Genomic DNA, 57,142 nt, shown 5'->3' on the forward strand with positions numbered 1-57,142 from the left:
TGACCTCGCCGCCCTCGACCGCCTCCTGACGGAGGATGACCCCCAGAGCCTGCACCGCCGCCCCGACCTGTTCCTGCTGTCGGCGCAGACGGTGCATGTGGCGGTGAAGTGACATGCCGTCGGCCGGCCTGCTCCGGCAGGCCGGCCGACGTTTGAGGCGAAGACTCAGGCCACGTCGAACGTGGCCGGGTCCGGGCCCGTCCTGCGGTCCTCGTTCAGGGCCGAGATCGCCGCCATGTCCTCGGGGTCGAGCTCGAAGTCGAAGACGTCGATGTTCTCCTTGATGCGCGACGGCGTCACGGACTTGGGGATCACGACGTTGCCCAGCTGGATGTGCCAGCGCAGCACGATCTGCGCGGGCGTGCGGCCGTGCTTCCGGGAGATGGCGATGATCGCCGGGACCTCCAGGAGGCCCTTGCCGGAGCCGAGCGGCGACCACGCCTCGGTGGCGATGCCCTGTTCGGCGTGGAACTCGCGCGAGGCGCGCTGCTGCAGGTGCGGGTGGAGCTCGATCTGGTTGACGGCGGGGATGACCGACGTCTCGCCGAGGAGCCGCTCGAGGTGCTCGGGGAGGAAGTTCGAGACGCCGATGGACTTGGCGCGGCCGTCCGCCTGGATCTTCTCGAAGGCCTTGTACGTGTCGACGTAGCTGTCCTTGGAGGGCAGCGGCCAGTGGATGAGGTACAGGTCCACGTAGTCCAGGCCGAGCTTGGCCAGCGAGGCGTCGAAGGCGCGCAGTGTCGTGTCGTAACCCTGGTCGCTGTTCCAGAGCTTCGTCGTGACGAACAGCTCCTCGCGGGCCACGCCGGAGGCGGCGATGGCCCGGCCCGTGCCTTCTTCGTTGCCGTAGATGGCCGCGGTGTCGATGCTGCGGTACCCGGCCTCCAGGGCCAGCGCGACGGCCTTCTCGGCCTCGTCGTCCGGAACCTGCCACACGCCGAAGCCGAGCTGGGGCATCTCGACGCCATTGTTCAGGATGATCGGGGGAACCTTGCTCACGAGCTTTCGATCCTTCATTCGTCGGTTGGTCTATCCATGGTCAACGATCAGGGCCGATGCTGCATTCCTGACCATGTAGAGGGAGATACGGGTGGGGATCAGGTGTGCGGGGTGGCCGGCCGGGCAGTTCGGTCCGGACCATTGACGGTGTCCCTTCAGGGCGCGACTCTATTGCCACGCCGCTGAACGCGGGACACCTATGTGAACTCTATAAGCGCATGGGCCGCTCCACGTCTCTGTGGTCTGTTCCTGAAACCCCACCTCTTCAGGAAGGCAGCCGATGCACGGCATCTGGTGCTTTGGGTGCGCGGGGGCCCGCGCTTATCCGGAGCGACGCCGCCGCCACGCCGCGCTCGCCGTCCACACGGGCGAGGACCGCTGGTACCTCGTCAACGCCATCCCCGACATCGCCGACCAGATCGACCTGGCTCGGCTGCGCCGTACCGCTCCCGCCGAGTGGCCGCGGTACGCCGCCGGGGCCGGGCCCGACGCGGACACCCGGTCCGTCGCCCTGCGCCTGACCGACCCCGATGCCGAGCAGCACAAGCTCCTCGCCGACTGGGGCCTCGGGGTCGCCGCCGACGGGATGGTGATCGAGCGGTGAGCGCCATGACGAGCGAGGGCACGGCCGGGGATGAGGTCGGGGCGCGGCCCTGGACTCCGGGAGAACTCACCGGCCGGCTGCGCGCCGTCGCCGCCGCGCGCTACCACGACCGGCATCCCTTCAACGTACGCATGTACGAGGGTGGCATCGAGCGCTGGGTGCGGCTTGCCGTCGACGGTTACGTCAACTTCTGCCGGCTCAGGCTCGTGCCCGACCTGATGCGGACCAGGGTCGCCGCCTTCGAGAAGCACTACCGGTGGATGGACCCGGCCGTCGGGCAGGGCGGCCGCGATGGCCGGGAGGCGCTCGCCCTCGTCCTGGCCTGGGCGCGCACCCGGCGGGAACAGGGGCGAGCCGTCTCCGCCCTCGCGTTCCAGTGCGACGTGCTGTGGCCGCTGTGGTCGGTGCTCGACGTCGGCGACCGCGGAACCGGAGGTGCCGTGTGACCGCTCCCGATGTCGTACGTGAGGTGTGGCACCCCGCGCTGGCCCCCTCGGTCCTCCTGTGCCACGACCGGGTGCGCGACGTCGACCTCCTGGTGCTGCCCGAGCGCGTCGTCGTGCTGCGGGGAGCCGCCGGCGGCATCGTCGCTCTCTGCGACGGCTCGCGCTCCGTGGAGGAGATCGTCGCTGAGCTGATGGGTCGGCACCCGGAGGCGCCCGTCGCCGATGAGGTGCCGGAGTTCCTGGCGCGGCTGCGGGCCGAGGGGTGGCTGCGGTGACAGTAGGGGAGAGGGGCGCTGCGGATTCCGACCCGCCCTGGGTGCTCCTCGCCGAACTCACCCCCGGCTATCCCCTGCGCTCCTCGTACTGCTCCAACCCCGTCGAACTCGCCTTGGAGTCGGGTGAGTTGACGACCATGAAGTGGGTGCGCGTGCTGCGTAAAGGCATCGCGCTCGGCGTCGTGCAGGTCCAGCTGTTAGGCGGCGAACCCCTGCTCCGCCGCGTTCTCCCCGACATCGTCGCCGCGGCCGACACACCGGGCATCCACACGCAGCTCGTGACCAGCGGCGTCGGCCTGCACCGGGAGCGCCTCGCCCGGCTCGTCGACGGCGGACTGCGCAACGTCCAGGTCTCCGTGCGGCACACCGCCCCTGCGTCCGCCCGCCTCATCGCGGGTGCGCGGAGCGGCACGGCTCATCAGGGAGGCGGCCTGCCGTTCAGGCTCAACGCCGTCCTGCGCCGGGCCAACCTCGACGCGCTGGACTCCCTCATGGAGCTCGGCCTCGCCTGGGGCGCCGACCGCGTCGAACTGGCCAACGCGCAGTTCTACGGCTGGGTGCTGCGCGACCGGGACGCCCTCATGCCGGGCCGGAGCCAGGTGGTACGGGCCCGCGAACGAGTCGGGCGGTGGCGGGAGCGGCTCGCCGGCCGCATGGAGCTGGTGTGGGTGGCGCCCGATTACGTCGACGGCATCGCGAAGCCCTGCATGGGCGGCTGGGCGCCCTCTCCCCGGACGGCACGGCGCTGCCCTGTCCGGCCGCCGCCGAGCTGCTCGGCCCGGCCGCGCCCAACGTCCGGGAGGCGGAACTGGCCCGGATCTGGGGGGAGTCGGAGGCCTTCGCCCGCTACCGGGGCGAGTCTTGGACAAGCGACCCCTGCCGGTGCTGCGCCTCGCGCACCCTCGACTTCGGGGGTGCCGCTGCCAGGCGTACGCGCCGACCGGTGACGCCGCCCGGACCGCCCCGGTCCGCTGCCGTTCGCCCGATCATGCCACCGTCCGCGCCCTGGGGGGCGGGGCGCGCGCCCCCGCGACGTCCCCGCCCTCCTACGCGTACCGCACCCGCCCCCGTACCCGAACCCGCACCCGCACCCCCGGCCGTACGCCCACCACTCACGCGACACCCCGCTGACCCCCTTCCACGCCAGGGCCCTGGCAGCCCACCGCGTCTACGGACTGTCAGGAAGCCTTCCTGACATTGCGGAACGAGACCGCTGCGCGACCGCGGCGACAGAGCGGCCGGACATCGCAGGAAGACCCGCACGCAGACCCGCATACAGCCACAAGGAGAGGAATCACCGTCATGCCACATCCCACCTCCCGCAGAACGACCGCCGCACGCGCCGCCCTCACCGCCCTCGCCGTCCTCACCGCCCTGACCGGCGCCGCCGCCCCGACCCTCGCCGCGGAACCCGCCGCCCCCGCCGCGCCGGCCCCCACCGCGCAGGCCACGCCGACCCCCGCCACGCCGACCCCCACCCCGCCGACCCCCGCCGCGCAGGCATCCGGCACCCTCCACGCAGCCCCCTACGAGTACCTGGGCTGGGGGAACCCGCAGAAGCCCACCGACGTCATGGCCGCTACAGGCGTCAAGTGGTTCACGCTCGCCTTCATCCTCTCCGACGGCGGCTGCAACCCGGCCTGGGACGGCAGCCGGCCGTTGAAGGGCGGTTCCGACGAGGCCGCCGTCAACTCCATACGGCGTGCCGGCGGGGACATCGTCGTCTCCGTCGGCGGCTGGAGCGGTGCCAAGCTCGGCGAGAAGTGCGGCAGCGCCACCGCGCTCGCCGGCGCGTACCAGAAGGTCATCGACGCCTACAAGTTGAAGGCCTTCGACATCGACATCGAGAACACCGAGTTCGCCAACGCCACCGTGCGCCAACGCGTCGTGGACGCCCTGAAGATCGTCGAGTCGAGGAATCCCGGCATCGTCACCTACGTGACCATGGGCACCACCCCGAACGGCCCCGACGCCACCGGCAAGGACCTCATCAGGCGCGGCGCGACGGCAGGGCTCGCCGCCGACGCCTGGGTGATCATGCCCTTCGACTTCGACGGGCACGGCGGCACCATGGGTGACGCGTCCGTCAGCGCCATGGAAGGGCTCAAGTCCGCGGTCAAGAGCGCCTACGGCTACGGCGACGCCGACGCGTACAAGCACATCGGGATCTCCTCCATGAACGGCAGGACCGACGTCGCCGGCGAGACGGTGACCACCGCCGACTTCAGGAAGATCCTCGCGTACGCGCGGCAGCACCACATCGCGCGGTACGCCTTCTGGTCCGTCAACCGCGACCGCGCGTGCGGGGCCGGCGGCGAAGCGGGGGACTCCTGTAGCGGCATCGCGCAGTCGCCGTACGAGTTCACCAAGATTGTTGCCCAGTATGGGGGTTGATGCCTGGCGGGTCGTCTATCGGGCGTCGGCGCCGCTGCCCGGGGCCGTGCCGAGGTAGGCGTCCCGCACCCCGGGGTCCGCGCGCACCTCGGCGGGCGTGCCGTGCGCGAGGACCCGGCCGAGGTCGAGGACGACGACGCGGGCGCAGAGCTCCATCACGAACGCGACGTCGTGCTCGACGAGCAGCACCGCGCAGCCCTCCTCGGCGGCGAGGTGCCGGATGACGGCCGACAGATGGCGGCGTTCGTCGGCCGTCATTCCGGAAGCGGGCTCGTCCAGGAGCAGCACCCCGGGCGGGTCCGCGACCGCGCGTGCCAGCTCCACCATCCGGGCCCGGCCGACGGGGAGCGCGCCCGCGTACTCTCCGGCGAGCGCGTCGAGTCCGCACGCACGCAACACCTCGGCGGCCCGCTCGCGCCGTCTGCGCTCGTGCGCCCGCCGGGACGGCGCGGCCAGCAGGTCGGCCGCGAACCCGCCGCCACCGCCCCGCCACTCCTGCGCGACGACGAGGTTGTCGGCGACGGTGAGCTGGCCGAAGAGCTGCTGTCGCTGGAAGGTGCGGCGCATCCCGTGCCGGGCGCGCCAGACGGGGGAGCGGCGCGTGACGTCCGCCCCGTCGAGCAGCACCCTTCCCCGGTCGGGGCGGCGGATGCCCGACAGGACGTCGAAGAGCGTGGTCTTGCCCGCTCCGTTCGGGCCGATCAGCCCGCACACCTCGCCGGCCCGGACGGTCAGGTCCACCCCGTCGAGGGCGCGGACCCCGCCGAAGCGGACGCCGATGTCCCGCGCCTGCAGGATGCGCACCTCTTCCCTCATGGCCGGCCCGAACCCTTCGTCGTGGGGGCCGACCCCTCCGGCGTACGCGGCCCGCCGTCCGCTGCCAGGCCCAGGTACGCCTCCGTGAGCCGGTCCGCCCGTACTTCGGAGCGCGGGCCGCACCATGAGACGCGGCCCCGCGCCAGATACGCGACCGTGTCCGCCACCCCGAGGATCTCCGCGGCCTTCTCCTCGACGAGCAGCAGCCCGGCGCCCGCGTCCCGGACTTCGACCAGCAGGCGGAACACGTCGTCGACGACGCGGGGCGCGAGACCGAGGGACGGCTCGTCCGCGATCAGCACGTCGGGCGGGCGCTGCAACAGCGGGGCGAGCGCGAGGAGTTGCTGTTCGCCGCCGGACAGCGAACCGGCGGTGACCTTGCGCCGGGCGGCGAGTCCCGGGAACCGCTCGTACACGGCGTCGCGCGCGTCCCGGTCCGTCAGGTGGAGGGCGAGGTTCTCGTCGACGGTGAGGGAGGGGAAGATGCCGCGGCCCTCGGGGGCGAGGACGACGCCGGCGCGGGAGCGGTGGGGGGCGCCTTGGCGGGTGACGTCGAGCCCTGCCGCGTACACGGTGCCCGCGGTGGGCCGGATGAGTCCCGCCGCGGTGAGGCAGGTGGTGGACTTGCCCGCGCCGTTGGGCCCGAGCAGGGCGACGATCTCCCCGGCGTGCACGGTGAGGTCGACGCCGTGGAGGACGGGGGCGCCGTCGTATCCGGCGTGCAGGCCGCGGAGGGCGAGCACGGGTGGAGGCTGCCCGGGGCCACAAACGCCATCGGGTCCGCCGGCTCTGCCGGGTCCGCCGGGTCTGCCGGGTCTGCCGGGTCCGCCGGCTCTGCCGGGTCCGCCGGGTCCGCCGCGGCCGGGAGGCGGGAGCGGCGCCACCGGGGACACGGTGGGGGCAGGGCCGCCCGCTGCCTCTCCCCGCTCCCGCCCCTCGGCGGCCGACCGCGCCGCCGCGCCGCCGCCGGGCCGGTTCGCCCGGCGTCGTCGGTGCATCCGTACCGGCACCGCCGCGCAGTATCCGTCCGGGTCGTTGGCGAGTGCCAGCCCCGCGAGGCCGAAGAGGATCACCGGCAGGTGTACGGAGTCCGTGACGTACTCCGCCATCAGATGCGGGACGACCGCGAAGACGAGGCCCGCCACCACCGCGAACTGCGGCCTGCGCACGCCCGCCGCGACCACCACCGCCAGCCAGATCAGGCCGGTCGTCGCGGTGAAGTCGGTGGCGGTGATCCGGGTGTTGAAGGACGCGTACATCACGCCGCCGAACCCCGCGAGCCCCGCCGACAGGGTGAACAGGAGCAGCTTGGTCCGGACGACGGAGACCCCGCACGCCATCGCCGCCGCGGGAGCCGACCGTACGGCCAGCATGGCGCGCCCGGACGGCGAGTTCCGCAGCGCATCGAGACCGGCGACGACCGCCGAGACGAGGACGATCATGGCGACGCCCATGGCGCGGTCGTCGGAGAGGTCGACGGGTCCGAAGACGGGCCGGGGGATCTCCCAGCCCGTGTCGCCGTTCCGCAGCCAGCCCATTTGGAAGAGGACCTGGTCGGCGAGGAAGGCGAGCGCCAGGGTCGCGAGGGCCAGCGAGCGTCCGCCGAGCCGCAGTGCGGGCAGCGCCACGAGCGCGCCGAGGACGGCCGCCGCACAGGTGCCCACCGCGGCGGCCGCGACGAACGGCCAGCCGTGGCTCATCAGCAGCCCGGCGACGAGCGCGGCGCCCGTGACGAAGGTGGCCTGCGCCAGCGAGACCATCGCGCCGAGCCCGGTCACCACGGTGAAGGAGACGAACACCAGGGAGATCGCGAGCCCTTGGGCCAGGAGGCCGCTCCAGAACGGGGTCGTCACCGTGTAGAAGCCGAGGGCGAGGAGTCCCGCGGCAACCGCCCACGGCCCCTGGACACGGCGCCACGGCCGCCCGGCGAGATAGTCGGCGGGCGGCGCGTCGACCGCCGCCGTGCCCGCGGTCCGCTGCCGCCGCGTGAGCAGCAGCAGCCCGGCGAAGAGGATGAGGAAGGGCACGGCCGTACGGAATCCGGTGATGTTCCCGGCGAAGTCGGCGTATCCGGCGACGAGGTTCTGGAGTACGCCGAGCCCGAGTCCGCCGCCGAACGCCAGCGGCACCGAGAGGAAACGGCCGAGCACGGCGGCCGTCGCGGAGACGAAGAGGAAGAGGGTGAAGTCGTGCGCGGACAGCCCCAAAAGGGGCGTGGCGAGCACCCCCGCGAGGCCCGCGAGCCCCGACGACAGCATCCACGCCACCGACGAGAGCCGGTCCGCGCTCATGCCGCGCAGCTCCACGAGCGAGCGGTTGTCGACGGTGGCCCGCAGCCTGAGGCCGAGCGGGGTGTGGCGCAGCAGGATCCACAGGCCGACGGCGACCACCGCCGTCGCCACCCAGGTGATCACCTGGTCGGAGTCGATGCCGACGCCGTCCATGAGTTGCCAGTTCCTGGCGGGGCTCGGTCCGACGCCAGGGAGGCCGAACTGGTTCTCGGCGGGCGCGACGGAGGCCCCCGCGTCCGCGAGGAGCTCGACCACCCACAGCCCGAGCGCGGGCAGGGCGACGAGCAGGCCGATCGTGGCCACGATCTGCGCGGTCTCGCCGACCCGCGCCAGCTTGCGGAACATCAGCCGGTCCAGGCCGAGGCCGAGCGCCGGGGCGGCCACCAGGACCAGGAGCAGCGCCGTCGGCACGGCGGGCCAGCCGAAGCCGGAGTGCAGTTCGTGGAAGGTGAGGGCGGTGAGGTAGGCGGTCGCGCCGTGCGCGAAGTTGAACAGGCCCGACGCCGAGCAGGACAGGACGAGGCCCGTGGCGAGGAGGGCGTAGAGGGCACCGGAGACGAGACCGCTCAGCACGAATCCCAGCAGGTCCGACATGGCGGCCCGCCCCTACTTGAAGGGGATCGGTTCGTAGCACTCGAACGGTGACGACACCGTGTACTTCCCGTCCTTGAGCCGGACGAGGGCGCCGCAGCCGAACGACGCCTTGCGCCCCTCGGGCAGCCGGCGGTCGCCGACCATGGTGTTCTTGTCGGAGTAGCCGTCGGCCGCCCGCTGGAAGGAGTCGACGGTGAGGTCCTTCCCGGCCTTGTCGGCGATGGCGAGGAAGAGGTCGGCCGACATGTAGCCCGTCATCATGTGCATGTTCAGCGGGACCTTCTTGCCGGCCGCCTTCCCGATGTCCGCCTTGAACCGCCTCATGTCCGCGCTGTCCTGCTCGAACGGCTGGAAGGAGAGGAGGACGTGCACGCCGTCCAGGGCCTTCCGCGTCGCGCTCTTGGCGAGCAGACCCGGGTCGTAGTCGGTGGGATCGGTGAGCACACCCTGGAAGCCGGCCCGTTTGACCGAGGTGAACAGGCCGATGTTGTACGGGGTCTGCATCACGGAGACGACGGCGTCCGGCGCCTTCCCGCCGTCGGAGCGCATGATCTCCTTGGTGTACGCCGACCAGTCGTTCGGCACCGAGGTGGCGGGCACCGTCGACTCGGCGTACGTCACCTCGTACCCGGCCGCGGCGAAGCTCTGCTTGTAGGTGCGGATGGCGAAGGTGCCCGCGTCGTTGTCGTTGGCGAGGATCGCCACCGACTTGCCCTTGGCGCCGCCGGTGACCTTCTTCAGCCCCTCGGGCCAGCTCTGGGTGATGGTGCCGCCCGGCATCGGCACCATGCAGCCGCCGAAGCCGTACATGTACGACGGGCCGCAGAAGGGCGGGACGGTGCCCCAACCGAACGTGGGAACCTTCTGCTTCTGCAGGAAGTCGGCGCCGGAGAAGGTGACGGAGCTCATCGGGGAGATGGCGAACACCTTGTCGCGCTGGACGAGTTTGCGGGCAGCGGCGAGGTTCTTGCCCGGGTCCTGTCCGTCGTCCTCCGCGCCCAGGTAGTCGATCTTCCGGCCGTGCACGCCGCCCTCGGTGTTGGCGCGGTCGAAGCGGGCCCGCGCGCCCAGGTCGGTGTCCTTCTTGCTGTACCCGCTGGCGGTCGTCATGGAGACGATGCCGCCGACCTTGATGGAGTCCTCGCTCACGCCGCGCACGGAACCGCCGCCCTTTCCGTCGCCCGTTCCGCCCGAACCGCCGCTGTCGGAGGCGGAGTTGCAGGCGGTGGCGAGCAGCAGGGCCGTGGCGGCTGCGGTGATGGTGCGGATCGATCGCGACACGGTCGAGCCCCCTGAAGTCGAAGTGGGGCTGATTCTGTGCGGGAGCTGATGAACCGTCAATAAGGGGCGCGACGGGAATTGATGGCCCGTCAGAAATTGGGCGGACGCTTGCCCTTGTCTGCCCTCGGCCACGCCTAGCTGCGGTACAGCGCCTCGACCTCCGTCGAGTACACCGTCTCGATCGCCTTCCGCTTCAGCTTCAGCGACGGCGTGAGGAGCCCGTGCTCCTCGGTGAACTGGTGCGCCAGTATGCGGAACGTACGGATCGATTCGGCCTGGGACACCAGGGTGTTGGCGGCGACGACGGCCCGGCGCACCTCGGTCTCCAGATCCGGGTCGCGCACCAGATCGCCCGGCTTCAGCATCGGCTTGAGGCGCATGGTCAGCCAGTGCTCCACGGCCTCCGCGTCCAGCGTGACGAGCGCCGCGATGTAGGGGCGGTCGTTGCCCACGACGATGCACTGCGCGACCAACGGATGGTCGCGCACCCGCTCCTCCAGCTGGGCCGGCGAGACGCTCTTGCCGCCGGACGTCACCAGGATCTCCTTCTTGCGCCCGGTGATCGTCAGATAGCCGTCCTCGTCGAGCGCCCCCAGGTCGCCGGTGGCCAGCCAGCCGTCGTGCAGGGTGGCGTCGGTGGCCTTGGGGTCGTTGAGGTAGCCCTGGAAGACGTTGCCGCCGCGCAGCCAGACCTCGCCGTCCTCCGCGATGTGCACGGTGGAGCCCGGGATGGCCTGGCCGACCGTGCCGTAACGGGTGCGCTCCGGCGGGTTCGCGGTCGCGGCGGCCGTCGACTCCGTCAGGCCGTACCCCTCGTAGATCGTCACCCCCGCGCCGGCGAAGAACAGGCCGAGGCGGCGGTCCATCCCGGAGCCGCCGGACATCGCGTGCCGCACCCGGCCGCCCATCGCCTCGCGCACCTTGGAGTAGACGAGCTTCTCGAAGAGCTGGTGCTGCATGCGCAGACCGGCCGAGGGGCCGGGGCCGGTCCCGAACGCCTTGGCCTCCATCGCGTCGGCGTACCGCACGGCGCACTCCACCGCCTTGTCGAACGGCGCCGCCTTGCCGTCCTTCTCGGCCTTGCGCCGCGCCGCGTTGAAGACCTTCTCGAAGATGTACGGCACGGCCAGGATGAACGTGGGCCGGAAGGCGGCCAGATCGGGCAGGAGCGCCGCCGCGTTGAGGCTGGGCTGGTGCCCCATCTTGACCCGGCCGCGCACCGCCGCCACCTGCACCATGCGGCCGAAGACGTGGGCCAGCGGCAGGAAGAGCAGCGTGGTGGCCTCGCTGTCGCGTCTGGAGTGGAAGACCGGCTCCCAGCGCGCCACCATCACATCGGCCTCGAACATGAAGTTCGCGTGGGAGATGAGGCAGCCCTTGGGGCGGCCGGTGGTGCCGGACGTGTAGATGATCGTGGCGATCGAGTCGGGCGTGACCGCGCGGCGGTGCCGGTGCACCACCTCGTCGTCGATGTCCCGTCCGGCAGCGCCCAGTTCACCGACGGCGTCGGCGTCCAGCTGCCAGAGCTTGCGCAGCTGCGGCAGGCGGTCGATGACCGAGCCGATCGTCATGGCGTGGTCCTCGTGCTCGACCATCGCGGCCGACACCTGTGCGTCGTGCAGCATCCACACGACCTGCTCGGCCGAGGACGTCGGGTAGATCGGGACGACCTGGGCGCCGATGGTCCACAGGGCGAAGTCGAAGAGAGTCCACTCGTACCGGGTGCGGGACATGATCGCGACCCGGTCGCCGAACCGCACCCCCTGGGCGATGAGCCCCTTGGCCAGCGCCAGCACCTCGTCACGGAACTGGTCCGAGGTGACGTCCCTCCACTGTCCGTCGGTCTTGCGGCCGAAGGCGATGCGCGACGGGTCCTCGAGGGCATGGTCGAACACGGCGTCGGCAAGGCCGCCCACCAGCGGCACCGACGCCAACGGAGGATTGGTGAACTCGCGCAATGATGCTCCTTGTGGCGCTCCGCACAGCGCCGTGACCGTACCCCACCCCGCGCGCGTTCGGGAGGGGGTCCAGGCGCCGTCGGTACGGACCATCGGCACAGGTCAGCCGGTGGAAATGCGGCCACAAGGGGAAGGGCCGGACAACTTACTTACGTCGGAGTAAGTTTCGGTGGCGTAATCTCCACCGAATCTGTACGCAGCGTACAGATGGTTCCTGCCGGACAGCGGCCCCGGTCTGCGGACGTTCCATGATCATGCACCAGTTCCGGCCCTTGGCGCCCACCCGCCCCGGCGCCCCGGCGCCTCGTGGCGAGAGCGCCGGGGCGGGGGGGGGTGCGGCTCAGGGAGTGGTCGCCGCCGAGCCGTACGCGTACTCGGAGATCAGCTTGCCCGCGGTGTCGCGAAGCCTGGCCGCGTCGCCCCGGTCGTTCCAGATCGGCCGCCCGCTGCCGTACGAGTGGCCGCCCCACTGCGGGTGCACCTGGTCGGTGTAGATACGGATGCGGTCGCCGGGCAGCAGCACCGTGCCCGGCGGGAAGGTGAAGTCCTGCCCCGCGTCGTCGGCGCCGAGGACCCAGCCGGAGATGTCGGCGGGCGCGGTGCCGCGGTTGACCACCTCGACGAACTCGTCGGCCTGGGTGCGCTTGACCTCGCCCTTGAAGCGCACATTGGTGATGTGGACGTCCGGGGCGCCGGTGCGGGCAAGGACCGCGACCAGGTCGGCGCTGTTGGCGCTGTTCTCCGGGCTGATGAAGCGGGTGACGATCTGGCCGCCCTGTTTGAACCCGGTGATGACCACCGCGTATTCGGTGTTGTCGATCGTCACGGTCTCCGGCGACACCTTGGTGGGCAGATCGACGATGTCCTCGGGATTCGCGCCGACGTTGGGTGTCTCGTTGTGCTGGAAACGGAAGGTGAAGTCGTGCGGCACCTGGTCCTCGAATACGACGCGGGCCGCGAGCTCGACCTCGAACTGGTTCTGCGACATCCCCTGGATGGGGAAGTTCTGATGGGTGAACGTCCCCAGCGTGAACTCCGTGCCGTCCAGCAGCACATCGACCGTTCCGCCGGCGAACAGATAGCCGCTCATGCCCCCACCTGCGGGAACGCCCCACTTCACGTTGTCGGTGCGCAGACCCTGCAGGTTGGGCGGGTTGATGCTGAGCGCTGTCCAGGTACCTGAGGTGTCGACCTTCGACATGCGTGGCTCTCCTCTGTCCCGGTTGTTCCCCTCCCGGCCGACCGGCCGGGAAACAGACCATAGCGCCGAAGTGATAGGCCCGGAAGGCGAATTCAGGGGTGCCCGTACCGGAATTCGCGAATGGCCGATAATTTCCAGCGGGGCGCGTTCCCGGATTGACGGATAAAACCCTGGCGGGGCCGGAATTCTTCTGCTTCCCGAAATTCGGCTCACCCGCCCCACGATGGTGCTCACCGCACCATGGCCCGTGATGTACCGCCCGGCTCCGCGACCCCGTCCCCCGACGCCCCGCCCGCCCCGTGCGCGCCCACCGCCCCCGAGGGCCGCCGCGCGGGCCGCACCATCACCAGCACCACGACACCGGCGACCAGGCCCACTGCGCCCGCCGTGAGCGCGGCCCCGTTCAGCCCCGACGCGAAGGCCGCGCGCACCGCGTGCCCGGACACCGAGCCGTGCAGCGCCGACGCCCCGCCGCCCGCGACGGTATGCGCCGCCTCCGACCCGAGCGGGCCCTTCATGCGGGCGGTGAGCACCGTCCCGAACAGGGCGACCCCGACCGCGTATCCGAGCTGGCGGAAGGTGTTGACCGCACCGCCCGCCATCCCGGCGTCGGCGGGCGGCACCGCCGCGAGCGCGGCCCCCGCGAGCCCCGGCGCCACCAGCCCCGCCCCGACACCGGTGAGCGTCAGCCCCGGTGCGAGCGCCGGCCAGGACGAGCCGGCGTCGAGCACCGCCATGCACAGCCCGCCCGCGCCGATCAGCAGCAGCCCCACCCCGATGACCAGGCGCGGCGCCGCCCCGTGCAGCAGCCGCCCGGCGAGCAGCGCCACCACGAACGAGGTGGCGGCGAGCGGCAGCAGCACCAGGCTGCCGCGCACCGGACTCATGCCCAGCACCGTCTGCAGCCAGATGGAGAGGTACGGCATGACGCCGAAGGCGGCGCCGTTGTAGCCGACCGCGCCGATCAGCACCCCGGTGAAGGCGGGCTTGCGCAACAGCCGCAGGTCGAGGAGCGGCTGCGCGACGCGCCGTTCGACCAGGACGAAGCAGAGCAGCGCGAGCGCCGAGACCGCGAAGGCGGCTCCGGTGGCCGCCGAGGCCCACTCCTCCGCCCCGCCGCGCAGCACCCCGTACGTGCCCGCCCCCGCGAAGCACGCGAACGCCGCCGTGCCCGCCCAGTCGACCCGGCGGCCCGCCGGACCCCTCGACTCCGGCACCACGCGCAGCGTCAGCCAGATCGAGGCCACGCTCACCGGCAGGTTCACGAAGAAGATCCAGCGCCAGCCGGGCCCCTCGGTGAGCACCCCGCCGACGATCGGGCCGAGCGCGGCCGACGCGCCACTCACCGCGCCCCACACACCGAGCGCGGTCGACCGGTCGCGCCCCCGGTAGGCGGCGCCGAGCAGCGGCAGCGTCGTCGCGAGCATCGCGGCCGCGCCGAGCCCCTGCACGGCGCGGGCCGCCACCAGCAGCTCCGCGTCCGAGGCGAGCCCGCAGCCCAGCGAGGCCACCGCGAAGAGCGCGGTGCCGATCACGTGGAGCCGCCGCCTGCCGAGCACGTCGGCGGCGGCACCGACACCGAGCAGCAGCGCGGCCAGCGCCAGCGCGTAACCGTCGATGACCCACTGCAAGTCGCTCAGCGAGGCGTCCAGCGCCCGCGCCATTTCGGGCAGCGCCACGATCACGATCGACACGTCAAGCAGCAGCATGAACGTTCCCAGAGACACCGCGGTCAGCGGCCCCCATGTACGCATGTCCTGTTTCCTTCGGCTCGTCGTCCCACGGATCTCCGTGTCCCCGTACGATGACGGCGGCGGCGGCGGACGATCCCGGTGCCACAGCCCAGAACTTCGACGTAATCCGACATGGAACGGGGGAAGTTTGGTGGAATCCGAACCGTTCGACCGGCTGGACCTGCAGCTGCTGCACGCGCTGGAGATCGACGGCCGGGCCCCCTTCAGCCGCATCGCGGGCGTCCTCGGCGTCTCCGACCAGACCGTCGCCCGCCGCTACCGCCGCCTGCGCGCCGAGGCAGGACTGCGCGTCATCGGCGTCCGCGACACCCGGCGGCTCGGCCGTGACGAGTGGATGCTGCGGCTGCGCTGCGCGCCCGACGGCGCCGAGGCCATCGCGGCCGCCCTGGCCCGCCGCCCCGACACGGCGTGGGTCCACCTCACGTCGGCGGGCACCGAGGTGGTCTGCATGACGCTGCCCCGCACCCCGGGCGACTACGACGACCTGCTCTTCGGCAAACTCCTGCGCAGCCGGAAGCTCATCGAGATCACCGCCCACCAGCTGCTGCACCGCTTCTACGGCGGCCGCACCGGCTGGATCGGCAAACACCGGCCGCTCGACGCCGGCCAGGTCGCCGCGCTGACCGCGGCCCTGCCCCCGGCCGTCCCCGGTCCGGCCCGCATCGTCCCCGACGACGAGCCGCTGGTCGCCGCCCTGAAGGCCGACGGCCGCGCCACCTACCCCGAACTGCAGCGCCTCACGGGCCGCTCCGAGTCCTCCGTCAAGCGCCGCGTCGCCGCCCTGCTCGGTTCGGGCGCCCTCTACACCGACGTCGAGTACGACGCCGCCCGTTTCGGGTTCACCGCCGCCGCGCTGCTCTGGGTCACCGTCGTCCCCGGCGCCCTCGACGAGGTGGGCCGGGCGATGGCCGGGCACCCGGAGATCGCCCACGTCTCCGCGATCACCGGCGCCGCCAATCTGATGGCGAGCGTCCTGACCCGGGACACCGACGAGCTCTACGCCTACCTGAGCGGCAGGCTCGGTTCGCTCGACGGGGTGCGGCACGTCGAGGCGGCGCCCTACCTGCGCCGCTTCAAGGAACTCACCTATCCGCGGCCGCTGCGGTAACCCCCCTCGCGCGCCCCGCGCCTCAGCGTCCGCCCCGGTGCAGCCGGTCGCCGCCCGCGAGGATTGCTGCCGCCAGGGCGTCCGCGGCCTCCTGGGCGGAGGCCCGGCGCTCGGCGTGCAGCAGTACGAAGTCGACCCGGCCGAGCTCCGGCAGGCCCGCCCGGTCGGGTACCGGGACGAGGCCCGGCGGGATCAGGCCCCGTGAGTGCGCCATCACGCCCAGGCCCGCGCGGGCCGCCGCCACCAGGCCGTTGAGGCTGCCGCTCGTACAGGCCACGCGCCAGGCGCGGCCCCGCCGCTCCAGCGCCTCGAAGGCGAGGGCGCGGGTGATGCCCGGCGGCGGGTAGACGATCAGCGGCACCGGGCGCTCCGGGTCGAGGCGCAGCCGCTCCGAGCCGATCCAGACCAGGTCGTCCTGCCACACCAGCTCACCGCGCGGATCCTCCGGGCGCCGCTTGGCGAGGACCAGGTCGAGCCGGCCCGCGTCCAGCCGCTTGTGGAGCGTGCCGGAGAGCTCGACCGTCAGCTCCAGGTCGACGTCGGGGTGGTCGTACCGGAACGTCTCGAGGATGTCCGTGAGCCGCGTCAGCACGAAGTCCTCCGACGCCCCGAACCGCAGCCGCCCGCCGAGGCGCGTCCCGGCGAAGAACGCGGCGGCCTGTTCGTGCGCGGCCAGGATGCGCCGGGCGAAGCCGACCATGGCCTCGCCGTCCTCGGTCAGCTCCACGCTGTGGGTGTCGCGGGTGAACAGCAGCCGGCCGGTGGCGTCCTCCAGGCGGCGCACGTGCTGGCTGACGGTCGACTGGCGCAGGCCGAGCCGGCGGGCGGCCCGGGTGAAGCTCAGCGTCTGGGCGACCGCGAGGAAGGTGCGCAACTGCGCGGGTTCGTACACGCGGGTCAGCCTAGCGCCGGTCATCGCGGAACGTGATGACAGTCAGAGCGGTGTACGGGTTCCCCGATCACCCGCATCGGGAGGATCATGGAGAGGGCACGCCCGCGCCGAGCGCCCCGCGCCGGGCACGTCCCCGAACCGAGAGCATGGAGCACCGTGAAACGCCTGAAGTGGCCGTCCTGGATGCCGGTCGACCCGTACATCGTGGCGTTGCTCGCGACCGTGGGGCTCGCGGCCCTGCTGCCCGCCCGTGACACCGCCGCCGATGTCGCGTCCGGCGCCTCCACCGCGGCCGTCTCCCTGCTCTTCTTCCTCTACGGCGCCCGGCTCTCCACCCGCGAGGCGCTCGACGGGCTCAAGCACTGGCGGCTCCACGTCACCGTGCTGGCCTGCACCTTCGTCGTCTTCCCGGTGCTTGGGCTGGCGGCCCGCGGGCTCGTCCCGTACGTCCTGACGCCCGCGCTCTACGGCGGTTTCCTCTTCCTGACCCTGGTGCCCTCGACCATCCAGTCCTCCATCGCCTTCACGTCGATGGCCCGCGGCAACGTCCCCGCCGCGATCTGCGCCGGCTCCTTCTCCTCGCTCGCCGGCATCCTGCTCACCCCGCTGCTCGCGGCCGCCCTGATCGGCGGGGACGCCGGCGGCTTCTCCGGCGACTCGCTCCTGAAGATCGTGCTGCAGCTGCTCGTGCCGTTCCTCGCCGGGCAGTTCCTGCGCCGCTGGGTCGGCGGCTTCATCACGCGCCACAAGAAGATCCTCGGTTACGTCGACCGCGGTTCGATCCTGCTCGTCGTCTACACCGCGTTCAGCGAGGGCATGGTGCAGGGCATCTGGCACCAGGTCCATCCGCTGCGGCTGCTCGCGCTGCTCGGTGTCGAGGCGGTGCTGCTCGCCGCGATGCTGGCGCTGACCTGGTACGGCGCGAAGCGGCTCGGCTTCGGCCGGGCCGACCGGATCGCGATCCAGTTCGCCGGCTCGAAGAAGTCCCTGGCCGCCGGACTGCCCATGGCGAGCGTCCTGTTCGGGGCGGACGCCTCGCTGGCCGTGCTGCCGCTGATGCTCTTCCACCAGATGCAGCTGATGGTCTGCGCGGTCATCGCCAAGCGCCGCTCGCGGGACCCGCGGGAGTTCGTCAGCGAGCCGCCCCGAGCCGCAGGGACACGAACCGCGGTCGGTACAGGGACACGTTCCGGCTGACGTTGGCCTGCGCGGTGGCGGGCGTCGCGTTCAGCCAGTTGACGTCGTAGCTGAGCACCAGACGGCCGTCGCCGCCGAGCGCCGGGTGGGCCTGCGGGTTGTAGGCGGCGGTCTCCTGCTGCGGCGCGCCGTCCTTCGGCAGGGGCGCCTCGAACCCCTTGGCGGGGCCGTGCCAGGGCCCGGTGGGGGAGCAGGACCAGTACGAGGTGACGGTGGTCAGGCCCTTCGTCCCCGCGGCCATGGTGAAGAGGACGTACGTCCCCTCGTCCCGCACCACCGTGAACGCGCTGCCCACACCCTTGCGCCCGCCGTCACCGAGCACGGGCCGGGGTGTCGCGTCGTGCCCCCACTGCTCCCCGTCCCAGTACTCCCAGGCGTCGGCCTCGGCGAGCCTGCCGTGCGGGACGCGGGCGACATAGGCGTGAGAGGAGGGGCGGGCGTTCGCCTGGGCGTCCGTGCCGCCGAAGACGTACGTCCAGCCGTCGTCCTCGGCCGTCGTCGTGCCGTACAGGATCCGCTTCTCCGGATCGGCGACCGCCTGCTGGTCGGAGACCTTCGCGATGGACTCGACGCGCAGGTCGGGCAGGGAGAGCGTGGCGACCTCGGTGGCGAGGGGGACGCCGTAGATCCAGGGCCCCTGGCTCGCCATCCGGTTCCACAGCAGCACCCGTACGACCCGCTCGGCGGAGTCGGGCGTGCGGGGCTCCACGCGGGCCGCCACCGGCCAGCGCCACTGCTGGGGCGCCGGATCGGGGAAGAGCGGCGCGGCGAGGGTGCGCAGCAGGGTGCCCGAACGCGACATCACCACCGCGGAGTTGCGGATCATCGGGGTGTTCGCGTCGCGCCAGGTGTGGGCCTGGCCCGCCGGGTTGGGGGGTGCGTGGACCTGGCCGAGGAAGGTGTCGGAGAACAGCCACAGCACCTTGCCGTCGGGCAGCCGCACCGAGTGGGTGCCGTCCCCGCCGGTCCAGTCGTCGGTGCGCGTCGTGTCGTCGCCGTAGCGGGCGAACTCCGCGGTGGTCTCGTCGTCGGGGGTCCAGGAGGCCACGGTGCGGGGCCGGCATGCCGCATCGCCCTCCCGGTCGTCTTCCGGGAGGGCGATGAGCAGCACGGCCGCACAGGCCAGGACGAGCAGCAGGACCGGCCAGATCCTGCGCCGCCCCGTGGCGGGACGTTCGCGGGCGGACACGTCCGGGACGTTAGTTGCTGTCGCGCACGTGGTCCATGGGGAGTCGGATCACGGTGTCCCGCGTCACAGGCGCATCACCGGTGCGCAGGGACCCCACCTCGGCATCCGTCAACGCCCGGTCGTACAGCCGCACTTCGTCCAGGGCGCCGGTGAAGTGGGCGCGGCTGTCCAGCCGTTGCCCGATGTGCACGCCGAAGGGGGAGGTGCGGCTGACCGAGCCCGGCACGTCGGCCGTCTCGGTCCTGGTGCCGTCGAGGAAGAGCGTGAGGCGTCCCGCGCCGCGCCGCAGCGCGATGTGGTGCCAGTCGCCGTCGTTGTACGCGTTTGTCGTGCGCACGGACGCGGACCTCGGGGGCGTCGTGCCGGTGCGGGCGGTGATCAGGGCGGTGACGCGGTTGCCCGCGGGTTCGGCGCGCAGCCACACCTGCGGCTGGTTGGTGCCGATGCCGCCCATCCACAGCAGCGGCTGTTCCCCGGCGGCCGCGGTGTAGCGGAACCACAGGGATGCCGTGAAGTCCTTCTCGTACAGCGGCAGTCGGCGGCTGAACGGCAGGCGTACGGCGTCGTCGGCCCCGTCGAAGGTGAGGGCTCCGCCGAACCGGCCTTCGATCCCGCGCGCCCCGCCGAGCACGGCCGCGGGCCGGGCGCCGGGCGCGCGGTCGGGGGTCGTCGGGTCCGGGCCCCTGCGCGGCTTCAGCCACTCCTCGGTGAAGCGGGCGAAGCGGATCTCGTCCCGGGCGTCGACCGCGCCGCCCTCGTACATCAGCCCCACATGCGAGCCGCCGGCCCGCACCATGTCGGAGTAGCCCGACCAGTCCGTGGTCACCGTGGTGCCGCGGTCGACGCTGTCCCAGGTGCGGCCGCCGTCGTAGGAGGAGCGGATCTGCATCGTGCGGCGCCGGTCCGGATCGGCGGGGCAGGCCAGCAGCATCCGCTTGCCGAACCACAGGGTGGAGCCCTGCACTTGGGGCGTGTAGAGGTCGGGGATCGCCCGGAACGGCGCGGCGAAGGAGTCGCCGCCGTCGTGGCTGACGGTGTGGGTGCGGTGGCCGAGGTCCGTGCCGTCCTGCTCGCGGCCGCTGACGTAGAGGGCCCCGTCGGGCCGCTCGGTGACGGTCATCTCGGACGGCTTCTGCCGGAACGTGCCGTCCGGCGGTATCGGGTACGAGTCCGTGGCGCCGATCTTCCAGTGGTCGCCGCCGTCGTCGCTGACGATCAGCGCGGCGTGGTTGGCGGTGACCCGACTGCCGTCCCACGTCTCGGTGTTGGCGGTGAGGACGAGGCGTCCCGCGTGGCGTCCTCGGGTCAGCTGGACGCCGTGCACGGGACCGGTCGCGTACCAGGAGTTCCAGTCCGGCGGCAGGATCTCCCGGCTCAGGTCGCGCGGCGCCGACCAGCTGCGGCCGTCGTCGTCGCTGTACTGCAGGTGCGGGGTGCGGTCGCACGGCACGTCGCAGTTCCTGCCGTCGGTGCGACCGGTGTTGTACGTCTCCGCCAGCAGGATGCGACCGGTCCTGCGGTCCACGACGGGCGCGGGGTTGCCGTGGGTGTCGCCCCCGCCCTCGTTGACCACCTGGAGCGGGCCCCAGGTGCGGCCGCCGTCGTGGGACCGCTTGAGGACCAGGTCTATGTCCCCCGCGTCGCTGCAGTCCCTGACCCGGCCCTCCGCGAAGGCGAGCAGCGTGCCCTTGGCCGTCCGCACCACGGCCGGGATGCGGAAGCAGGCGTACCCCGGGTCCTGGGAGGCCTTGAACAGCACCTGCTGCTCGAAGGGCGGTGCCGGCGCGGGGGCGGTCCGCGCCGCCTCCGCCGGGGGCGCGGGCAGCAGGGCGGTGACGGCGAGGGCGGTCAGGGCGGCGGCAGCGGTGGGCAGCGGTCTGAGGCGTGCGCGAAGACTCACGGGCATGGTGCGGTCCGCCTTTCGTGGCGACGGCGACTCATGGCGATGACGGATCGGGTGCGGGGCGCCCCGGGGTCGGATGGATGGACGACCGGACACCCGGACATGCTGACATCCCACGTCCCATGTGTGGGCCCACAGACGCTACGCGCGGGGTTCTGTACCCCACAAGGAGCAGGCGTCAGGGGATCAGGACGACCTTGCCCCGATTGCTCCGCGCCTCGATCACCGCGTGCGCCCCGGCCGCGTCCGCCAGGGCGAACTCGGCGTGCACGGCGGGCCGCAGGGAACCCGCCGCGTGCAACTGCCACAGCTCGCGCCGCCACGCCTCGTACACCTCGGGCCGCCCGCGCGCGATCAGCGCCATCTGGAAGCCGATGACGCTCTTGGCGCCGACGAGCAGGTCATAGGCGGCCACGGTGCCGCCGCCCGAGCTGTAGGCGACCAGCCGGCCGTACGGCGCCAGGCACGCGACGGCAGGCGTGAGCAGCTCGCCGCCGACCGCGTCCAGGGCGTAGTCGACGGGCTCGCCCCACTGGGGTCGGTCGTACGTGACGACCTCGTCGGCGCCGAGTCCGCGCACGAACTCCTCCTTGCCGGGGTCGGAGACGGCGGCCACGACCCGCCGGGCCCCCTTCAGCCGGGCCAGTTGCAGGGCGAGGTGGCCGACCCCGCCGGCGGCCGCCGTGACGAGCGCGGACTCGCCGGGCGCCGGGCGGGCGGCCTGGAGCGCGCCGTACGCGACGAGTCCGGAGCGGACCAGGGCCACGGCGTCGACGGCGCTCGCGCCCTCCGGGACGGGCGAGGCCATGGCGGTCCGGAGCAGGGCGTACTCCGCGTATCCGTGCCCGAAGACGAGGCCGGTGACGCGGTCGCCCGGCGCGAACCCGGTGGCGCCCTCGCCGAGCGCGACGACCTCCCCGGCTATCTCGCCGCCGAGAGGGATCGGCGGACGGTCCTCGCGCACCTTGCGGACGACCGGCAGGGTGACGCCGATCGCCTCGGCCCGCACGAGGAGTTCGCCGGGGCCCGGCCGGGGGACGGGGACCTCTTCCAGGAACAGGGTCTCGGGGCCACCGCTGTGCTCGTACCGGACACGGCGCATCCGGACCACCTCCAGTCGTCGGAAATCGTTGGGAGCCCCAACGGTAAACCCGAATCCATTGGGAAGTCCAACGTTTTCTGCGGATCTTGGCTAGGCTCTCCCCATGGCCACGACACCCCCCGCTCCCAGCACCATCCGCACCCTCCCCAGCTGGCTGCTCGGCCGCGCGGCGGCCCGCGGGCGGTCCCTGGTCGCCGACGCGCTGGCCGGCGAAGGGCTGAAGATGTGGCACCACGTGGTGCTGTCGGCCGTCGCCGACCTGGGTCCCGTCGCCCAGGCGGAGCTGGGCCGCAGCGTCTCGCTCGACCCCAAGGACATGGTCGGCGTCCTGAACGACTTGCAGGCCGAGGGGCTCGTCGATCGCGCGCCGGACCCCGCGGACCGCCGCAAGAACGCGATCACGATCACGGTGGACGGCCGGCGTGCCGTGGCCCGGTGCGCGGCCGCCGCCGAGCGGGCCAACGCCGAACTCCTCGCGCCCCTGTCGGCCGACGAGCGGACGCGGTTCCTGGAGATGCTGGGCCGGATCTCGGGCGTCGAGGCACCGCCCGGCTGACGGCGAAAGTCTCGGCAGTGGGCCCGGCCGGCGCAGGGGGCGCTCCCCGCCGGCCGGGACGCCGCCGCCGTGCGGCGGGCGGCCCGGGTCAGCCCTGAGTGGCCGCGGCCCGCAGGGCGACGCGGTGTTCGCCCGCGTACACGTTCATGGAGGAGCCCCGCAGGAAGCCGATGAGCGTGAGGCCCGTCTCGGCGGCCAGGTCGACGGCGAGCGAGGACGGCGCGGAGACCGCGGCGAGCACCGGGATGCCCGCCATCACGGCCTTCTGCGCGAGCTCGAAGGAGGCGCGGCCCGAGACGAGCAGGACCGCGCGCGACAGCGGCAGCCGCCCGTCCCGCAGGGCGCGGCCGACGAGCTTGTCGACGGCGTTGTGCCGCCCCACGTCCTCGCGCACGTCGAGAAGGTGACCCTCCTCGTCGAAGAGCGCCGCGGCGTGCAGGCCCCCGGTCCGGTCGAAGACCCGCTGCGAGGCGCGCAGCCGGTCGGGGAGGCTCGCGAGCAACTCGGTCCCGAGCCGGACCGGGGGAGCGTCGTCGATCGCGAAGCGGGCCGTGGTGCGGACCGCGTCCAGGCTCGCCTTGCCGCACAGCCCGCAGGACGACGTCGTGTAGACGTTGCGCTCCAGCGTGATGTCGGGGAGCACGACGTCCGGGGCGGTCCGCACGTCGACGACGTTGTACGTGTTCACACCCTCCGCGGTCGCCCCCGCGCAGTACACGATCGACCGCAGCTCGTCCGCCGCGCCGAGCACGCCCTCGCTGACCAGGAACCCGGCCGCGAGCGCGAAGTCGTCACCGGGCGTGCGCATCGTGATGGCGAGCGGCTTGCCGTTGAGACGGATCTCCAGCGGTTCCTCGGCGACCAGGGTGTCGGGCCGCTCCGAGACGTGCCCGTCCCGGATCCGTATCACCTTGCGTCGCTCAGTGACTCGTCCCATGTCGTGATCAGTCCCGGTTCTGTACGTGCTGGTAGCCGAAGCGGCCCTTGATGCAGAGGTTGCCGTGGGTCACCGGGTTGTCGTGCGGCGAGGTGACCTTGACGATCTCATTGTCCTGCACGTGCAGGGTCAGATTGCAGCCGACTCCGCAGTACGCGCAGATGGTCGTCGTCTCGGTCTGCGCGGACTCGTCCCAGGTACCGGCGGCCCGCATGTCGAACTCCGACTTGAAGCTGAGGGCGCCCGTCGGGCAGACCTCGATGCAGTTCCCGCAGTACACGCAGGCGGAGTCGGTGAGCGGCGCGTCGTGCTCGACGGCGATGCGGGCGTCGAAGCCGCGCCCCGCCACCGAGATGGCGAACGTGTTCTGCCACTGCTCGCCGCAGGCGTCGACGCACTTGTAGCAGAGGATGCACTTGTCGTAGTCGCGCACGTACAGGTCGTTGTCGACCTTCGGTTCCTCGTCGAGGCGTGCCGCGTCGGGGCCGAAGCGGTCGGGTTTCGCCTCGTACTCCTTGAGCCAGCCCGCCACCTTCGGTGTCGTCGACAGGTCGACGGAGGAGGCGAGCAGTTCGAGGACGAGCCTGCGGCTGTGCCGGGTGCGCCCGGTGTCCGTCAGGACGCTCATGCCCGCCTCGGCCCGGCGCGAGCAGGCCGGTGCCAGGGTGCGGGCGCCCTCCACCTCCACGACACACACGCGGCAGGCGTTCTTCGGGGTGAGGGTGTCGCCCTCGCAGAGCGTCGGGACGTCCTTGCCCGCGGCCCGGCAGGCGTCCAGGACCGTGGACCCCTCAGGGACCCTGACCGGCTCCCCGTCCAGGGTGAACTCCAGCAGGCGGCGCGGCGGTTGGAGCGGGATGGCGGTCATTCGTACGCCCCCAGGCGGTCGATGGCGGATTCCACGGCGTTCCACGCGGTCTGGCCGAGACCGCAGATCGAGGCGTCCCGCATGGCCCGCCCCACGTCGCGCAGGAGCGCGATGTCGTCGGCGGCCGCCGCGCCGGTCCGCCCGGCGATGCGGTGCAGGGCCTCCTCCTGGCGGACGGTGCCGACCCGGCACGGCACGCACTGCCCGCACGACTCGTCGCGGAAGAACTCGGCGATGCGCAGCAGGATCCGGGGCAGCGGCACGGTGTCGTCGAGCGCGAGCACGACACCCGAGCCGAGGGTGGCGCCGGCCGCGCGGGTGCCCTCGAAGGTCAGCGGGATGTCCAGCTCGTCGGGGCGCACGAAACCGCCCGCGGCGCCGCCGAGCAGGATCGCGCGCAGGTTGCCGGGGTTGCCCGCGAGGTCGAGGAGTTCGCCGAGCGTCGCCCCGAAGGGGAGCTCGTAGACGCCGGGGCGCGCCACGCTCCCCGACACGCAGAACAGCTTCGGCCCGGTGGACCGCCCGGTGCCGATGGCGGCGTACGCCTCGGCGCCCATCGTCAGGATCGGCAGGACGTTGACGAGGGTCTCCACGTTGTTCTCGGCGGTGGGTCTGCCGAAGAGGCCCTTCTCCACGGGGAACGGCGGCTTGGAGCGCGGCTCCCCGCGGTACCCCTCGATCGAGTTGAAGAGGGCGGTCTCCTCACCGCAGATGTAGGCGCCGGCGCCGCGCCGGATCTCGATGTCGAAGGCGTACCCCTGGCCGAGGACGTCGTCGCCGAGCAGCCCCCGCGCGCGGGCCTGCGCGATGGCGTGCTCCAGGGTGCGCAGCGCGCGCGGGTACTCGCCGCGCAGGTAGAGGTGGCCGAGGTGGGCGCCGACCGCGTACCCGGCGATGGTCATGGACTCGATCAGCGCGTACGGATCGCCCTCCATGATCACGCGGTCCTTGAAGGTGCCGGGCTCGGATTCGTCGGCGTTGCAGACGAGATGGTGCGGATGGTCCGGCTGCGCCGCGGTGGCCTGCCACTTCCGTCCCGTGGGGAAGGCGGCGCCGCCCCGGCCGACGAGTCCGGATTCGGTCACCTCCCGGATGACCTCGGCGGGGCCGATGGCGAAGGCGCGGCGCAGGGCCGTGTAGCCGCCGTGGGCGCGGTAGTCGTCGAGGGAGGCCGGGTCGACGGCGCCGACGCGCCGCAGGAGGAGCAGGCCGTCCTGGCCCGCCTGCGGCACGGCGAGGGCGGCGGGGGGTTCGGCGGGGGCCGTCTCGGGGGCGAGTGCGGCCCGGGTGAGGGTGTCGGGGGTGGCGGGGGCGATGGTGGCGGTGGCGTGGGTCTTCTGACCGGTCCCGCCCGAGACCGGCGGCTCCACCGCCACGGGGGCGTCCGGCCGGGTGCCGCCCTCGCCGGGCGCCGTGTCGACCGCCGTGTCGACCGTCGCGTTCCGCTCCTGCGGCGGTGGGGGAGCGGCGTCCGTGCCGGTGCCCCCGGCGGCCGCGCCGCCCTCCCACTCTCGGGCGCCGGCCACGGGCCCCGCCCGCACCACCATCGCCGCCGGCGCCCGCTCGCACAGCCCCAGACAGGGGCTGGACTCGACGGCCACGCCCGCCGCGGGACCGAGCCGCTCCGCCACCTCCCCGCACAGGGCGGCGCCGCCGCACGTGATGTCCGTACAGACCCGGACCACCGTCGCGGGCCGCGGCCGCACCGAGAACAGGGAGTAGAACGTCGCCACCCCGTACCCCTCGGCGGGCGGCACCGTCAGCCGCCTGCACAGGTAGTCGAGGCCCCCCTCGCTGATCCACCCCACCCGGTCGTTCAGCGCGTGCAGCCCCGGCAACAGCAGATCCCTCCGCTCCCGGGCCACCCGCCCGCCCCGCGCCCACCGCAGATCCGCGTCGTCGCGGTCCGCGGACGCCCCCGAGGAGAGTTCCCACACGGACTCGGCGGGCCCGAGCACCGCGTCGACGGCCGCCCGTTCCTCGTCCGTCGGCTTGCTGTCGCCGAAATGCAGATCCACGTCACGTCACCCCACACCCGTGGCCGGCTCGGTCAGCTTGTCGATCCGGATCGCCGAGGCCTTGAACTCGGCCGTGCCCGCGATCGGGCAGTTGGCCTCGATCGTCAGCCGGTTGGTGTCCACCTCGTCCGGGAAGTGCATCGTCATGAAGGCGAGGCCGGGCCGCAGCCCGGGGTCCACCCAGACCGGCGCGGTCACCGTCCCGCGCCGCGAGGAGACCCGCACCTCTTCCCCCACAGAGACGCCGTACCGCTCCGCGTCCTCGGGACAGAGCTCCACGTACTCGCCGCGCCGCAGTGGCGAGGCGAAACTCCCGCTCTGCACCCCGGTGTTGTACGAGTCGAGCCGCCGTCCGGTCGTCAGCCGGATCGGGTACCGCTCGTCGGTTGCGTCGACCGGCGGATCGTGGACGACGAGCCCGAACGGCGCGGGTGCGCCGCGCCGCGCCGGATCCTTCTCCCACAACCTGCCGTGCAGATACGTCGGTTCGAGCCGGTCCTCGTCGGGGCAGGGCCACTGGATGCCCTGGAGCGCGTCGAGCCGCTCGTACGTCATGCCGCGGTGGTCCGGCGACACCGAGCGCAGCTCGTCCCAGACCGCCCGGGCGTCCGGGTACTTCCAGTCGTGGCCGAGCCGTGCCGCGAGCTCGCAGAGGACGTCGATGTCCTCGCGCGCCTCGCCGGGCGGCCGGACCGCCTTGCGGACCCGCTGTACGCGCCGTTCGCTGTTGGTCGTCGTGCCGTCGGTCTCCGCCCAGGCGGCGGTTGCGGGCAGCACGACGTCGGCCAGTTCGGCGGTCCTGGTCAGGAAGATGTCCTGGACGACGAGGAAGTCGAGGGCGCTCAGCCGGCGGACCGCCTGCTCGCTGTCCGCCTCGGACTGGGCGGGGTTCTCGCCGATGCAGTAGACGGCCCTGAGGGAGCCCTCCTCCATCGCCTCGAACATCTCGGTCAGCGTCAGCCCGTAACGCGGCTGGATGACGGTGTTCCAGGCCGACTCGAACTTCAGCCGGGTCTCCGCGTCCAGGATGTCCTGGAAGCCGGGCAGCCGGTTGGGGATGGCGCCCATGTCGCCGCCGCCCTGCACGTTGTTCTGGCCGCGCAGCGGCTGCAGGCCCGAACCGTGCCGGCCCACGTGGCCGGTGAGGAGCGAGAGGTTGATCAGCGCGCGCACGTTGTCCGTGCCGTTGTGGTGCTCGGTGATGCCGAGCGTCCAGCACAGCTGCGCCCGCTCGGCCCGCGCGTAGGCGTGCGCCAACTCCCGGATGGCGGCGGCCGGTACGCCCGTCACCTTCTCGGCGAGCGTCAGTGTCCACGGCTCGACCAGGGCCCGGTACTCGTCGAACCCCGTCGTCGCCCGCTCGATGAACGCGTGGTTGGCCAGGCCCGCGTGGATGATCTCGCGGCCGATGGCGTGTGCCATCGGGATGTCCGTGCCGACGTTCAGGCCGAGCCAGCTCTCCGCCCACTCGGCGGTCCTGGTGCGGCGCGGGTCGACCGCGTACATCCGGGCGCCGTTCCTGATGCCCCGCAGCACGTGCTGGAAGAAGATCGGGTGCGCGAAGCGGGCGTTGGAGCCCCACATCACGATCACGTCCGTCTGCTCGACCTCTTCGTACGACGAGGTCCCGCCGCCCGAGCCGAACGCGGCCGAGAGACCGGCGACGCTCGGGGCGTGACAGGTGCGGTTGCAGGAGTCGACGTTGTTGGTGCCCATCACCACGCGGGCGAACTTCTGCGCCACGTAGTTCATCTCGTTGGTGGCGCGGGCGCAGGAGAACATCCCGAAGGCGCCGCGGTTCCGGTCGAACCCGGCGGCCGCGCGGGTCAGCGCCTCGTCCCAGGTGGCGCGGCGGAACGGCTCGTCGCGCGCATCGCGGACCAGGGGATGGGTGAGGCGGGCGTAGGTCTTGGGGGTCCGGGAGCTGGTCCGGGTGTGGTCGCGTGGGCTCATGCGGCGGTCCTCGATGCGAGCAGGTCCGAGATGGCGTGGACGGTGCGCAGCGTCGGCACCTGCACGCCGGTGATGTCCGCCAGTTCGACGACGGCCGCGAGCAGCACGTCGAGTTCCAGCGGTTTGCCGCGTTCCAGGTCCTGGAGCGTGGACGTGCGGTGGTCGCCGACCCGCTCGGCGCCGGCCAGCCGCCGCTCCACCGAGATGTCCGGCTTGCAGCCGAGTGCGGCGGCGACGGCGAGCGTCTCGTTCATCATGATCTCGATGACGCGCCGGGTGCCGCCGTGCCGGCACATCTCGCCCATCGTGGCGCGGGCGAGCGCGCTGATCGGGTTGAAGGAGATGTTGCCGAGCAGCTTGATCCAGATGTCGCCGCGCAGTTCGGGCTCGACCGGGCATTTGAGGCCGCCCGCCACCATGGCCGCGCTGAAGGCCTCACAGCGCGGCGAACGGGACCGGTCGGGCTCGCCGATGGAGAAGCGGGTGCCCTCCAAGTGGCGGACGACGCCGGGGCCTTCGAGTTCGGTCGCCGCGTAGACGACGCAGCCGATGGCGCGTTCGGGCGGGAGGACCCCGCTCACCGTGCCGCCCGGGTCCACGCTCTCGATCCGGTGGCCGTCGTGCGGTCCGCCGTGCCGGTGGAAGTACCACCAAGGGATGCCGTTCTGCGCGGCGATCACCGCGGTCGTCTCGTGCAGGAGCGGTTCGATCAGCGGCCCGCATGCCGCGTACGAAGTGGCCTTGAGGCCGAGGAAGACGAAGTCGACCGGACCGATCTCGGCCGGGTCGTCGGTGGCGCGGGCCCGGGCGGTGAAGTCGCCGCGCGGGCTCAGCACCCTCACTCCGTGCCGCCTCATGGCCGCGAGGTGCGGTCCGCGGGCGACGAGATGGACGTCGGCGCCTGCGCGGTGCAGCGCGGCTCCGACGTAGGCGCCGATCGCACCGGCGCCGAGGACTGCGACTTTCACGGTGGGGCGCTCCATTCGGTCGAGGGTTCCGAGGAACGTGTCGGCGTGGAACGTATGGAGAAGTCGTCGACGGAATATTGTCTACAGTATGGAAGTTGGGGCAGCAAGGGTTCGCGCACGCTTCCCAACTCCCGCTCCACTTCCTATGGTTCGGGATCATGAAGCCCCCCGTCGCGCCACCCGGCTGGAGCCGGTGGCTCGTGCCACCCGCCGCCCTCTCGGTGCATCTCTCCATCGGTCAGGCATACGCCTGGAGCGTCTTCAAGCCGCCCCTCGAAGCGTCGCTGCACCTCAGCGGCGTCCAGAGCGCGCTCCCCTTCCAGCTCGGCATCGTCATGCTCGGCCTGTCCGCCGCGTTCGGCGGCACACTCGTCGAACGCAACGGCCCCCGCTGGGCGATGGCCGTCGCCCTCGCCTGCTTCTCCTCCGGCTTCCTGCTCGCCGCGCTCGGCGCCGCCACCCGCCAGTACTGGCTGATCGTCTTCGGCTACGGCTTCGTCGGCGGGATCGGCCTGGGCATCGGCTACATCTCACCCGTCTCCACGCTCATCAAGTGGTTCCCCGACCGCCCCGGCATGGCCACCGGCATCGCGATCATGGGTTTCGGCGGCGGCGCGCTCATCGCCTCGCCCTGGAGCGCGCGGATGCTGGAGGCGTTCGGCGCGGACACGCGCGGCATCGCGCTCGCGTTCCTCGTGCACGGCCTCACCTATGCCGTCTTCATGGCGCTCGGCGTGCTGCTCGTACGGGTGCCGCGCACGGAGGGCGCCCGTGTGCCGGGCGGGCCCGCCGTGCTCGACGGGCCGCAGGTCTCGGCGCGCCAGGCCGTCCGCACCCCGCAGTTCTGGTGCCTGTGGATCGTCCTGTGCATGAACGTGACCGCCGGGATCGGAATCCTGGAGAAGGCCGCCCCGATGATCACCGACTTCTTCGCGGACACCGCCACGCCTGTCTCGGTCTCCGCCGCCGCCGGTTTCGTCGCGCTGCTCTCCGCCGCCAACATGGCCGGCCGGATCGGCTGGTCATCGGCGTCCGACCTGATCGGTCGCAAGAACGTCTACCGCGTCTACCTCGGCGCGGGCGCCCTCATGTACCTGCTGATCGCCCGCTTCGGGGACGCCTCGAAACCGCTGTTCATCTGCTGCGCGCTGGTGATCCTCTCCTTCTACGGCGGGGGTTTCGCCACCGCCCCGGCCTACCTGAAGGATCTCTTCGGCACCTACCAGGTCGGCGCCATCCACGGCAGACTGCTCACCGCCTGGTCCACCGCGGGCGTCCTCGGCCCGCTGATCGTGAACCGGGTCGCCGACCACCAGGAGGAGGCGGGCCGGCACGGCTCCGGCCTCTACGGCCTCTCCTTCGCCGTCATGATCGGCCTGCTGGTCGTGGGATTCGCCGCGAATGAGCTGGTCAGACCCGTCCACCCCCGCCACCACGTCCCCGCCCCGAGAAAGGCCGCGGATGACCACGCCGCCGAACACACCACGCCGTGACCGCCGCGCGCTGACCGTTTTCGCCTGGCTCTGGGTGGGTCTGCCGCTCGCGTACGGAGTGTACGAACTCGTACACAAGGTCACGCGGCTCTTCGGAGGGTGACCGGATCATGAGAAGCATCCAAACGGCGCGCCCCTTTCCTGTCACATCACGTGCACCGTTACTCATCAGTCGCTGACCAGACTGGACGGTCCCGCATCTTCGGCAACAAGGGGGACCCGTTCATGCACGGCTCGCGCATCGCCGCCGTCGGCCACTACCAGCCCGCCAGGATCCTGACCAACGAGGAGCTGGCGGGCATGGTGGACACCAGCGACGAGTGGATCCGGTCCCGGGTGGGCATCCGCACCCGCCACGTCGCGGGCCCGCAGGAGCCGGTCGACGAGCTGGCCGCGCACGCCGGCGGCAAGGCGCTGGCTGCCGCGGGTCTGACCCCCGACGCCATCGACCTGGTCCTGGTCGCCACCTCCACGGCCATCGACCGCTCGCCGAACATGGCCGCCCGGGTGGCGGCCCGGCTCGGCATCCCCTCGCCGTGTGTGATGGACGTCAACGTCGTGTGCGCGGGCTTCACGCACGCCCTCGCCACCGCCGACCACACCGTACGGGCCGGTGCCGCGACCCGTGCCCTGGTCATCGGCGCGGACAAGATGACCGAGATCACCGACTGGACGGACCGCACCACCTGCGTGCTGACCGGCGACGGGGCGGGCGCCGCCGTCGTCGAGGCGACCCCGCCCGGCGAGGAGCCCGGCATCGGACCCGTGCTGTGGGGTTCGGTGCCCGAGATGGGCAACGCCGTCCGCATCGAGGGCACGCCCCCGCGCTTCGCCCAGGAGGGCCAGAGCGTCTACCGCTGGGCGACGACCCAGCTGCCCCCGCTGGCCCGCGCGGCCTGCGAGCGCGCCGGGCTGACCCCGGCCGACCTCGCCGGCGTCGTCCTGCACCAGGCCAACCTCCGGATCATCGAGCCGCTCGCGGAGCGCATCGGCGCTGTCAACGCCGTCGTCGCCCGCGACGTCGTCGACTCCGGCAACACCTCGGCGGCGAGCATCCCCATGGCGCTGTCCAAGCTGGTCGAGCGCCGCGAGATCGAGACGGGCGCCCCGGTCCTGCTGTTCGGGTTCGGCGGCAACCTGTCGTACGCGGGGCAGGTCGTCCGCTGCCCCTGAACGGGTCGCGCGATACCCATGACAGGGTCATGTGATGCCCATGAATGAGTCATGTCCGGCCGTGTGATCGGCTCAACTCCCCCTGGTACTGGCCCTTATGGCTCGTAGACTGTAGACAAAAGGCAATCGTCGATGAGGGGACCGCGATGTTGTCCACAGGACTGCCGCAGGGGGCGGTGCCCAGACTCGAACGCCCCGGGCCGCTCAGGGAGCGGGTCTACGAAGCGCTGCTCGAACTGATCACGACCCGTTCGCTGCGCCCCGGCCAGCACCTGGTCGAGAGCGAACTCGCCGGGCACCTGGGCGTGTCGCGGCAGCCCGTGCGCGAGGCGCTGCAGCGGCTCAACACCGAGGGCTGGGTCGATCTGCGGCCCGCGCAGGGCGCGTTCGTGCACGAGCCGACCGAGGAAGAGGCGGACCAGCTCCTCACCGTGCGGACGCTGCTGGAGGCGGAGGCCGCGCGGCTCGCCGCCGCTAACACCGGCACCGCGGGCATCGCCGCCCTCGACGAGCTCTGCACCCGGGGCGAGCAGGCCGTGGCCGACAACGACGTCGACCAGGTGGTCGCCCTCAACGCCGCCTTCCACGCCAAGGTGATGGAGCTCGCGGGCAACGTGGTCCTCGCCGAACTGGCCGGCCAGGTCGACCGCAGGGTCCGCTGGTACTACACGCCGGTGGCCCGCCGGCGCGGCCGGCAGTCCTGGCTGGAGCACCGCGAGCTGATCGCGGCGATCGCCGAGCGCGACGAACGGCGCGCCACCGACATCATGCGCGCCCACACCGAGCACACCCGCGAGACCTACCACCAGCGCGACGAGGGCTGACTCTCCCCGCCCGGCCCGAAGTCACTTCTCCCGGGCGGCGAGCACCGCCTGCGTCTGCGTGGTCTGCCCCGCCGGGCGCCCCTCGTCGTCGTACACCTGCGTCTGTACGACGACGAAGGAGCCGCCGACGTGCAGCGGGCGCGCCACCGCGCGCGCCGTCCCCGAGCGCACCGCCCGGAAGAAGTTGGTCTTGGACTCGACCGTCGACGTGGCCGCTCCCGACGGCAGGTTGAGGAACGCGCACACCGCGCCGACGGTGTCGGCGAGCGACATCAGCGCGCCGCCGTGCAGCACCCCGCCCGCCGTGCAGAGCTCCGGCGACCAGGGCAGGACGCCCTGCACGCACGCGGGTCCCGCCTCTTCGAAGACGAGGCCGAGATGCGCGGCGAAGGGGACCATGCGCAGCAGCCGGGCATGGAGTTCGTCCTGAGGCTGGGTGTCCGACATGAGCCGACCTTTCACCGGGGGAGCGCGACGGGTGACCAGCGTGCGGTACGGGGGCGGGTCCGTCGATTACTCCGGAGGTAAGGCCGCCGGGGGCAGGTCGGCGCCACCTTTGTCCTGTGACTGGGGAAAGTCATGGGTAATTCGCGCGCAACTTCTTCCCAGCCCCGGCAGGCGCTGCTACGTTCCCCTCGAAAGCTTGAAGGAGGCACGAAGGCGAGGCCGGCGGCAGCCACCGCGCCCCAGTGCAAGGCCATGGGAAGCCCGATGAGGCGGGGAGGGGCGCGTGAGACGCATGACGGCTCGACCCGCCAACGCGCACCAGGCGCGGCTGCTGCGGCTGTTGCGTGACGGAGGGCCCAACTCCCGCGCCCAGCTGGGGGATCAGGTCGACCTCTCCCGGTCCAAGCTGGCCGTCGAGGTCGACCGGCTCCTGGAGACCGGGCTCGTGGTCGCCGACGGACTCGCCGCCTCGCGCGGCGGGCGCCGCTCCCACAACATCCGGCTTGCCCCGGCCCTCCGCTTCCTCGGCGTGGACATCGGCGCGACCTCGGTCGACGTCGCCGTGACCAACGCCGAGCTGGAGGTGCTCGGCCACATCAACCAGCCCATGGACGTGCGCGAGGGCCCGGTCGCGGTCTTCGAGCAGGTCCTCGCCATGGCGGCCAAACTGAAGGCCTCCGGCCTCGCGGAAGGGTTCGACGGCGCCGGCATCGGCGTCCCCGGACCCGTCCGCTTTCCCGAAGGCGTGCCGGTCGCCCCGCCGATCATGCCGGGGTGGGACGGCTTCCCCGTACGGGAGGCCCTCAGCCAGGACCTGGGCTGCCCCGTCATGGTCGACAACGACGTGAACCTCATGGCGATGGGGGAGCAGCACGCGGGCGTCGCACGCTCCGTGGGCGACTTCCTCTGCGTCAAGATCGGCACGGGCATCGGCTGCGGCATCGTCGTCGGCGGTGAGGTCTACCGCGGTACGACGGGCAGCGCCGGCGACATCGGCCACATCCAGTCCGAACCGGACGGCCGCCCCTGCGCCTGCGGCAACAGGGGCTGCCTCGAGGCCTACTTCAGCGGCGCGGCACTCGCCCGCGACGCCGAGGAGGCCGCGGGACAGGGGCGTTCGGCGGAGCTCGCCACGCGGCTCGACGAGGCGGGACGGCTCACCGCCGCCGACGTCGCGGCGGCCGCCGCCGCGGGCGACGCCACCGCGCTCGATCTCATCCGCGACGGCGGCAACCGCACCGGCCAGGTCATCGCGGGCCTCGTCAGCTTCTTCAACCCCGGCCTCGTGGTGATCGGCGGCGGCGTGACCGGCCTCGGCCACACGCTGCTCGCCGCGATCCGCACCCAGGTCTACCGCCAGTCGCTGCCGCTGGCGACCGGCAACCTCCCCATCGTGCTTGGCGAGTTGGGCCCCACCGCCGGTGTCATCGGCGGCGCCCGGCTCATCAGCGACCACCTGTTCTCACCGGCCTGACGGGCCGGCCCGCACAGTCCAGTCCAGCGCACGCCCTGTCCGACCTGTCATGCCCTGATCATTGTTGGCCCGGCCCAGCGGCTGAGCCCTGCCCTGAATCCGTCCTGCCCTGCTGCGGCCGCCGCCGAGGGGAACCGTCATGGCACCCGAATCACCGCTGCTCACCATGTCCGGCATCACCAAGTCGTTCCCCGGCGTCCGGGCCCTCGACGGCGTCGACCTGCGGGTCCAGGCCGGGGAGGTGCACTGCCTCCTCGGCCAGAACGGCGCCGGGAAGTCCACCTTCATCAAGGTCCTCGCCGGCGCCCACCAGCCCGACGGCGGCGAGATCATCTGGCGCGGCGAACGGACCACGCTCCGCTCGCCGATCGCGGCCATGCGGCTCGGCATCGCCACCATCTACCAGGAACTCGACCTGGTGGAAGGGCTGTCCGTCGCCGAGAACGTCCACCTCGGCCACGAGCCCACCACCGCCGGGTTCGTGGTCCGCGGCCGGGCGGCGAGGACATCGACCGCCGCCCTGCTCAAACGGCTCGGGCACCCGGAGATCGACCCCGGCCGGCTCGTCGGCGAACTCTCCGCCGCGCAGCAGCAGATCGTCTCGATGGCCCGCGCTCTCTCCCACGAGGTCCGCCTGATCGTCATGGACGAGCCGTCCGCCGCCCTCGACCCCGACGAGGTCGACAACCTCTTCCGCATCGTCGGCGACCTCACCGCCGACGGCGTCGCCGTCGTCTACATCTCGCACCGCCTCGAGGAGATCCGCCGCATCGGCGACCGCGTCACCGTCCTCAAGGACGGCCGCGCCGTCGCGGGCGGCCTCCCGGCGAAGACCACTCCGACCAGGGACGTCATCGCGCTGATGACGGGCCGCAACGTCGAGTACGTCTTCCCCGAGCGGCGCACGGAGGACGCCGCACAACAAAGAGCGGGAGAACCCGTGTTGAGCGTCCGCGGCCTGGCGCGGCACGGCGAGTTCGAACCCCTCGACCTCGACCTGCGCCCCGGCGAGATCGTCGGCCTCGCGGGCCTCGTCGGCTCCGGACGCTCCGAGATCCTGGAGACGATCTACGGCGCGCGCAAGCCGACCGCCGGACAAGTGACCGTGGACGGACGGGCGTTGCGGCCCGGCAGCGTACGGGCCGCCGTCCGCGCGGGACTCGGCCTGGCACCCGAGGAACGCAAGGCGCAGGCCCTCCTCATGCTGGAATCGGTCACCCGCAACGTCTCCGTCTCCTCCATGTCCCGCTTCAGCCACGCGGGATGGCTCGACCGGGGAGCCGAACGCGAGGCCGCACGCTCGGCGACCCGCGAGCTGTCCCTGCGACCCGACGAACCCTCCGCCCCGGTGCGGACCCTCTCCGGCGGCAACCAGCAGAAGGCCGTCCTGGCCCGCTGGCTGCTGCGCGGTTGCCGCGTCCTGCTGCTCGACGAACCCACCCGGGGCGTCGACGTCGGCGCCCGCGCCGAGCTCTACGCGGTGATCCGCCGCCTCGCCGACGAAGGCCTCGCCGTGCTCCTCGTCTCCAGCGAAGTACCCGAGGTGCTCGGCCTCGCCGACCGCGTCCTCGTCCTGCGCGAGGGCCGTGTCGTGCACACCGCGCCCGCCCGTGACCTCGACGAACACCGCGTACTCGACCTCGTCCTCGAAGGGAGCCCGGCGGCATGACCCAGCCAGCCCCGGCGGCCGAGGCCGCCACCCGCAAGACCGCCCCCACCGACGGCGGCAGCCCGTGGCGCGCCACGGTGGCCCGCGCCGACGTGCGCACGCTCTCCCTGCTCGGCGTCCTCGCCGCGCTGATCGTGATCGGCGGCATCACCCAGCCCGACTCGTTCCTCGACACCGACAACGTCCAGCTGATCCTCACCCAGGCCTCGGTCATCGGCGTCGTGACCGTCGGCATGACGTTCGTGATCATCTCCGGCGGCATCGACCTGTCGGTCGGCGCGATCGTCGCGCTCGCCTCGGTATGGGCGACCACGGTCGCCACCCAGGAGTACGGCTTCGCGGGCATCCTCTTCACGGCCGTGATCGTCGGCATGGGATGCGGCCTGGTGAACGGCATGCTCATCGCGTACGGCGGGATGGTGCCGTTCATCGCCACCCTCGCCATGCTCGCGTCGGGCCGCGGACTCGCCCTGCAGATCACCGACGGCAAGACCCAGATGGTCACCGTCGACGGCGTGCTCGACCTCGGCGAGCGCGACGCGTACATCCTCGGCATCCCGCCGCTCGTCCTCGTCTTCGCCGCCGTCACCGTCGTCGGCTGGCTGCTCCTGAACCGCACCACCTTCGGGCGCCGCTCGGTCGCGGTCGGCGGCAACGCGGAGGCGGCCCGGCTCGCCGGCATCGACGTCCGCCGGCAGCGGCTCTACCTGTACCTGCTCTCCGGCCTGTGCTGCGGCATCGCGGCGTTCCTGCTGATCGTCCTGTCCGGTTCGGGACAGAACACCAACGGCAACCTCTACGAACTCGACGCCATCGCCGCGGCGATCATCGGCGGCACCCTGCTCAGCGGCGGCCGCGGCACCATCACGGGCTCCGTGCTCGGCGTGCTGATCTTCACCACGATCCAGAACATCTTCGCGCTCAACAACCTGGAGACCGCCACCCAGCAGATCGCCAAGGGGGCGATCATCGTCGCCGCGGTGCTCGTCCAACGACGTACGGCCCACACTTCCTGAGCTGAGGGGTTCACCCATGCCAACCCACACGAGCCGCAGAGGGCTCCTCTTCGGAGCCGCCGCCCTCTCCTCCGGGGCGCTCCTGACGGCGTGCACCAGCAACGAGTCCAAGGACGACGACTCCGACGCCACCTCGCGGCAGGTCGCCGACGACAAGCCGGGCAAGAAGGTCACCATCGGCTTCGCCGGGCCCCAGGCCGACCACGGCTGGCTCAACGCCATCAACGACAACGCCAGGAAGCGGGCGGAGAAGTACCAGGACGTCACGTTGGAGGCCACCGAGGGCTCCAACGACACGGCGGCACAGATCGGCCAGGTCGAGACGCTGATCAACAAGAAGGTCGACGTCCTGGTGATCCTGCCGGCCGACGGCAAGGCGCTCACCCAGGTCGGCCTGAAGGCCATGAGGGCGGGCATCCCCGTCGTCAACCTCGACCGCGTCTTCGCCACCCCGCAGGCCTACCGCTGCTGGATCGGCGGCGACAACTACGGCATGGGCCTGAGCGCCGGCCACTACATCGGCGAGAAGCTCAAGGGCAAGAAGGACGCGCGCGTCGTGGAGCTGGCCGGCCTCGACAACCTGGAGCTGACCAAGCAGCGCACCAAGGGCTTCGACGACGCCCTGAAGAACTACTCCAACATCAAGAAGGTGGCCCGCCAGGCCGCCGACTTCACCGTCGAGTCTGGCCAGTCGAAGATGTCCCAACTCCTTCAGGCCCAGAAGAACTTCGACGCCCTGTGGAACCACGACGACGACCAGGGCGTGGGCGCCCTGCGCGCCATCGAGCAGGCGGGCCGCGACGACTTCCTGATGGTCGGCGGCGCGGGCGCGCTCTCCGCCTTCCAGGCCATCGAGCAGGACAAGGGCGTCCTGAAGGCCACCGTCCTCTATCCGCCCACCATGGCGGCCTCCGCCATCGACCTGGCGCGCGCCCTCGGCCAGAGCAAGGGCATCAGCGGCATGGCGGAGTTCGAGATCCCCTCCTTCGTGACCTGCTACTCGGCCGTCGTCGACAAGGACAACGTCGGCCAGTACATGTCGACCGGCTTCAAGTGATGCGCACGCCCGCACCCCCCATCGAGCGTTCACGAGGAGGAGTACCGCATGCGTGAGACGGATACCGAGGCAGGGGCCGATCCCGGGGCGGCCGGGAAGCGGCCCCTGGGGGTGGGCATGATCGGCTACGCCTTCATGGGCGCCGCCCACTCCCAGGGCTGGCGCACCGTGGGACGCGTCTTCGACCTGCCGGTGCGGCCGGTGCTCTCGGCCGTCTGCGGGCGCGACGGCGACGCCGTGCGCGCCGCCGCCGACCGGCTCGGCTGGGCCGCGGCCGAGACCGACTGGCGCGCCCTGATCGCCCGGGACGACGTCGACCTCGTCGACATCTGCACACCGGGCGACAGCCATGCACAGATCGCCCTCGCCGCTCTGGAGGCGGGCAAGCACGTGCTGTGCGAGAAGCCGCTCGCCAACACGGTCGAGGAGGCCGAGGCGATGGCCGAGGCCGCCGAGCGGGCCCGCGCCCGGGGTCAGGTGGCCATGGTCGGCTTCAACTACCGCCGGGTGCCCGCCCTTTCGCTCGCCCGGCGGATGGTCGCCGAAGGGCGGCTCGGGGTGCTGCGGCACGTACGTCTGACGTACCTTCAGGACTGGCTGGTGGACACCCAGTTCCCGCTCACCTGGCGGATGCAGAAGGACCGCGCGGGCTCCGGGGCGCTCGGTGACCTGGGCGCGCACATCGTGGACCTCGCGCAGTTCCTGGTGGGGGAGCCGGTGGCCGGCGTGTCGGCGCTCACCGAGACGTTCGTCCGTGAACGGCCGCTCCTGGAAGGCGCGTCCAGCGGGCTCACCGCCGCGGGCGGCAGCCGGCTCGGCACGGTCACCGTCGACGACGCGGCGGTCTTCACCGGCCGGTTCCCCTCCGGCGCCCTCGCCTCCTTCGAGGCGACCCGCTTCGCCGCGGGCCGCAAGAACGCGCTGCGCGTCGAACTCAACGGCTCCGAAGGCTCCTTGTCCTTCGACCTGGAGCGGCTGAACGAGCTCTCCTTCCACGACCACACCGAGCCCGCGTCCTCCTCCGGCTTCCGCCGCATCCTCGTCACCGAGCCCGACCACCCGTATCTGGAGGGCTGGTGGCCGCCGGGGCACGGCCTCGGCTACGAGCACACCTTCGTGCACCAGGCCCGCGACCTGCTCAGGGCCATCGCCGACGGCACGCGGCCCGAACCCTCCTTCGCCGACGGCCTGCTGGTGCAGCGCGTGCTCGCCGCGGTGGAGGAGAGCGCGGCGAAGAACTCCGTCTATACGCCGATCCCCGCCTGAGGAGGCCCGGTCATGCCACGCAACTTCACCCTCTTCACCGGCCAGTGGGCCGACCTGCCGCTCGAAGAGGTCTGCTCCCTCGCCCGCGACTTCGGCTACGACGGCCTCGAACTCGCCTGCTGGGGCGACCACTTCGAGGTCGACAAGGCGCTAGCCGACCCGGCCTACCTGGACGGGCGGCACGCGCTGCTCGACAAGTACGGGCTCAAGTGCTGGGCCATCTCCAACCACCTCGTCGGCCAGGCCGTCTGCGACGCCATCATCGACGAGCGGCACAGGGCGATCCTGCCCGCCCGCATCTGGGGTGACGGCGAGGCCGAGGGGGTACGCCGCCGGGCGGCCGCCGAGATCAAGGACACCGCGCGGGCCGCGGCGACCTTCGGCGTCGACACCGTCGTCGGCTTCACGGGCTCCGCCATCTGGCATCTGGTCGCGATGTTCCCGCCCGCCCCCGAGTCGATGATCGAGCGCGGGTACGAGGACTTCGCCGAGCGCTGGAACCCGATCCTGGACGTCTTCGACGCCGAGGGCGTGCGGTTCGCCCACGAGGTGCACCCCTCGGAGATCGCGTACGACTACTGGACCACGCACAAGGCCCTGGAGGCCGTCGGCCACCGCCCCGCGTTCGGGCTGAACTTCGACCCCTCCCATTTCATGTGGCAGGACCTCGATCCGGTGGGCTTCCTCTACGACTTCCGCGACCGCATCTACCACGTCGACTGCAAGGAGGCCCGGCGCCGTCTGGACGGCCGCAACGGCCGCCTCGGCTCGCACCTGCCGTGGGGCGACCCGCGCCGCGGCTGGGACTTCGTGTCGGCCGGCCACGGCGACGTGCCCTGGGAGGACGTCTTCCGGATGCTGCGCTCCATCGCGTACGAGGGCCCGATCTCGGTGGAGTGGGAGGACGCGGGCATGGACCGGCTCCAGGGCGCCCCGCAGGCGCTCGCGCACCTGAAGACGTACGACTTCGAGGCTCCGACGGCGTCGTTCGACGCGGCGTTCGGCGGCAACGACTAGACCCGACGGACCGGACCGACCCTGTTTGTCCATTGACGGGAAAAAGTTCAACTTCCATGCCGCACAAGGGCTTTCCGCCCGGGACAAACGTGGCTACCGTCCTTGAGGTGTACAGGACATGAAGTCTCCGGGGTGACGGCGCACCCCGGCGCACGGCGCACCCACTCCCGTACGACCGTCCCCCCTTCCGGAGGAACCCCGTGCACAGGAAACGCCCCAGACTCCGCAGAACACTCGCCCTGCTCACCGGCACCGTGCTCACCGGCGCGAGCCTCAGCCTCGCCGTGCCGCAGGCCGGGGCCGTCCCCGCCGGTCCGCCCGCCGGGGCCGCCCCCGCCGCCGAGGACTTCCAGCAGGTCACCCTCGCCAAGGGCGAGCCGGAGATGGGCGAGCCCATGACGCTCGCCGTACTCCCGGACCGCTCCGTCCTGCACACCTCACGCGACGGCACACTGCGCCTGACCGACGCGGCGGGCGACACCAAGGTCGCGGGCAAGATACCCGTCTACTCCCACGACGAGGAGGGGCTCCAGGGCGTCGGGATCGACCCGAAGTTCCGCGAGAACCGGGCGGTCTACCTCTACTACGCGCCGCCGCTGGACACCCCGACGGGCGACGCCCCGGAGACGGGCACGGCCGAGGACTTCAAGAAGTTCGACGGCGTGAACCGCCTCTCGCGCTTCGTCCTCAAGGACGACGGCACGCTGGACACCACCAGCGAGAAGAAGGTCCTCGACGTCCCGGCCAACCGCGGCATCTGCTGCCACGTCGGCGGTGACATCGACTTCGACAAGGACGGCAACCTCTACCTGTCGACGGGCGACGACTCCAACCCGTTCGCCTCGGACGGCTACACGCCCATCGACGAGCGGGCCAACCGCAACCCCGCCTTCGACGCCCGGCGCAGCGCGGGCAACACCAACGACCTGCGCGGCAAGATCCTGCGCATCAAGGTCGCCGACGACGGGTCCTACACCGTCCCGGACGGCAACCTCTTCGCCAAGGGCACCGAGAAGACCCGCCCCGAGATCTACGCGATGGGCTTCCGCAACCCCTTCCGGATGAGCGTCGACAAGCCCACCGGCACGGTGTACGTGGGTGACTACGGCCCCGACGCCGGCGCCGCCGACCCCAAGCGCGGCCCCGCTGGTCAGGTCGAGTTCGCCCGCGTCACCAAGCCGGGCAACTTCGGCTGGCCGTTCTGCACCGGCAAGAACGACGCCTACATCGACTACGACTTCGCGACCGGCACCTCCGGGGCGGCCTTCGACTGCGCGGCGCCGAAGAACGACTCGCCGCGCAACACCGGCCTCACCGACCTGCCGCCCGCGCAGGAGGCCTGGATCCCCTACGACGGCGGCTCGGTCCCCGAGTTCGGCACCGGTTCGGAGTCCCCGATGGGTGGCCCCGTCTACCGCTACGACGCCGCCAACGACTCCCCGGTGAAGTTCCCCGAGGCCTACGACGGCGACTTCTTCGCCGGTGAATTCGGCCGGCGCTGGATCAAGCGCATCGAACAGGGCACCGACGGCGCCGTCTCCAAGATCAACGCGTTCCCGTGGTCCGGCACCCAGGTCATGGACATGGCCTTCGGCCCCGACGGCGCGCTGTACGTCCTCGACTACGGCACCGGCTACTTCAACGGCGACGAGAACTCCGCCCTCTTCCGCATCGAGAACGCCACCGGCGGCCACTCGCCGGTCGTCGAGGCGAGCGCCTCGGTGACCAGCGGCCAGGCCCCGCTGAGGACCAGGTTCACCGCCAAGGCCACCGACGCCGACGGCGGGACGCTCACCTACGCCTGGGACTTCGGCGACGGCGGCAAGTCTGCCCAGCAGAACCCCACGTACACGTACCGGAAGAACGGCGTCTACACCGCCACCGTGACCGTCAAGGACTCCACCGGCCGCACCGGTTCGGCGAGCGCACACGTCACCGTCGGCAACACCGCGCCCAAGGTCACCCTGGAACTCCCCGGCGACGGCCAGCTGTTCACCTTCGGCGACAAGGTGCCCTTCAAGGTCAAGGTGACCGACAAGGAGGACGGCCCGATCGACTGCGCCAAGGTCAAGGTCACCCACATCCTCGGTCATGACAGCCACGGCCACCCGGTCACCTCGGCCAACGGCTGCGAGGGGACCCTCCAGACGTCGGCGGACGGCGAGCACGACCCGAACGCCAACATCTTCGGGGTCTTCGACGCCGAGTACACCGACAAGGGCGCGGCCGGCCAGCCCGCGCTGACCACCCACGACCAGAACGTCGTCCAGCCCAAGCACCGCCAGGGCGAGCACTACGGCGACTCCAAGGGCGTCTCCGTGATCAACCACGCCCCGGCGCACGGCGGCAAGACCGTCGGCGACATCCACAACGGCGACTGGGTCTCCTTCAAGCCGTACATCCTCGGCAATGTCACCGGGATGACCGCGCGGGTCGCCTCCGCGGGCTCCGGTGGCACCCTGGAGGTACGCAGCGGATCCGTGACCGGCAGGCTCCTCGGCTCCACGAAGGTCGAACCGACCGGCTCGTGGGAGACGTTCAAGGACGTCAGCACCACCATCAGCAAGCCGCCGACGGGGACCACGACGCTCTACCTGGTCTTCAAGGGCACCGGCACCGGAGCGCTGTACGACCTGGACGACTTCACGTTCACCACCAGGGCCGCCACCGGCCGGAAGGGGTGACCGCGATGCGCGGACGAGCCCGCATCATCACGGCGACCGCGGTGGCCGCCCTGCTCATCGGGTGCGCCTCGGGCCCCGCGGCCTCCGACCCGAAACCGGCCCGGGCGGGCGAGCGCGTCCTCGTCTTCTCCAAGACCGCCGGGTTCCGGCACGACTCGATCCCCACGGGCGTCGCCACCGTCAAGGAACTGGGCGCCGCGAACGGCTTCGCCGTCGACGCCACCGAGGACGCGGGAGCCTTCACGGCCAAGAACCTCGCCCGGTACGACGCCGTGATCTGGCTCTCGACCACCGGTGACGTGCTCGACGCCGCACAGCAGACGGCGTTCGAGAAGTACATCCGGTCGGGCGGCGGCTACGTCGGCGTGCACGCGGCGGCCGACACCGAGTACGACTGGCCCTTCTACGGCGGGCTCGCGGGCGCCCACTTCCAGTCGCACCCCGCGATCCAGCCCGCGAAGGTGCACGTGGAGGACCACGCGCACCCCGCCACGTCCCACCTGGGGACCGGGACGTGGGACCGCACCGACGAGTGGTACAACTACCGCGCCAACCCCCGCGACCGGGCCCGCGTCCTCGCCTCGCTCGACGAGTCGTCGTACACGGGCGGCACCATGGCGGGGGACCACCCCATCGCCTGGTGCCAGAACTACCAGGGCGGCCGCTCCTTCTACACCGGAGGCGGTCACACCAAGGAGTCCTTCGCCGAACCGGCCTTCCGGCAGCACCTGCTGGGCGGCATCCGCTGGGCGGTCGGCGCCGCCCAGGCCGACTGCCGCCCCGAGAAGGGCTACACGCCCCTCTTCGACGGCACCGCGGCCTCACTGGAACACTGGAAACAGGCGGGCCCCGGCTCCTTCCGCCTCGATGAGGGTGCCGGCACGCTCACCACCACCGGCGGCATGGGCATGCTCTGGTACGACGCGCGCGAACTCGGCTCGTACTCGCTCAAGGCCGACTGGAAGATGGCCGGCGACGACAACTCCGGGATCTTCGTGGGCTTCCCGCCCTCCGACGACCCGTGGTCGGCCGTGAACAACGGCTACGAGATCCAGATCGACGCCACCGACGTCCCCGAGAAGACCACGGGCTCCGTCTACGGCTTCCGGTCCGCCGACCTGAAGAAGCGCGACCGGGCGCTGAACCCGCCGGGGGAGTGGAACACCTACGAGATCCGCGTCGAGGGCGAACGCCTTCGGGTCTACCTCAACGGCGTACTGATCAACGACTACACCAACACCGACCCGGCACGGAGCCTGCGCCAAGGCCACATCGGCATCCAGAACCACGGCGACGGCGACGAGATCACCTTCCGCGACATCCGGTTGAAGGACCTGCCGGTGCGGGGTGCGGGGGCGCGGGGGACGAGCTCTCCCGCGGGCGCCGGTGCGGAGGCCGTGACCGGTCCTTCCGCGGTGGCCGGTTCGCAGGCAGCTATGGGTACTCCCGCGTCGGCCCGGTCGGGCGCGGGCCGTTAGACGGCGGCGGGCGGAGGACGCCGGACCTCCGCCCGCCGTCTTGCACCGCTCTCACGTCCTTCGAGCTCCCGAGTCGTGTCCCGAGCTCTTGAGCCATGGCAGGAGGCAGCCGTGTCCACATCAGCGACCTCTACATACGCGCCCTCACCTTCCCCCCTCGGGACCTCGCCCACCGGTGCCCCATCTTCCGACGCCCCATATTCCGAAGCCTCGTCCGCCGAGGCCTCGTCCGCCGGGGCTTCGGAAGGTGGGGCTGCGCCCGTCGGGGTCTGGCTGATCGGGGCACGCGGCTCGGTCGCGACCACGGCCGTCGCGGGCTGCGCGGCGGTGACGGCCGGCCTGCACCCGCCCACCGGCATGGTGACCGAAACGGCCCCCTTCGAGGGCCTCGGCCTGCCCACCCTGTCCTCCCTCGTCTTCGGCGGCCACGACACCACCAGCTGCCCGCTGCCCAAGCGCGCCGAGGAACTCGCCGCGGGCGGCGTCCTGCCGCACGGCATCCCCGCGGCCGTGCGCGCCGAACTCGCCGCCGCCGACGCGGAGATACGACCAGGCGGACCCCAGCCGGGCGACTCCCGCGGCGACGAGGAGCTGATCGAGACCTTCGCCGCCGACCTGAGCGACTTCGTACGTCGCCGGGGCCTGGCCCGCGCGGTGGTCGTGAACGTCGCCTCCACGGAACCGCGCCCCGCGGACGACGACGAGCGGCTCCCCGCAAGCTCCCTCTACGCCGCGGCGGCACTGCGGGCCGGCTGCCCGTACGTCAACTTCACCCCGTCGACCGGCCTGCACCACCCCCGCCTGACCGAAGCGGCACGCTCCAGCGGCCTGCCGCACGCGGGCCGGGACGGCAAGACCGGCCAGACCCTGCTGCGCTCGGTGCTCGGCCCGATGTTCGCGCAGCGGGCACTCGCCGTACGGGCCTGGTCCGGCACCAACCTCCTGGGCGGCGGGGACGGCGCCGCCCTGGCCGACCCGGCCGCCGCGGCCGCGAAGAACGCCGGCAAGGAACGCGTCCTCGCCGACACGCTCGGCGCCGCCCCCGAGGGCGAGGTCCACATCGACGACGTGCCCTGCCTCGGCGACTGGAAGACGGCGTGGGACCACATCGCCTTCGACGGCTTCCTCGGTACCCGCATGGTTCTGCAGACCACGTGGCAGGGGTGCGACTCGGCCCTCGCGGCCCCCCTGATCCTGGACCTCGCCCGCCTCACCTCCCGCGCCCACGAACGCGGTCTCTCCGGCCCCCTGCCCGCCCTGGCCTTCTACTTCAAGGACCCGGACCCGGGCGCCCCGGCGGCGCTGGGCGAGCAGTACGCCTCACTGATCGAGTTCGCGTCCCACTTTGAGGGCGTCCGATGAGGGGCGGGGGAGGTCTTGGGGTGGCCTTTGGGGTCGCCTCGGAGGTCGCCTCGGGGGTGGTCTCAGGGATCGGCTCGTGGGTGGCCTTAGGGATCGGCTTGTGGGTGGCAAGGCCCGCGAGGCCCACCCCGAGTGCCGTACCGGCAGGGGGTGCGGAACGGTGAAGTCCACCCGCGCCTGGGCCGAACTCCTCCGCCTCCCGGCCCTGTTCACCGTCCCCGGCGACGCCCTCGCCGGCGCCGCGGCGACCCACCTGCGGCCCAACCGTCGCACTTTCCTGGCCATCAGCTCCTCCCTCTGCCTGTACGAGGCCGGCATGGCCCTCAACGACTGGGCCGACCGCGCCGAAGACGCCGTCGAACGTCCCGAGCGCCCGCTGCCGTCCGGCCGGATCGCACCCCCCGCGGCCCTCGCGGCGGCAACCGCCCTCACCGCCGCCGGCTTGGCCCTCGCCTCCCGAGCGGGCCGACCGGCGCTGGCGACGGCGGGGGCCTTGGCCGTAACGGTCTGGGCCTACGACCTCGGCCTGAAACACACGCCTGCGGGCCCGGCAGCGATGGCCGCCGCCCGAGGCCTGGACCTACTCCTCGGCGCAACGGCTACGGCTGGGGGATGGGCGGGGGTAGGGGTGGGGGCGGGCGCAGGCTTGGGCGCAGGGGTGGGGGCGAGCGCGAGGGCGGGAAGGGGAGCGGCGGCAGGAGGGGGAGCGGGAGCAGGAACGGGAGTGGCAACGGGAACGAGAGCGGGAGCGGCAACAGGCACGGGAGCGGGAGCGGCAGCTGGAATGGGAACGCGGGCGGGAGCGGCAGCAGGAATGGGGCAGGGCAGCCTGGCCGCGCGCCCGACCCGCCGCCACCGCCACCCGGGCCCACCCCCAGGCGTCGGCCGGAGCGCCAAGGCCGCCGTGCCTTCCGCGGCTGCCCTCGCGGCCCACACGCTCGCTGTCACCGTGGTCTCGCGCCGCGAGGCCCAGGGCGGTTCCTCGGCCGCCCCCCTGGCCGCGCTGGCGGTGACCTCGGCGCTGGCCGGCCTGGTGGGAGGCGGCCGCTTCCGCAACGTCGACGGTCTCGACCGGCGTGGCGGGGGCGGGGGCGGGAGCGGGAGAGACTCCGGCCGGGCAGGTCGAGATGCGGGCACCGGCGGCCTCGGTGCCGCCCTCCCCACCGCCCGGCGGGCACTCCGTGGCGCGCTCGCCCTCGCCTACGTCGGGACCACCGCCAAGCCCTTCTTCCACGCCGCCCTCAACCCGTCGCCTCCCCTCACCCAACGTGCCGTCGGCGGCGGAATCCGCGCCATGATCCCGCTCCAGGCCGCGCTAGCCGCCCGCGCCGGCGCCCCGGGCACCGCTCTGCTGACCGCCGCCCTCGCCCCCGCCGCCCGCAAGTTCGCACGGAAGGTGAGCGTCACATGAGCGGCCCCACCCCACGACACCCCGGCCCCCCACCCTCAAATGACGACCCCCTGGACCCCCGCCCCCCAACCCCTCCACCCTCAACCCCTCCACCCCCGAGCGCGCTACCCCCGCCAGCCCCGCTCCGCTTCGGCTACGGCACCAACGGGCTCACCGATCTGCGGCTCGATGACGCCCTCGGCCTCCTTGCCGACCTCGGGTACGCCGGCGTCGGGCTGACCCTCGACCACATGCACCTCGATCCCCTCGCCCCGGACCTCGCCGCCCGTACCCGCAAGGTGTCCCGGCGGCTCGACGGGCTCGGGCTCACCGCCACCGTCGAAACGGGCGCCCGCTACGTCCTGGATCCGCGTCGCAAACACGGCCCCTCCCTCCTCGACCCCGAACCGGAACGGCGCGCCGACCGAATCGACCTGCTGATCCGCGCCGTGCAGGTCGCCTCCGACCTCGGTGCCCACGCCGTGCACTGCTTCAGCGGCATCACCCCGCCGGACACCTCGGCCGACACCGCCTGGCGGCGCCTCGCGGACGCGCTCGGGCCGGTGCTCGACGCGGCGTCGGACGCCGGTGTCCCGCTGGCCGTCGAGCCCGAACCCGGCCACCTCCTCTCCTCACTCGCCGACTTCCACCGCCTGCGCCGCGAACTCGGCGGGCCCGCCCCCGAACTCCTCGGCCTCACTCTCGACATCGGTCACTGCCAGTGCCTCGAACCGCTCCCTCCCGCCGACTGCGTGCGGGCCGCCGCCCCCTGGCTGCGGCACGTCCAGATCGAGGACATGCGCCGTGGCATCCACGAGCACCTGCCCTTCGGAGACGGGGAGATCGACTTTGCGCCCGTGCTCGACGCCCTGGCCGCCGTCGGCCATCAGGGGCTGACCGTCGTCGAACTGCCCCGCCACTCCCACGCCGGCCCCGAACTCGCCGCCCGCTCCATCGCCTTCCTGACCCGAGCAGCCGCACCCGCACCCGCACCCGCACCTCCAGCCACAACCCCACCCGCACCCGAAGCCACAGCCGCCACCTCGGCGCAGGCCGCCGCCTCCGTGATCCTCGCCGAAGGAGGTACTCCATGACCGACACCCCAGACATCGCCGCCCTCCGTGCCCGTCTCGAAGCCGACCTCGGCGGCGCCGCCCGGGCCTGGCTCGATCAGGCCGTCGCCGAGGCCGCCGCTCATGGCGGGCGATCGGAGGCGGAGGTGCCCGGCCTGCTCCCCACCTGGGAGTTGAGGTTCGCCGAAGCCGGGCGCCGCTGCGGTGCCGACCACGCGGACGCCGCCCGCATCGTGCTGCTGCACGCGGCGAAGGTGACCCCGGCCACGCTCGGCCGTGTCTACGGCCAGGGCACCGCCGACGAACGCCGCGCCGTCCTGCGGGCCCTGCCCCACCTGGTGCCCGGCCCCGAAGCCCTCCCGCTGGTCGAGGACGCCCTGCGCACCAACGACACCCGCCTCGTCGCCGCCGCCGTCGGCCCGTACGCCGCAACGCACCTCGCCCCCCACGACTGGCGCCACGCCGTCCTCAAGTGCCTGTTCACCGGCGTCCCCGTCGACGCTGTGGCCGACCTGCCGAGGCGTGCCCGCGGAGACATCGAACTCGCCCGCATGCTCGGCGACTACGCGAGCGAACGGCGGGCCGCCGGCCGGACCGTCCCCGGCGACCTGCAGCGCGTGCTGTCTCTGACCGCCCCCGAGCACGCCGCCGCCCCCTCGGCCCCCACGGGCCCTGTGCCCGTCGAGGAGTAGGAGTCCCGATGCGCATCTTCGATCCCCACATCCACATGACCTCCCGCACCACCGACGACTACCAGGCGATGTACGCGGCCGGTGTCCGCGCGGTCGTGGAACCCGCCTTCTGGCTCGGGCAGCCCCGCACCTCGCCCGCCTCCTTCTTCGACTACTTCGACTCCCTCCTCGGCTGGGAGCCATTCCGCGCCGCCCAGTACGGCATCGCCCACCACTGCACGATCGCCCTCAACCCCAAAGAGGCGAACGACCCCCGCTGCACACCGGTTCTCAAGGAGCTGCCCCGCTATCTCGTCAAGGACAACGTCGTCGCCGTCGGCGAGATCGGCTACGACTCCATGACGCCGGCCGAGGACACCGCGCTCGCCGCCCAGCTGCAACTCGCCGCCGACCACGAGCTGCCCGCCCTCGTCCACACCCCGCACCGCGACAAGCTGGTGGGACTGCGCCGCACGATCGACGTCGTCCGCGAATCCGCCCTGCCCCTTGACCGCGTCCTGATCGACCACCTCAACGAGACCACCGTCAAGGAGGCCAAGGACAGCGGGTGCTGGCTGGGCTTCTCCGTCTATCCCGACACCAAGATGGACGAGGGCCGCATGGTCGCCATCCTGCGCGACGTCGGGCCCGACCGGGTGCTGATCAACTCCGCCGCCGACTGGGGGAAGAGCGACCCCCTCAAGACCCGCAAGGTCGCCGACGCGATGCTATCGGCCGGATATGACGAGGACGACGTCGACCTCGTGCTGTGGCGCAACCCGGTGGACTTCTACGGACTCAGCGGGCGGCTCCGGCTCGACGCGCGGGAACCGGACGCGGCCACTCACGAGGGCAATTCCATCCTGCGCGGCGGAGCGTGAACCATGCGCTTCAGGCACCCCGACGGGTCCACCGTCCACCTCGCCTACTGCACGAACGTGCACCCGGCCGAGACTCTCGACGGTGTCCTCGCCCAGCTCCGCGACCACTGCGAACCCGTGCGCAAGCGCCTCGGCAGGGACCGCATCGGGATCGGGCTGTGGCTCGCCAAGGACGCCGCCCACGCGCTCGTCACCGACCCGGCCGCACTGCGTGGCCTGCGGAGCGAACTCGACCGGCGAGGGCTCGAAGTCGTCACCCTCAACGGCTTCCCCTATGAGGGCTTCGGCGCCGAACAGGTCAAGTACCGCGTGTACAAGCCGGACTGGACCGATCCGGAACGTCTGAGCCACACCACCGACCTCGCCCGCCTCCTCGCGGCCCTCCTCCCCGACGACGTCACCGAAGGCACCATCTCCACGCTGCCGCTCGCCTGGCGCGCCCCCTTCCACGCCGTCCACGCCGAGGCCGCCCGCACCGCCCTCACCACGCTCGCCCAACGACTGGACGCGCTCGCCGAGCTCACCGGCCGCTCGATCCGCATCGGCCTGGAACCCGAACCCGGTTGCACCGTCGAGACGACCGCCGACGCCATCACCCCGCTCACCGCCATCGGCCACGACCGCATCGGTGTCTGCGTCGACACCTGTCACCTCGCCACCTCCTTCGAGGACCCGGGGACCGCCCTCGACGCCCTCGCCGCCGCGGGCATCCCCGTCGTCAAATCGCAGCTGTCCGCCGCGCTCCATGCCGAACACCCCCATCTCCCCGAGGTACGCGAAGCCCTCGCGGCCTTCGACGAACCCCGCTTCCTCCACCAGACCCGCACCCTGGCCGGCGCCCGCCTGCACGGCACCGACGACCTGGGCGAAGCGCTCACCGCCGGCGCCCTGCCCGACACGGCGCCCTGGCGCGCCCACTTCCACGTCCCCCTGCACGCGGCCCCCGCCGCGCCCCTCACCTCCACGCTCCCCGTACTCCAGGACGTCCTGACCCGCCTCGTCGGCGCACCCACCCCCCTCACCCGCCACCTCGAGGTCGAGACCTACACCTGGCAGGCGCTCCCACCCGAGCTGCGCCCGCGCGGCCGCCCCCAGCTCGCCGACGGCATCGCCGCCGAACTCGCCCTCGCCCGCGACCTCCTGACCGACCTCGGCCTCAAGGAACTCCCATGACCCCGACCCCCTTGCTGGTCCTGGACGTCGTCGGCCTCACCCCGCGCCTTCTCGACCACATGCCGAACCTCAAGAGGCTCGGCCAGTCCGGCTCCCGGGCCCCGCTCGGCACCGTCCTGCCCGCCGTCACCTGCGCCGCCCAGTCCACCTTCCTCACCGGCACCCACCCCGCCGAGCACGGCATTGTCGGCAACGGCTGGTACTTCCGCGAACTCGGCGACGTACTTTTGTGGCGCCAGCACAACGGGCTCGTCTCCGGCGACAAGCTGTGGGACGCCGCCCGCCGCGCGCACCCCGGCTACACCGTCGCCAACATCTGCTGGTGGTACGCCATGGGAGCCGACACCGACTTCACCGTCACCCCCCGCCCCGTCTACTACGCCGACGGCCGCAAAGAACCCGACTGCTACACCCGGCCCCCCACCCTCCACGACGAACTCACCGAAAAACTCGGCACCTTCCCTCTCTTCCACTTCTGGGGACCCGGCGCGGACATCGTGTCCAGCCGGTGGATCGTGGACGCCACCCGGCACATCATCGACACCCGCCACCCCGACCTCGCCCTGTGCTACCTCCCTCACCTCGACTACGACCTGCAGCGTTTCGGCCCCGACGACCCGCGCTCCTGCCAGGCGGCCGCCGACCTCGACGCGGCCGTCGCCCCGCTCCTCGACGACGCCAGGGCGGAGGGACGGACCGTCGTCGCCCTCTCCGAGTACGGCATCACCCGGGTGAACCGGCCCGTCGACATCAACCGGGCACTGCGCCGCGCCGGGCTGCTGGAGGTACACACCCAGGACGGCATGGAGTACCTCGACCCGATGGCGTCCCGTGCCTTCGCCGTCGCCGACCACCAGATCGCCCACATCTACGTCCGCCGCCCGGAAGACCTCGACGCCACCCGCGCTGCCCTCCGGGACATCCCCGGCATCGAGCAGCTCCTCGACGACGAGGGGAAGAAGGCCAACCACCTGGACCACCCGCGCTCCGGCGAGCTCGTCGCCGTCGCGGAGCCGGACGCCTGGTTCACGTACTACTACTGGCTCGACGACGCCCGCGCGCCCGACTTCGCGCAGCTCGTCGAGATCCACCGCAAACCCGGCTACGACCCCGTCGAACTCTTCATGGACCCCCAGGACCCCTACGTCCGCGTCAAGGCCGCGAGCGCCGTGGCCCGCAAGAAGCTCGGCATGCGCTACCGCATGGCGGTCGTGCCCCTCGACCCCTCACCTATTCGCGGCAGCCATGGCCGCCTCCCCACGAGTGAGGACGAAAGTCCGCTCATTCTGTGCTCCACCCCCCGCGCCTTCAGCGGCCGCGTCGCGGCCACCGATGTGAAATCGCTCCTGCTCGACCTCGCGGGCCTGCGCTGAGGCAGGCCTGCCGCGTCGACGAATCTGCTTGATCTCCACTGAACCAGAGAGCTCGGACCCTGCCATCAGGGTCCGACCCCCAGCGATCCCTGATCCGTTCTTCGAACTCATCCCTGATACGCCCCTGATCCAGCCGAGGAGTACCGCATGAGCCGCAAGCCATCCTCCACCGACCCCGAGCTCGCCCGCAGACTCAGCCGACGCGGCATGCTCGGCGTGGCGGCAGGGGCCACCGCGGCGGCCCTGGTCGGCGCCGCCGCCCCGACCGCCGCGGCGTCGGCCGCCCCGGGCGGGGGACGGGGCCACGGCCACCCCGTCCTGCCGCCGGGCCGGCTCGGCATCCAGCTCTACAGCCTCCGCGACAAGGTCTCCACCGTCGGATTCGCCCCGGTCTTCGCCGAGCTGGAGAAGTACGGATACGACGAGATCGAATTCGCCGGATACACCCAGGGTTCCGCCGGCGCCATCTCCCTCGCGCGGCTCAAGGCGCTCGCTCGCGACCACGGACTGAACCCCATCGGCTCCCACGTCGGGTATTACGACGACAACAACCCCAACGCGTACACGTTCGCCCAGAACCTCACCAAGGTGCTCGACGACGCCGAGGCCCTCGGTCTGAAGCACATCGGCACCGCCTCCGGTCCCTTCCGTCACGGAACGACCGTGGACGCCCTGAAGCGGGCGGCGGAGGACTTCAACACGTACGGCGAAGCGGCCCGCAAGCGCGGCATGAAGTTCTACCAGCACAACCACGCCGAGGAGTTCTCCTTCGCCACCGACAAGCCGCACGTCCGCCTCTACGACGTGCTGCTCGCCGAGACCGACCCCGACTTCGTGTACCTGGAGATGGACATCTACTGGGCGTTCAGCGCTCAGTTCCGTTTCGGCAAGCGGGCCGACGGCACCCCCGCCCCCTTCGAACCGCTCGACTACGTACTGAAGCAGCCGCACCGCTATCCGCTGTTCCACGTCAAGGACGGCATCCGTGACGAGACCGCCCGCGACGGCTACCGCATGACGGACGTCGGCGACGGCGACATCGACTACAAGAAGTTCCTGTCGAAGGTGACCGCCCGCACCCACCACGGGCGGCGCTACCACCACTGGCAGACCGAGCACGACAACCCCGTCGAGTCCTACGCCTTCGCCCACAAGTCCAGCGAGCACCTGCACTCACTGCGGTCGGGCCGCTGCGGCGACTGATCGCACCACGGCACGGATGGGGCCCTTCCGCCGATGGCGGGAGGGCCCCATCCGGAACGTGCCGAGGGAGACTAGACCAGGGCTTCACGCGCGCGTGGCGCCCCCGGCTGCCGCAGCAGCAAGGAGAGGCCCGCCGCGACCAACGACACCACCCCGGCGGTCGTGTACGCGCCGATGTACCCCCAGGAGTCCACCACCATCGCGCCCATACCACCGCCGAACAGCCCGGACACCAGCTTCGCGCTGTACACCATGCCGTAGTTGGAGGCGTTGTTGTTCTCTCCGAAGTAGTCCGGCACCAGCGCCGCGAACAGCGGGTAGAACGCGCCGCCCGCGAAACCGGACAGGAAGGCGAAGACGAGGAAGAGCGGCTGGTTGCGGATCTCGCCCGCCCACAACACCCCGAACTGGGCCACCGCCAGCGCCAGACAGACGTACGTGAGGGTGCGCTGTCTGCCCATGCGGTCCGAAAGCCAGCCCACCACCCCGCGCCCCGTTCCGTTGATCACCGACATCACACCCATCGACGACGCCGCGATGAGCGGGCCGAAACCCATCTCCTTCGCGAACGGCACCTGGAAGGAGATCCCGAAGATCGACACCCCGGCGCAGCAGAGCATGCCCACCCACATCAGCGGGATCACACCGGTGCGCAGGGCTTCCCCAGGGGTGAACTGCCGAGCCGCGGGCGGGTTCTTGGCCAGCGCGACCTTGGTCCGGGGATCGCCGTCGAGCCGCAGCGGATCCACGTCGGCCGGCCACCAGTTCTTCGGCGGATCCTTGAAGAACAGACCGGCCACCAAGGTCACCGCCAGCACGTAGAAACCGACGAGATCAAGGACCGTCCGGTAGTTGGAGGTGTCGAAGCCGTACGAGAACAGGAAGATGAACGGCACGGCACCGTAGGCGAAGGCGCCGTTGACGAAACCGGTCTTGCCGCCGCGCCGTTCGGGGTACCACTTGCCGACCATGTTCACGCAGGTCGAGTAGATCAGCCCCGATCCGACGCCGCCGAGCAGTCCGAAGCCGACCATCGCCATCGCCACGTTCGGGGCGTGGCTGAGGCTGAGGAAGCCGAGCAGCGACAGGACGGAGCCCGTCAGCATCGCCGCCCTGCTCGTCAGGATCCCCTTCTCGCGCAGCTTGCCCGCCGGGAAGGAGACCCCCGCCTGGAAGAAGATCCAGACACTGAGCACCCAGAAGGTGTTCGACGACGTCCAGTGGTGCGCCGATGACAGAGTGTCCTCGGCTGCTCCGAAGGCGTACTCGAAGACACTGATGGCGAGCATGGCCGCCCAGGGCAATGCCACCATCGTCCAGCGGGGGCGGCCGAGGATCTCCCGGTCGCTCTCGCCGATGCGGTAGACGCGACCGCGCGCGTCCGTGAGCTCTCTGTAGGGTGCGTCGCGGTCGGCCGACGCATGCGGGCCGGCGATGGGCTCAGCGGTCATGTCACGCCATCTCCTCACCGAGGGGTTGCGGATTGGGGTTGATGTCCTTGGGTTTGGGCCTGCCGGGCTGTGTCAGGAAGAGCGCGACGAACCCGGCGAACAGGGAGATCGAGCCGGCCAGGGTGAACGCCCCGGTGTGCCCCCAGTGGCTGACCACCACGGAACCCATGCCGGAACCGAGGAGTCCGGAGACCAGCTTGGAGCTGTAGACCAGGCCGTAGTTGGAGGCGTTGTTGTTCTCTCCGAAGTAGTCCGCCGTCAGCGCCGCGAACATCGGGAAGATGGCGCCGCCGCCGAAGCCGGAGATGCTGGAGAAGATCAGGAAGAGCGGGAGGTTCTTGATGTCGGCGGACCAGAGGATGCCGTACTGCGCAAGGCCGAGGACGACGCAGACGAAGATCAGGCAGCGCTTCCGTCCGTAGCGGTCCGAGAGCCAGCCGATGACGCCCCGGCCCGTGCCGTTGACGATGGCCTTCAGTGACATCGCCGTGGCGACGATGCCGCCCGCGAAGCCGGCCTCCTCACCGATGTCCACCTGGAACGCGATGCCGAAGATGTTCACGCCGGAGGTGCACAGCAGGCAGAACCACATCAGCGCCACCCGGCCGGTCTGCCACGCCTCCTTGGGGGTGTACTGCCGCACCGCGGGCGGGTTCATCCGCAGGGCGCGCCGGGCCCGGGGGTCGTCCGGCGGACGCAGCGGGTCCACGTCCGCGGGCCACCAGTTCTTCGGCGGGTCCTTGAAGAAGTGGCCCGCCGCGGCGACCATCGCCGCGAGCAGGAGGCCGACGCTCACCAGGACCCAGCGGAAGTTGGTGAGGTCCATGTAGCCGGTGAAGAGGAAGACGAACGGCACCGAACCGTAGGCGAAGCCGCCGTTGACGAATCCGGTCTTGCCGCCCTTCCGCTCCGGATACCACTTGCCGACCATGTTCACGCAGGTCGCGTAGACCATGCCGGCACCCATGCCGCTGAACATGCCGAAGCCGATGTAGGCGACGACCACGTGCGGCGCGAAGGCCAGGGAGAGGTAGCCGAGGAGGGTGCCGAGGGCGCCGAGCATCATCGCGTGGCGGGCCGGCAGCCTGCCGGTCTCCCGGAGCTTGCCCGCGGGGAAGGCGACAGCGGCCTGGAAGAACACCCAGACGCCGAGCATCCAGAAGATGTGCAGGCTGCTCCAGTGGTGAGCGGTGTGCAGGGTGTCCTCGGCGGATGCGAACGCGTACTCGGCCGAACTGATGCCCATCATGCCCACCCAGGGCAGGATGACCATCCACTTGCGTTTGCGGCCCATGATGTCGATGTCGGTCTCGCCGACCCGGTACACCCGGCCGTTGGCGTCCCTCACCTCCCGGTAGGGGACGGTGGTTGGTACGTCGGTTGTCGTCATGTCGCTCAGCACCCCTTGCGTCGGAAAGATCCTGGCCAGCGCCCCCTGTCCCATCCCTTCCGTGTGCGCACGGGACCCGGGGTCGGCGGGCGCGCCGCCGGCCCCGGACCGGTCACCTCATCAACCGCCCTCCAGCAGTCCGGCCGCCCGCGCCCACCGGTACTTCGCGCCGAGCGCGGCGACCGGCTTCTCGGTCGTGTACGGGTACGCCACGACCCCGCGCTCGAAGAGGTACTGGCAGGCCTCCTCCACCTCGACGTCGCCCGCCAGAGA

The 57,142-nt window shown here is 71.9% G+C and carries 49 protein-coding genes (2 of these 49 cut by a window edge); 29 read left to right on the forward strand and 20 right to left on the reverse strand.

Going from position 1 to position 57,142, the window contains the following annotated elements; all coding sequences use genetic code 11:
• Positions 1 to 112, forward strand: the end of a protein-coding gene (locus ACZ7DY_RS00975) for a class I SAM-dependent methyltransferase (RefSeq protein ID WP_471128308.1). The gene continues 836 nt to the left of window position 1, outside the view; 112 of the gene's 948 nt are visible here — the last part of the coding sequence; its start codon lies beyond the left edge, outside the window; it ends in the stop codon at positions 110 to 112.
• 53 nt (positions 113 to 165) lie between these two features.
• Here ACZ7DY_RS00975 and ACZ7DY_RS00980 read toward each other — a convergent pair whose 3' ends face one another.
• Positions 166 to 957, reverse strand: coding sequence for an aldo/keto reductase (locus tag ACZ7DY_RS00980; protein ID WP_471130152.1), 792 nt, complete (start codon positions 955 to 957; stop codon positions 166 to 168).
• A 322-nt stretch (positions 958 to 1,279) separates the two neighbouring features.
• On the opposite strand from ACZ7DY_RS00980, the gene ACZ7DY_RS00985 reads away from it, so the two are divergent.
• From ACZ7DY_RS00985 to ACZ7DY_RS01005, 5 genes are all read left to right on the forward strand, one after another.
• Positions 1,280 to 1,603, forward strand: coding sequence for a hypothetical protein (locus tag ACZ7DY_RS00985; RefSeq protein ID WP_471128311.1), 324 nt, complete (start codon positions 1,280 to 1,282; stop codon positions 1,601 to 1,603).
• A gap of 5 nt (positions 1,604 to 1,608) precedes the next feature.
• Positions 1,609 to 2,049: a heme oxygenase-like domain-containing protein gene (locus ACZ7DY_RS00990; RefSeq protein ID WP_471130155.1), complete on the forward strand. Its 441-nt coding sequence runs from the start codon at positions 1,609 to 1,611 to the stop codon at positions 2,047 to 2,049.
• Positions 2,046 to 2,324, forward strand: coding sequence for a pyrroloquinoline quinone biosynthesis peptide chaperone PqqD (pqqD, locus tag ACZ7DY_RS00995; protein ID WP_471128313.1), 279 nt, complete (start codon positions 2,046 to 2,048; stop codon positions 2,322 to 2,324). Before ACZ7DY_RS00990 ends, pqqD begins: the two co-directional genes overlap by 4 nt.
• Complete coding sequence (locus ACZ7DY_RS01000; protein ID WP_471128316.1) at positions 2,321 to 3,271, forward strand: radical SAM protein; 951 nt, start codon at positions 2,321 to 2,323, stop codon at positions 3,269 to 3,271. The genes pqqD and ACZ7DY_RS01000 overlap by 4 nt, the downstream gene beginning before the upstream one ends.
• Positions 3,272 to 3,626: 355 nt before the next feature.
• Positions 3,627 to 4,718, forward strand: coding sequence for a chitinase (locus ACZ7DY_RS01005; protein WP_471128318.1), 1,092 nt, complete (start codon positions 3,627 to 3,629; stop codon positions 4,716 to 4,718).
• A gap of 15 nt (positions 4,719 to 4,733) precedes the next feature.
• On the opposite strand, the gene ACZ7DY_RS01010 is transcribed toward ACZ7DY_RS01005, so the two are convergent.
• From ACZ7DY_RS01010 to ACZ7DY_RS01035, 6 genes are all read right to left on the reverse strand, one after another.
• The gene (locus ACZ7DY_RS01010; RefSeq protein ID WP_471128321.1) at positions 4,734 to 5,534 is read right to left on the reverse strand and encodes an ABC transporter ATP-binding protein; all 801 of its coding nucleotides are present in this window, start codon (positions 5,532 to 5,534) and stop codon (positions 4,734 to 4,736) included.
• Positions 5,531 to 8,419, reverse strand: a complete 2,889-nt coding sequence (locus ACZ7DY_RS01015) for an ABC transporter permease subunit (protein WP_471128323.1) — start codon at positions 8,417 to 8,419, stop codon at positions 5,531 to 5,533. Before ACZ7DY_RS01015 ends, ACZ7DY_RS01010 begins: the two co-directional genes overlap by 4 nt.
• A gap of 12 nt (positions 8,420 to 8,431) precedes the next feature.
• Entirely contained in the window at positions 8,432 to 9,700 is a 1,269-nt protein-coding gene (locus tag ACZ7DY_RS01020; RefSeq protein ID WP_471128326.1) for an ABC transporter substrate-binding protein, read from the reverse strand.
• A 134-nt stretch (positions 9,701 to 9,834) separates the two neighbouring features.
• Complete coding sequence (locus ACZ7DY_RS01025) at positions 9,835 to 11,658, reverse strand: AMP-dependent synthetase/ligase (RefSeq protein ID WP_471128328.1); 1,824 nt, start codon at positions 11,656 to 11,658, stop codon at positions 9,835 to 9,837.
• Between the two features lie 340 nt (positions 11,659 to 11,998).
• Entirely contained in the window at positions 11,999 to 12,859 is an 861-nt protein-coding gene (locus ACZ7DY_RS01030) for a choice-of-anchor K domain-containing protein (protein ID WP_471128331.1), read from the reverse strand.
• A gap of 230 nt (positions 12,860 to 13,089) precedes the next feature.
• Positions 13,090 to 14,613 (reverse strand): MFS transporter, encoded by a 1,524-nt coding sequence (locus tag ACZ7DY_RS01035; RefSeq protein WP_471128333.1) that lies wholly within the window; start codon positions 14,611 to 14,613, stop codon positions 13,090 to 13,092.
• A gap of 130 nt (positions 14,614 to 14,743) precedes the next feature.
• Here ACZ7DY_RS01035 and ACZ7DY_RS01040 point away from each other — a divergent pair, with 130 nt between their 5' ends.
• Positions 14,744 to 15,721 (forward strand): Lrp/AsnC family transcriptional regulator, encoded by a 978-nt coding sequence (locus ACZ7DY_RS01040; RefSeq protein WP_471128335.1) that lies wholly within the window; start codon positions 14,744 to 14,746, stop codon positions 15,719 to 15,721.
• Between the two features lie 22 nt (positions 15,722 to 15,743).
• On the opposite strand, the gene ACZ7DY_RS01045 is transcribed toward ACZ7DY_RS01040, so the two are convergent.
• Complete coding sequence (locus tag ACZ7DY_RS01045; RefSeq protein ID WP_471130158.1) at positions 15,744 to 16,613, reverse strand: LysR family transcriptional regulator; 870 nt, start codon at positions 16,611 to 16,613, stop codon at positions 15,744 to 15,746.
• Positions 16,614 to 16,769: 156 nt separating this feature from the next.
• Here ACZ7DY_RS01045 and ACZ7DY_RS01050 point away from each other — a divergent pair, with 156 nt between their 5' ends.
• Positions 16,770 to 17,810, forward strand: a complete 1,041-nt coding sequence (locus tag ACZ7DY_RS01050; protein WP_471128338.1) for a bile acid:sodium symporter family protein — start codon at positions 16,770 to 16,772, stop codon at positions 17,808 to 17,810.
• Here ACZ7DY_RS01050 and ACZ7DY_RS01055 read toward each other — a convergent pair.
• The 3 genes from ACZ7DY_RS01055 to ACZ7DY_RS01065 form a co-directional block, all read right to left on the reverse strand.
• Complete coding sequence (locus ACZ7DY_RS01055; RefSeq protein WP_471128339.1) at positions 17,746 to 18,999, reverse strand: DUF4185 domain-containing protein; 1,254 nt, start codon at positions 18,997 to 18,999, stop codon at positions 17,746 to 17,748. The genes ACZ7DY_RS01050 and ACZ7DY_RS01055 overlap by 65 nt on opposite strands.
• Before the next feature lie 10 nt (positions 19,000 to 19,009).
• Positions 19,010 to 20,905 (reverse strand): exo-alpha-sialidase, encoded by a 1,896-nt coding sequence (locus ACZ7DY_RS01060; protein ID WP_471128342.1) that lies wholly within the window; start codon positions 20,903 to 20,905, stop codon positions 19,010 to 19,012.
• A 175-nt stretch (positions 20,906 to 21,080) separates the two neighbouring features.
• Positions 21,081 to 22,004: a quinone oxidoreductase family protein gene (locus ACZ7DY_RS01065; protein WP_471128345.1), complete on the reverse strand. Its 924-nt coding sequence runs from the start codon at positions 22,002 to 22,004 to the stop codon at positions 21,081 to 21,083.
• A 103-nt stretch (positions 22,005 to 22,107) separates the two neighbouring features.
• On the opposite strand from ACZ7DY_RS01065, the gene ACZ7DY_RS01070 reads away from it, so the two are divergent.
• Positions 22,108 to 22,560 (forward strand): MarR family winged helix-turn-helix transcriptional regulator, encoded by a 453-nt coding sequence (locus ACZ7DY_RS01070; protein ID WP_471128346.1) that lies wholly within the window; start codon positions 22,108 to 22,110, stop codon positions 22,558 to 22,560.
• An 88-nt stretch (positions 22,561 to 22,648) separates the two neighbouring features.
• Here ACZ7DY_RS01070 and fdhD read toward each other — a convergent pair whose 3' ends face one another.
• Genes fdhD through ACZ7DY_RS01095 form a run of 5 tightly spaced genes read right to left on the reverse strand, consistent with a single transcriptional unit; the run spans position 22,649 to position 29,304 of the window.
• The gene (gene fdhD / locus ACZ7DY_RS01075; RefSeq protein WP_471128349.1) at positions 22,649 to 23,497 is read right to left on the reverse strand and encodes a formate dehydrogenase accessory sulfurtransferase FdhD; all 849 of its coding nucleotides are present in this window, start codon (positions 23,495 to 23,497) and stop codon (positions 22,649 to 22,651) included.
• Between the two features lie 7 nt (positions 23,498 to 23,504).
• Positions 23,505 to 24,365, reverse strand: a complete 861-nt coding sequence (locus ACZ7DY_RS01080; protein WP_471128352.1) for a 2Fe-2S iron-sulfur cluster-binding protein — start codon at positions 24,363 to 24,365, stop codon at positions 23,505 to 23,507.
• Complete coding sequence (locus ACZ7DY_RS01085; RefSeq protein ID WP_471128354.1) at positions 24,362 to 26,383, reverse strand: NADH-ubiquinone oxidoreductase-F iron-sulfur binding region domain-containing protein; 2,022 nt, start codon at positions 26,381 to 26,383, stop codon at positions 24,362 to 24,364. Before ACZ7DY_RS01085 ends, ACZ7DY_RS01080 begins: the two co-directional genes overlap by 4 nt.
• 6 nt (positions 26,384 to 26,389) lie before the next feature.
• The gene (locus ACZ7DY_RS01090) at positions 26,390 to 28,336 is read right to left on the reverse strand and encodes a molybdopterin oxidoreductase family protein (RefSeq protein WP_471128357.1); all 1,947 of its coding nucleotides are present in this window, start codon (positions 28,334 to 28,336) and stop codon (positions 26,390 to 26,392) included.
• Positions 28,333 to 29,304: a 2-dehydropantoate 2-reductase gene (locus ACZ7DY_RS01095; protein ID WP_471128360.1), complete on the reverse strand. Its 972-nt coding sequence runs from the start codon at positions 29,302 to 29,304 to the stop codon at positions 28,333 to 28,335. The genes ACZ7DY_RS01090 and ACZ7DY_RS01095 overlap by 4 nt, the downstream gene beginning before the upstream one ends.
• A 158-nt stretch (positions 29,305 to 29,462) precedes the next feature.
• Here ACZ7DY_RS01095 and ACZ7DY_RS01100 point away from each other — a divergent pair, with 158 nt between their 5' ends.
• From ACZ7DY_RS01100 to ACZ7DY_RS01115, 4 genes are all read left to right on the forward strand, one after another.
• Entirely contained in the window at positions 29,463 to 30,797 is a 1,335-nt protein-coding gene (locus ACZ7DY_RS01100) for an OFA family MFS transporter (RefSeq protein ID WP_471128362.1), read from the forward strand.
• On the forward strand, positions 30,766 to 30,900 hold the full coding sequence (locus tag ACZ7DY_RS01105; protein WP_471128364.1) for an MFS transporter small subunit: 135 nt from the start codon (positions 30,766 to 30,768) through the stop codon (positions 30,898 to 30,900). Before ACZ7DY_RS01100 ends, ACZ7DY_RS01105 begins: the two co-directional genes overlap by 32 nt.
• A gap of 122 nt (positions 30,901 to 31,022) precedes the next feature.
• A complete protein-coding gene (locus ACZ7DY_RS01110) occupies positions 31,023 to 31,970 on the forward strand; it encodes a beta-ketoacyl-ACP synthase III (RefSeq protein ID WP_471128367.1) in 948 nt (315 codons plus the stop codon).
• 146 nt (positions 31,971 to 32,116) lie between these two features.
• On the forward strand, positions 32,117 to 32,794 hold the full coding sequence (locus tag ACZ7DY_RS01115) for a GntR family transcriptional regulator (protein ID WP_471128370.1): 678 nt from the start codon (positions 32,117 to 32,119) through the stop codon (positions 32,792 to 32,794).
• Between the two features lie 21 nt (positions 32,795 to 32,815).
• Here the strand turns inward: ACZ7DY_RS01115 and ACZ7DY_RS01120 are convergent, their stop codons facing one another.
• Positions 32,816 to 33,241: a PaaI family thioesterase gene (locus tag ACZ7DY_RS01120; protein ID WP_471128373.1), complete on the reverse strand. Its 426-nt coding sequence runs from the start codon at positions 33,239 to 33,241 to the stop codon at positions 32,816 to 32,818.
• Between the two features lie 292 nt (positions 33,242 to 33,533).
• Here ACZ7DY_RS01120 and ACZ7DY_RS01125 point away from each other — a divergent pair, with 292 nt between their 5' ends.
• From ACZ7DY_RS01125 to ACZ7DY_RS01200, 16 genes are all read left to right on the forward strand, one after another.
• Positions 33,534 to 34,715 (forward strand): ROK family transcriptional regulator, encoded by a 1,182-nt coding sequence (locus ACZ7DY_RS01125; protein WP_471128374.1) that lies wholly within the window; start codon positions 33,534 to 33,536, stop codon positions 34,713 to 34,715.
• A gap of 139 nt (positions 34,716 to 34,854) precedes the next feature.
• On the forward strand, positions 34,855 to 36,384 hold the full coding sequence (locus tag ACZ7DY_RS01130) for a sugar ABC transporter ATP-binding protein (RefSeq protein ID WP_471128376.1): 1,530 nt from the start codon (positions 34,855 to 34,857) through the stop codon (positions 36,382 to 36,384).
• Positions 36,381 to 37,400, forward strand: a complete 1,020-nt coding sequence (locus ACZ7DY_RS01135) for an ABC transporter permease (protein WP_471128379.1) — start codon at positions 36,381 to 36,383, stop codon at positions 37,398 to 37,400. Before ACZ7DY_RS01130 ends, ACZ7DY_RS01135 begins: the two co-directional genes overlap by 4 nt.
• A gap of 16 nt (positions 37,401 to 37,416) precedes the next feature.
• Complete coding sequence (locus ACZ7DY_RS01140) at positions 37,417 to 38,457, forward strand: substrate-binding domain-containing protein (RefSeq protein WP_471128382.1); 1,041 nt, start codon at positions 37,417 to 37,419, stop codon at positions 38,455 to 38,457.
• 48 nt (positions 38,458 to 38,505) lie between these two features.
• Complete coding sequence (locus ACZ7DY_RS01145) at positions 38,506 to 39,723, forward strand: Gfo/Idh/MocA family protein (protein WP_471128385.1); 1,218 nt, start codon at positions 38,506 to 38,508, stop codon at positions 39,721 to 39,723.
• A 12-nt stretch (positions 39,724 to 39,735) separates the two neighbouring features.
• Positions 39,736 to 40,740: a sugar phosphate isomerase/epimerase family protein gene (locus ACZ7DY_RS01150; protein WP_471128388.1), complete on the forward strand. Its 1,005-nt coding sequence runs from the start codon at positions 39,736 to 39,738 to the stop codon at positions 40,738 to 40,740.
• A 200-nt stretch (positions 40,741 to 40,940) separates the two neighbouring features.
• Positions 40,941 to 43,424, forward strand: coding sequence for a PQQ-dependent sugar dehydrogenase (locus tag ACZ7DY_RS01155; protein ID WP_471128390.1), 2,484 nt, complete (start codon positions 40,941 to 40,943; stop codon positions 43,422 to 43,424).
• Between the two features lie 5 nt (positions 43,425 to 43,429).
• A complete protein-coding gene (locus ACZ7DY_RS01160) occupies positions 43,430 to 44,902 on the forward strand; it encodes a ThuA domain-containing protein (protein ID WP_471128392.1) in 1,473 nt (490 codons plus the stop codon).
• 273 nt (positions 44,903 to 45,175) lie between these two features.
• Entirely contained in the window at positions 45,176 to 46,264 is a 1,089-nt protein-coding gene (locus tag ACZ7DY_RS01165; RefSeq protein WP_471130161.1) for an inositol-3-phosphate synthase, read from the forward strand.
• 160 nt (positions 46,265 to 46,424) lie between these two features.
• A complete protein-coding gene (locus tag ACZ7DY_RS01170) occupies positions 46,425 to 47,675 on the forward strand; it encodes a UbiA family prenyltransferase (protein ID WP_471128394.1) in 1,251 nt (416 codons plus the stop codon).
• Positions 47,672 to 48,748 carry a sugar phosphate isomerase/epimerase family protein gene (locus tag ACZ7DY_RS01175; RefSeq protein WP_471128396.1) on the forward strand — a complete coding sequence of 359 codons (1,077 nt, stop codon included), beginning with the start codon at positions 47,672 to 47,674 and terminating at the stop codon, positions 48,746 to 48,748. The genes ACZ7DY_RS01170 and ACZ7DY_RS01175 overlap by 4 nt, the downstream gene beginning before the upstream one ends.
• A complete protein-coding gene (locus ACZ7DY_RS01180; protein WP_471128398.1) occupies positions 48,745 to 49,419 on the forward strand; it encodes an EboA domain-containing protein in 675 nt (224 codons plus the stop codon). Before ACZ7DY_RS01175 ends, ACZ7DY_RS01180 begins: the two co-directional genes overlap by 4 nt.
• An 8-nt stretch (positions 49,420 to 49,427) precedes the next feature.
• On the forward strand, positions 49,428 to 50,279 hold the full coding sequence (locus ACZ7DY_RS01185) for a TatD family hydrolase (RefSeq protein WP_471128400.1): 852 nt from the start codon (positions 49,428 to 49,430) through the stop codon (positions 50,277 to 50,279).
• Between the two features lie 3 nt (positions 50,280 to 50,282).
• Positions 50,283 to 51,452 (forward strand): metabolite traffic protein EboE, encoded by a 1,170-nt coding sequence (eboE, locus tag ACZ7DY_RS01190; protein WP_471128402.1) that lies wholly within the window; start codon positions 50,283 to 50,285, stop codon positions 51,450 to 51,452.
• Positions 51,449 to 52,825 (forward strand): nucleotide pyrophosphatase/phosphodiesterase family protein, encoded by a 1,377-nt coding sequence (locus ACZ7DY_RS01195; RefSeq protein WP_471128404.1) that lies wholly within the window; start codon positions 51,449 to 51,451, stop codon positions 52,823 to 52,825. Before eboE ends, ACZ7DY_RS01195 begins: the two co-directional genes overlap by 4 nt.
• Positions 52,826 to 52,972: 147 nt before the next feature.
• Positions 52,973 to 54,028, forward strand: a complete 1,056-nt coding sequence (locus tag ACZ7DY_RS01200) for a sugar phosphate isomerase/epimerase family protein (protein WP_471128406.1) — start codon at positions 52,973 to 52,975, stop codon at positions 54,026 to 54,028.
• A gap of 71 nt (positions 54,029 to 54,099) precedes the next feature.
• Here ACZ7DY_RS01200 and ACZ7DY_RS01205 read toward each other — a convergent pair whose 3' ends face one another.
• From ACZ7DY_RS01205 to ACZ7DY_RS01215, 3 genes are all read right to left on the reverse strand, one after another.
• Positions 54,100 to 55,479, reverse strand: a complete 1,380-nt coding sequence (locus tag ACZ7DY_RS01205; protein ID WP_471128409.1) for an OFA family MFS transporter — start codon at positions 55,477 to 55,479, stop codon at positions 54,100 to 54,102.
• Between the two features lies 1 nt (position 55,480).
• Complete coding sequence (locus ACZ7DY_RS01210; protein ID WP_471128412.1) at positions 55,481 to 56,869, reverse strand: OFA family MFS transporter; 1,389 nt, start codon at positions 56,867 to 56,869, stop codon at positions 55,481 to 55,483.
• Between the two features lie 120 nt (positions 56,870 to 56,989).
• On the reverse strand, positions 56,990 to 57,142 hold the 3' end of the coding sequence (locus ACZ7DY_RS01215) for an acetate--CoA ligase family protein (protein ID WP_471128415.1). It continues 2,001 nt past the right edge of the window; the window shows 153 of its 2,154 coding nt (coding positions 2,002–2,154); its start codon lies beyond the right edge, outside the window; the stop codon is at positions 56,990 to 56,992.

The organism is Streptomyces sp. NPDC037013 (genome assembly GCF_055607265.1).

Excerpts from the sequence above, each read along its gene's own strand:
- ACZ7DY_RS00980 (WP_471130152.1), bottom strand. The coding sequence starts at position 957 with ATGCCCCAGCTCGGCTTCGGCGTGTGGCAGGTTCCGGACGACGAGGCC.
- ACZ7DY_RS01180 (WP_471128398.1), top strand. The coding sequence starts at position 48,745 with ATGACCGACACCCCAGACATCGCCGCCCTCCGTGCCCGTCTCGAAGCC.
- ACZ7DY_RS01065 (WP_471128345.1), bottom strand. The coding sequence starts at position 22,004 with ATGCGCCGTGTCCGGTACGAGCACAGCGGTGGCCCCGAGACCCTGTTC.
- ACZ7DY_RS01110 (WP_471128367.1), top strand. The coding sequence starts at position 31,023 with ATGCACGGCTCGCGCATCGCCGCCGTCGGCCACTACCAGCCCGCCAGG.
- ACZ7DY_RS01115 (WP_471128370.1), top strand. The coding sequence starts at position 32,117 with ATGTTGTCCACAGGACTGCCGCAGGGGGCGGTGCCCAGACTCGAACGC.
- ACZ7DY_RS01090 (WP_471128357.1), bottom strand. The coding sequence starts at position 28,336 with ATGAGCCCACGCGACCACACCCGGACCAGCTCCCGGACCCCCAAGACC.
- fdhD (WP_471128349.1), bottom strand. The coding sequence starts at position 23,497 with ATGGGACGAGTCACTGAGCGACGCAAGGTGATACGGATCCGGGACGGG.
- eboE (WP_471128402.1), top strand. The coding sequence starts at position 50,283 with ATGCGCTTCAGGCACCCCGACGGGTCCACCGTCCACCTCGCCTACTGC.
- ACZ7DY_RS01140 (WP_471128382.1), top strand. The coding sequence starts at position 37,417 with ATGCCAACCCACACGAGCCGCAGAGGGCTCCTCTTCGGAGCCGCCGCC.
- ACZ7DY_RS01210 (WP_471128412.1), bottom strand. The coding sequence starts at position 56,869 with ATGACGACAACCGACGTACCAACCACCGTCCCCTACCGGGAGGTGAGG.
- ACZ7DY_RS01005 (WP_471128318.1), top strand. The coding sequence starts at position 3,627 with ATGCCACATCCCACCTCCCGCAGAACGACCGCCGCACGCGCCGCCCTC.
- ACZ7DY_RS01135 (WP_471128379.1), top strand. The coding sequence starts at position 36,381 with ATGACCCAGCCAGCCCCGGCGGCCGAGGCCGCCACCCGCAAGACCGCC.
- ACZ7DY_RS01185 (WP_471128400.1), top strand. The coding sequence starts at position 49,428 with ATGCGCATCTTCGATCCCCACATCCACATGACCTCCCGCACCACCGAC.
- ACZ7DY_RS01145 (WP_471128385.1), top strand. The coding sequence starts at position 38,506 with ATGCGTGAGACGGATACCGAGGCAGGGGCCGATCCCGGGGCGGCCGGG.
- ACZ7DY_RS01130 (WP_471128376.1), top strand. The coding sequence starts at position 34,855 with ATGGCACCCGAATCACCGCTGCTCACCATGTCCGGCATCACCAAGTCG.
- ACZ7DY_RS01125 (WP_471128374.1), top strand. The coding sequence starts at position 33,534 with ATGACGGCTCGACCCGCCAACGCGCACCAGGCGCGGCTGCTGCGGCTG.
- ACZ7DY_RS01120 (WP_471128373.1), bottom strand. The coding sequence starts at position 33,241 with ATGTCGGACACCCAGCCTCAGGACGAACTCCATGCCCGGCTGCTGCGC.
- ACZ7DY_RS00990 (WP_471130155.1), top strand. The coding sequence starts at position 1,609 with ATGACGAGCGAGGGCACGGCCGGGGATGAGGTCGGGGCGCGGCCCTGG.
- ACZ7DY_RS01200 (WP_471128406.1), top strand. The coding sequence starts at position 52,973 with ATGAGCCGCAAGCCATCCTCCACCGACCCCGAGCTCGCCCGCAGACTC.
- ACZ7DY_RS01150 (WP_471128388.1), top strand. The coding sequence starts at position 39,736 with ATGCCACGCAACTTCACCCTCTTCACCGGCCAGTGGGCCGACCTGCCG.
- ACZ7DY_RS01035 (WP_471128333.1), bottom strand. The coding sequence starts at position 14,613 with ATGCGTACATGGGGGCCGCTGACCGCGGTGTCTCTGGGAACGTTCATG.
- ACZ7DY_RS01205 (WP_471128409.1), bottom strand. The coding sequence starts at position 55,479 with ATGACCGCTGAGCCCATCGCCGGCCCGCATGCGTCGGCCGACCGCGAC.
- ACZ7DY_RS01100 (WP_471128362.1), top strand. The coding sequence starts at position 29,463 with ATGAAGCCCCCCGTCGCGCCACCCGGCTGGAGCCGGTGGCTCGTGCCA.
- ACZ7DY_RS01195 (WP_471128404.1), top strand. The coding sequence starts at position 51,449 with ATGACCCCGACCCCCTTGCTGGTCCTGGACGTCGTCGGCCTCACCCCG.
- ACZ7DY_RS01160 (WP_471128392.1), top strand. The coding sequence starts at position 43,430 with ATGCGCGGACGAGCCCGCATCATCACGGCGACCGCGGTGGCCGCCCTG.
- ACZ7DY_RS01175 (WP_471128396.1), top strand. The coding sequence starts at position 47,672 with ATGAGCGGCCCCACCCCACGACACCCCGGCCCCCCACCCTCAAATGAC.
- ACZ7DY_RS01010 (WP_471128321.1), bottom strand. The coding sequence starts at position 5,534 with ATGAGGGAAGAGGTGCGCATCCTGCAGGCGCGGGACATCGGCGTCCGC.
- ACZ7DY_RS01015 (WP_471128323.1), bottom strand. The coding sequence starts at position 8,419 with ATGTCGGACCTGCTGGGATTCGTGCTGAGCGGTCTCGTCTCCGGTGCC.
- ACZ7DY_RS00985 (WP_471128311.1), top strand. The coding sequence starts at position 1,280 with ATGCACGGCATCTGGTGCTTTGGGTGCGCGGGGGCCCGCGCTTATCCG.
- ACZ7DY_RS01105 (WP_471128364.1), top strand. The coding sequence starts at position 30,766 with ATGACCACGCCGCCGAACACACCACGCCGTGACCGCCGCGCGCTGACC.
- ACZ7DY_RS01070 (WP_471128346.1), top strand. The coding sequence starts at position 22,108 with ATGGCCACGACACCCCCCGCTCCCAGCACCATCCGCACCCTCCCCAGC.
- ACZ7DY_RS01060 (WP_471128342.1), bottom strand. The coding sequence starts at position 20,905 with ATGCCCGTGAGTCTTCGCGCACGCCTCAGACCGCTGCCCACCGCTGCC.
- ACZ7DY_RS01080 (WP_471128352.1), bottom strand. The coding sequence starts at position 24,365 with ATGACCGCCATCCCGCTCCAACCGCCGCGCCGCCTGCTGGAGTTCACC.
- ACZ7DY_RS01030 (WP_471128331.1), bottom strand. The coding sequence starts at position 12,859 with ATGTCGAAGGTCGACACCTCAGGTACCTGGACAGCGCTCAGCATCAAC.